Source organism: Exiguobacterium sp. s57, from assembly GCF_018617685.1.
Classification (GTDB): domain Bacteria; phylum Bacillota; class Bacilli; order Exiguobacteriales; family Exiguobacteriaceae; genus Exiguobacterium; species Exiguobacterium marinum.
Map to the genome: position 1 here is coordinate 1 of NZ_JACSKR010000005.1, position 57,671 is coordinate 57,671.

At 49.2% G+C, this 57,671-nt stretch carries 53 protein-coding genes, 1 rRNA gene and 3 riboswitches (1 of these 57 running past the window's edge); of the genes, 46 read left to right on the forward strand and 8 right to left on the reverse strand.

Annotated elements, in window-relative coordinates:
• Together rrf and KNO98_RS11740 are read left to right on the forward strand one after the other, a co-directional pair.
• Window positions 1-86, forward strand: a 5S ribosomal RNA gene (gene rrf, locus KNO98_RS11735); the annotation flags it as partial.
• 85 nt (window positions 87-171) lie between these two features.
• Window positions 172-363 (forward strand): NETI motif-containing protein, encoded by a 192-nt coding sequence (locus KNO98_RS11740; RefSeq protein ID WP_026826893.1) that lies wholly within the window; start codon window positions 172-174, stop codon window positions 361-363.
• A gap of 41 nt (window positions 364-404) precedes the next feature.
• Here KNO98_RS11740 and KNO98_RS11745 read toward each other — a convergent pair whose 3' ends face one another.
• Entirely contained in the window at window positions 405-875 is a 471-nt protein-coding gene (locus KNO98_RS11745) for an NUDIX hydrolase (RefSeq protein ID WP_034771255.1), read from the reverse strand.
• Window positions 876-1,021: 146 nt separating this feature from the next.
• Window positions 1,022-1,123: riboswitch (purine riboswitch) on the forward strand.
• Window positions 1,124-1,193: 70 nt separating this feature from the next.
• Here KNO98_RS11745 and purE point away from each other — a divergent pair.
• The 24 genes from purE (at window position 1,194) to clpB (ending at window position 31,739) form a co-directional block, all read left to right on the forward strand.
• Window positions 1,194-1,682: a 5-(carboxyamino)imidazole ribonucleotide mutase gene (gene purE / locus KNO98_RS11750; RefSeq protein WP_214701001.1), complete on the forward strand. Its 489-nt coding sequence runs from the start codon at window positions 1,194-1,196 to the stop codon at window positions 1,680-1,682.
• Window positions 1,682-2,776: a 5-(carboxyamino)imidazole ribonucleotide synthase gene (purK, locus tag KNO98_RS11755; protein WP_214701003.1), complete on the forward strand. Its 1,095-nt coding sequence runs from the start codon at window positions 1,682-1,684 to the stop codon at window positions 2,774-2,776. The genes purE and purK overlap by 1 nt, the downstream gene beginning before the upstream one ends.
• Window positions 2,773-4,065 (forward strand): adenylosuccinate lyase, encoded by a 1,293-nt coding sequence (gene purB / locus KNO98_RS11760; RefSeq protein WP_026826890.1) that lies wholly within the window; start codon window positions 2,773-2,775, stop codon window positions 4,063-4,065. The genes purK and purB overlap by 4 nt, the downstream gene beginning before the upstream one ends.
• Window positions 4,066-4,114: 49 nt before the next feature.
• On the forward strand, window positions 4,115-4,819 hold the full coding sequence (purC, locus tag KNO98_RS11765; protein WP_214701004.1) for a phosphoribosylaminoimidazolesuccinocarboxamide synthase: 705 nt from the start codon (window positions 4,115-4,117) through the stop codon (window positions 4,817-4,819).
• Window positions 4,816-5,058 (forward strand): phosphoribosylformylglycinamidine synthase subunit PurS, encoded by a 243-nt coding sequence (gene purS, locus KNO98_RS11770; protein WP_026826888.1) that lies wholly within the window; start codon window positions 4,816-4,818, stop codon window positions 5,056-5,058. Before purC ends, purS begins: the two co-directional genes overlap by 4 nt.
• Entirely contained in the window at window positions 5,055-5,735 is a 681-nt protein-coding gene (gene purQ / locus KNO98_RS11775; protein WP_026826887.1) for a phosphoribosylformylglycinamidine synthase subunit PurQ, read from the forward strand. The genes purS and purQ overlap by 4 nt, the downstream gene beginning before the upstream one ends.
• Window positions 5,719-7,938, forward strand: a complete 2,220-nt coding sequence (purL, locus tag KNO98_RS11780; RefSeq protein WP_214701005.1) for a phosphoribosylformylglycinamidine synthase subunit PurL — start codon at window positions 5,719-5,721, stop codon at window positions 7,936-7,938. The genes purQ and purL overlap by 17 nt, the downstream gene beginning before the upstream one ends.
• The gene (gene purF, locus KNO98_RS11785; RefSeq protein ID WP_214701006.1) at window positions 7,914-9,323 is read left to right on the forward strand and encodes an amidophosphoribosyltransferase; all 1,410 of its coding nucleotides are present in this window, start codon (window positions 7,914-7,916) and stop codon (window positions 9,321-9,323) included. Before purL ends, purF begins: the two co-directional genes overlap by 25 nt.
• Before the next feature lie 12 nt (window positions 9,324-9,335).
• Complete coding sequence (purM, locus tag KNO98_RS11790; protein ID WP_214701007.1) at window positions 9,336-10,370, forward strand: phosphoribosylformylglycinamidine cyclo-ligase; 1,035 nt, start codon at window positions 9,336-9,338, stop codon at window positions 10,368-10,370.
• On the forward strand, window positions 10,367-10,945 hold the full coding sequence (purN, locus tag KNO98_RS11795) for a phosphoribosylglycinamide formyltransferase (RefSeq protein ID WP_214701008.1): 579 nt from the start codon (window positions 10,367-10,369) through the stop codon (window positions 10,943-10,945). Before purM ends, purN begins: the two co-directional genes overlap by 4 nt.
• Window positions 10,942-12,462 carry a bifunctional phosphoribosylaminoimidazolecarboxamide formyltransferase/IMP cyclohydrolase gene (gene purH / locus KNO98_RS11800; RefSeq protein WP_214701009.1) on the forward strand — a complete coding sequence of 507 codons (1,521 nt, stop codon included), beginning with the start codon at window positions 10,942-10,944 and terminating at the stop codon, window positions 12,460-12,462. The genes purN and purH overlap by 4 nt, the downstream gene beginning before the upstream one ends.
• 14 nt (window positions 12,463-12,476) lie before the next feature.
• Complete coding sequence (gene purD, locus KNO98_RS11805) at window positions 12,477-13,730, forward strand: phosphoribosylamine--glycine ligase (RefSeq protein ID WP_214701010.1); 1,254 nt, start codon at window positions 12,477-12,479, stop codon at window positions 13,728-13,730.
• A gap of 91 nt (window positions 13,731-13,821) precedes the next feature.
• A complete protein-coding gene (locus tag KNO98_RS11810) occupies window positions 13,822-16,110 on the forward strand; it encodes a bifunctional diguanylate cyclase/phosphodiesterase (protein WP_214701012.1) in 2,289 nt (762 codons plus the stop codon).
• A 180-nt stretch (window positions 16,111-16,290) separates the two neighbouring features.
• Window positions 16,291-18,033, forward strand: coding sequence for an adenine deaminase C-terminal domain-containing protein (locus tag KNO98_RS11815; protein WP_214701013.1), 1,743 nt, complete (start codon window positions 16,291-16,293; stop codon window positions 18,031-18,033).
• A 67-nt stretch (window positions 18,034-18,100) separates the two neighbouring features.
• Window positions 18,101-18,406 carry a YerC/YecD family TrpR-related protein gene (locus tag KNO98_RS11820; protein ID WP_214701015.1) on the forward strand — a complete coding sequence of 102 codons (306 nt, stop codon included), beginning with the start codon at window positions 18,101-18,103 and terminating at the stop codon, window positions 18,404-18,406.
• 35 nt (window positions 18,407-18,441) lie between these two features.
• A complete protein-coding gene (locus KNO98_RS11825; protein WP_026826877.1) occupies window positions 18,442-19,824 on the forward strand; it encodes a TrkH family potassium uptake protein in 1,383 nt (460 codons plus the stop codon).
• A 12-nt stretch (window positions 19,825-19,836) separates the two neighbouring features.
• Window positions 19,837-20,070 carry a hypothetical protein gene (locus KNO98_RS11830; RefSeq protein WP_026826876.1) on the forward strand — a complete coding sequence of 78 codons (234 nt, stop codon included), beginning with the start codon at window positions 19,837-19,839 and terminating at the stop codon, window positions 20,068-20,070.
• Between the two features lie 90 nt (window positions 20,071-20,160).
• Window positions 20,161-20,841 (forward strand): heptaprenylglyceryl phosphate synthase, encoded by a 681-nt coding sequence (pcrB, locus tag KNO98_RS11835; protein WP_214701016.1) that lies wholly within the window; start codon window positions 20,161-20,163, stop codon window positions 20,839-20,841.
• Window positions 20,842-20,879: 38 nt separating this feature from the next.
• Window positions 20,880-23,096, forward strand: coding sequence for a DNA helicase PcrA (gene pcrA, locus KNO98_RS11840; protein ID WP_026826874.1), 2,217 nt, complete (start codon window positions 20,880-20,882; stop codon window positions 23,094-23,096).
• Window positions 23,097-23,105: 9 nt separating this feature from the next.
• Window positions 23,106-25,100, forward strand: coding sequence for an NAD-dependent DNA ligase LigA (gene ligA / locus KNO98_RS11845; RefSeq protein WP_214701018.1), 1,995 nt, complete (start codon window positions 23,106-23,108; stop codon window positions 25,098-25,100).
• Window positions 25,101-25,343: 243 nt separating this feature from the next.
• Complete coding sequence (locus tag KNO98_RS11850) at window positions 25,344-26,816, forward strand: LPXTG cell wall anchor domain-containing protein (RefSeq protein WP_214701020.1); 1,473 nt, start codon at window positions 25,344-25,346, stop codon at window positions 26,814-26,816.
• A gap of 130 nt (window positions 26,817-26,946) precedes the next feature.
• Window positions 26,947-28,119, forward strand: coding sequence for a CamS family sex pheromone protein (locus tag KNO98_RS11855; protein WP_214701022.1), 1,173 nt, complete (start codon window positions 26,947-26,949; stop codon window positions 28,117-28,119).
• Window positions 28,120-28,258: 139 nt separating this feature from the next.
• A complete protein-coding gene (locus tag KNO98_RS11860; RefSeq protein ID WP_026826871.1) occupies window positions 28,259-29,128 on the forward strand; it encodes a DnaJ C-terminal domain-containing protein in 870 nt (289 codons plus the stop codon).
• Window positions 29,129-29,147: 19 nt separating this feature from the next.
• On the forward strand, window positions 29,148-31,739 hold the full coding sequence (gene clpB, locus KNO98_RS11865; protein WP_214701023.1) for an ATP-dependent chaperone ClpB: 2,592 nt from the start codon (window positions 29,148-29,150) through the stop codon (window positions 31,737-31,739).
• A gap of 32 nt (window positions 31,740-31,771) precedes the next feature.
• Here clpB and KNO98_RS11870 read toward each other — a convergent pair whose 3' ends face one another.
• From KNO98_RS11870 to hemG, 3 genes are all read right to left on the reverse strand, one after another.
• Window positions 31,772-32,074 carry a hypothetical protein gene (locus KNO98_RS11870; protein WP_214701024.1) on the reverse strand — a complete coding sequence of 101 codons (303 nt, stop codon included), beginning with the start codon at window positions 32,072-32,074 and terminating at the stop codon, window positions 31,772-31,774.
• 72 nt (window positions 32,075-32,146) lie between these two features.
• A complete protein-coding gene (locus KNO98_RS11875; RefSeq protein ID WP_026826868.1) occupies window positions 32,147-33,229 on the reverse strand; it encodes a TIGR04053 family radical SAM/SPASM domain-containing protein in 1,083 nt (360 codons plus the stop codon).
• On the reverse strand, window positions 33,226-34,590 hold the full coding sequence (gene hemG / locus KNO98_RS11880) for a protoporphyrinogen oxidase (protein WP_214701025.1): 1,365 nt from the start codon (window positions 34,588-34,590) through the stop codon (window positions 33,226-33,228). The genes KNO98_RS11875 and hemG overlap by 4 nt, the downstream gene beginning before the upstream one ends.
• Window positions 34,591-34,747: 157 nt before the next feature.
• Here hemG and KNO98_RS14785 point away from each other — a divergent pair, with 157 nt between their 5' ends.
• Both KNO98_RS14785 and glsA read left to right on the forward strand, forming a co-directional pair.
• Entirely contained in the window at window positions 34,748-34,870 is a 123-nt protein-coding gene (locus tag KNO98_RS14785) for a hypothetical protein (protein ID WP_256442723.1), read from the forward strand.
• A gap of 48 nt (window positions 34,871-34,918) precedes the next feature.
• Window positions 34,919-35,860 carry a glutaminase A gene (glsA, locus tag KNO98_RS11885; RefSeq protein ID WP_026826866.1) on the forward strand — a complete coding sequence of 314 codons (942 nt, stop codon included), beginning with the start codon at window positions 34,919-34,921 and terminating at the stop codon, window positions 35,858-35,860.
• Here the strand turns inward: glsA and KNO98_RS11890 are convergent.
• A complete protein-coding gene (locus tag KNO98_RS11890) occupies window positions 35,857-36,630 on the reverse strand; it encodes a CHAD domain-containing protein (RefSeq protein ID WP_214701026.1) in 774 nt (257 codons plus the stop codon). The genes glsA and KNO98_RS11890 overlap by 4 nt on opposite strands.
• Window positions 36,631-36,668: 38 nt before the next feature.
• Between KNO98_RS11890 and KNO98_RS11895 the strand changes: the two genes are divergently transcribed.
• The 4 genes from KNO98_RS11895 (at window position 36,669) to KNO98_RS11910 (ending at window position 41,308) form a co-directional block, all read left to right on the forward strand.
• Window positions 36,669-38,027 carry an MATE family efflux transporter gene (locus tag KNO98_RS11895; RefSeq protein WP_026826864.1) on the forward strand — a complete coding sequence of 453 codons (1,359 nt, stop codon included), beginning with the start codon at window positions 36,669-36,671 and terminating at the stop codon, window positions 38,025-38,027.
• A gap of 117 nt (window positions 38,028-38,144) precedes the next feature.
• Entirely contained in the window at window positions 38,145-39,293 is a 1,149-nt protein-coding gene (gene nagA / locus KNO98_RS11900) for an N-acetylglucosamine-6-phosphate deacetylase (protein ID WP_026826863.1), read from the forward strand.
• Window positions 39,290-40,054 (forward strand): glucosamine-6-phosphate deaminase, encoded by a 765-nt coding sequence (nagB, locus tag KNO98_RS11905; protein ID WP_026826862.1) that lies wholly within the window; start codon window positions 39,290-39,292, stop codon window positions 40,052-40,054. The genes nagA and nagB overlap by 4 nt, the downstream gene beginning before the upstream one ends.
• A 150-nt stretch (window positions 40,055-40,204) precedes the next feature.
• Entirely contained in the window at window positions 40,205-41,308 is a 1,104-nt protein-coding gene (locus KNO98_RS11910; protein WP_026826861.1) for an LCP family protein, read from the forward strand.
• 28 nt (window positions 41,309-41,336) lie between these two features.
• Here KNO98_RS11910 and KNO98_RS11915 read toward each other — a convergent pair whose 3' ends face one another.
• On the reverse strand, window positions 41,337-42,065 hold the full coding sequence (locus KNO98_RS11915; RefSeq protein ID WP_026826860.1) for a GntR family transcriptional regulator: 729 nt from the start codon (window positions 42,063-42,065) through the stop codon (window positions 41,337-41,339).
• Window positions 42,066-42,164: 99 nt separating this feature from the next.
• Between KNO98_RS11915 and KNO98_RS11920 the strand changes: the two genes are divergently transcribed.
• The 11 genes from KNO98_RS11920 to KNO98_RS11975 all read left to right on the forward strand — a co-directional run bounded on the left by KNO98_RS11920 (window position 42,165) and on the right by KNO98_RS11975 (window position 52,641).
• A complete protein-coding gene (locus KNO98_RS11920) occupies window positions 42,165-43,325 on the forward strand; it encodes an alanyl-tRNA editing protein (RefSeq protein ID WP_214701027.1) in 1,161 nt (386 codons plus the stop codon).
• A complete protein-coding gene (locus tag KNO98_RS11925; RefSeq protein WP_214701028.1) occupies window positions 43,319-43,747 on the forward strand; it encodes a GNAT family N-acetyltransferase in 429 nt (142 codons plus the stop codon). The genes KNO98_RS11920 and KNO98_RS11925 overlap by 7 nt, the downstream gene beginning before the upstream one ends.
• A gap of 78 nt (window positions 43,748-43,825) precedes the next feature.
• Window positions 43,826-44,005: riboswitch (Lysine riboswitch) on the forward strand.
• Between the two features lie 114 nt (window positions 44,006-44,119).
• Window positions 44,120-45,319: an aspartate kinase gene (locus KNO98_RS11935; RefSeq protein WP_034771246.1), complete on the forward strand. Its 1,200-nt coding sequence runs from the start codon at window positions 44,120-44,122 to the stop codon at window positions 45,317-45,319.
• Window positions 45,320-45,331: 12 nt separating this feature from the next.
• On the forward strand, window positions 45,332-46,327 hold the full coding sequence (locus KNO98_RS11940) for an aspartate-semialdehyde dehydrogenase (protein ID WP_214701030.1): 996 nt from the start codon (window positions 45,332-45,334) through the stop codon (window positions 46,325-46,327).
• Window positions 46,328-46,339: 12 nt separating this feature from the next.
• Window positions 46,340-47,221 carry a 4-hydroxy-tetrahydrodipicolinate synthase gene (gene dapA, locus KNO98_RS11945; protein WP_214701031.1) on the forward strand — a complete coding sequence of 294 codons (882 nt, stop codon included), beginning with the start codon at window positions 46,340-46,342 and terminating at the stop codon, window positions 47,219-47,221.
• Window positions 47,218-47,967 carry a 4-hydroxy-tetrahydrodipicolinate reductase gene (gene dapB, locus KNO98_RS11950; RefSeq protein ID WP_214701032.1) on the forward strand — a complete coding sequence of 250 codons (750 nt, stop codon included), beginning with the start codon at window positions 47,218-47,220 and terminating at the stop codon, window positions 47,965-47,967. The genes dapA and dapB overlap by 4 nt, the downstream gene beginning before the upstream one ends.
• Entirely contained in the window at window positions 47,945-48,652 is a 708-nt protein-coding gene (dapD, locus tag KNO98_RS11955) for a 2,3,4,5-tetrahydropyridine-2,6-dicarboxylate N-acetyltransferase (protein WP_214701033.1), read from the forward strand. Before dapB ends, dapD begins: the two co-directional genes overlap by 23 nt.
• Window positions 48,653-48,701: 49 nt before the next feature.
• The gene (locus tag KNO98_RS11960; RefSeq protein ID WP_026826852.1) at window positions 48,702-49,628 is read left to right on the forward strand and encodes a branched-chain amino acid transaminase; all 927 of its coding nucleotides are present in this window, start codon (window positions 48,702-48,704) and stop codon (window positions 49,626-49,628) included.
• A 14-nt stretch (window positions 49,629-49,642) separates the two neighbouring features.
• Complete coding sequence (alr, locus tag KNO98_RS11965) at window positions 49,643-50,731, forward strand: alanine racemase (RefSeq protein ID WP_214701035.1); 1,089 nt, start codon at window positions 49,643-49,645, stop codon at window positions 50,729-50,731.
• Window positions 50,701-51,993: a diaminopimelate decarboxylase gene (gene lysA / locus KNO98_RS11970; RefSeq protein WP_214701036.1), complete on the forward strand. Its 1,293-nt coding sequence runs from the start codon at window positions 50,701-50,703 to the stop codon at window positions 51,991-51,993. Before alr ends, lysA begins: the two co-directional genes overlap by 31 nt.
• Window positions 51,994-52,086: 93 nt before the next feature.
• Window positions 52,087-52,641 carry a nitroreductase family protein gene (locus KNO98_RS11975; protein ID WP_214701037.1) on the forward strand — a complete coding sequence of 185 codons (555 nt, stop codon included), beginning with the start codon at window positions 52,087-52,089 and terminating at the stop codon, window positions 52,639-52,641.
• Window positions 52,642-52,743: 102 nt separating this feature from the next.
• On the opposite strand, the gene KNO98_RS11980 is transcribed toward KNO98_RS11975, so the two are convergent.
• Together KNO98_RS11980 and KNO98_RS11985 are read right to left on the reverse strand one after the other, a co-directional pair.
• Window positions 52,744-52,929 (reverse strand): hypothetical protein, encoded by a 186-nt coding sequence (locus tag KNO98_RS11980; RefSeq protein ID WP_214701038.1) that lies wholly within the window; start codon window positions 52,927-52,929, stop codon window positions 52,744-52,746.
• A gap of 109 nt (window positions 52,930-53,038) precedes the next feature.
• Window positions 53,039-53,575: a gamma carbonic anhydrase family protein gene (locus KNO98_RS11985; protein ID WP_214701039.1), complete on the reverse strand. Its 537-nt coding sequence runs from the start codon at window positions 53,573-53,575 to the stop codon at window positions 53,039-53,041.
• 119 nt (window positions 53,576-53,694) lie between these two features.
• Between KNO98_RS11985 and ade the strand changes: the two genes are divergently transcribed.
• The 3 genes from ade to KNO98_RS12000 form a co-directional block, all read left to right on the forward strand.
• Window positions 53,695-55,404: an adenine deaminase gene (gene ade, locus KNO98_RS11990; RefSeq protein ID WP_214701040.1), complete on the forward strand. Its 1,710-nt coding sequence runs from the start codon at window positions 53,695-53,697 to the stop codon at window positions 55,402-55,404.
• A gap of 118 nt (window positions 55,405-55,522) precedes the next feature.
• A complete protein-coding gene (locus tag KNO98_RS11995; protein WP_026826845.1) occupies window positions 55,523-55,807 on the forward strand; it encodes a hypothetical protein in 285 nt (94 codons plus the stop codon).
• A 57-nt stretch (window positions 55,808-55,864) separates the two neighbouring features.
• Window positions 55,865-56,040: riboswitch (Lysine riboswitch) on the forward strand.
• A gap of 112 nt (window positions 56,041-56,152) precedes the next feature.
• Window positions 56,153-57,671, forward strand: the 5' portion of a protein-coding gene (locus tag KNO98_RS12000; protein ID WP_026826844.1) for a Na+/H+ antiporter NhaC family protein. It continues 74 nt past the right edge of the window; 1,519 of the gene's 1,593 nt are visible here — the first part of the coding sequence; it begins with the start codon at window positions 56,153-56,155; its stop codon lies beyond the right edge, outside the window.

The window sequence follows — 57,671 nt, forward strand, 5'->3', positions numbered from 1 at the left end:
TTCCCATGCCGAACACGGAAGTTAAGCGTCTCAGCGCCGAAAGTAGTTGGGGGATCTCCCCCTGTGAGGATAGGACGTTGCCAGGCAAACGGTGGTTCTGGAGCATTCGCTCAAGGGCCGCCGTTTTTTCGTATCATCGATTCAGCTTAGTGGAAGAGAGGACGTTAAGAAATGGCTAAGAAGATCAAAGTATATGTCGAACCAAATGAAACGGTCAGTGAATGTTTAGATCGAATCAACGAAATGGGTTATCGTCCTATACGCCGCATTGAAAAGCCCGTCTTTGAGCAAACGGGAGCCAAAGATGTACCTGTCCACTCCCATCAATCGATTTTATTTGAATGCGTCTCTAAAGAATCCTAATGCCAAGCCGTCACACAGATTGTGTGACGGCTTTTTACATATCAAAACGAATGCTCGCGTTCAAAGCATCGATCTCCAAGCACATCCAATAAAGTTTGAGCCCGTTTTTCTATCTTTATAGGAAGATTCTCTTTACTAAAGTATTTAAGAGCCAAGCTTTCCCCATCTTCCATGACGAGCTCTCCATGTACTCCTTTTGCCTGATATAAATGAATGACACCGTATGTCTCGTCTCCATTCGGATATTTAAAGTAACCATCTTGACCGGAAAAAACCTGAATTAATTCGAAATGCTCAGCGAGAAGCCCGGTTTCTTCTTTCAATTCTCGTGCAGCGACCTCTTCCAGCGTTTCCCCGAGTTCCATCGATCCTCCCGGTAAACCCCAATCGAGTGTATCCGATCTATGCTGCATCAGTACTTCTTGTTTTTGATTGATGACCAAAATGGTCGCTCCGACACTGATGATTGGACGGTTCCCAATCACTTCTCGTAAACTCGCTATGTAACTCATCTAACTCCCCCTTTTCAATAGCATACATTAGCGGAGAAGATTATACTGATAACATCCAAAAGGCGAACGATAAATATTCAGACAATTAAAATGTTCGCAGTTTATTGACATGTTTTCAAAGAACAAGGTACGATAGGCGTGTGAGTTAAGAAAAATGAATAGTGCTCCATATAATCGCAAGGAAATGGCTTGCAAGTTTCTACCTGATCACCGACTCTGGTCAGACTATGGGGTGTAGCGGACGTGTATTTGTCATGCCTATACCCTAAACTGATTGCTCGGTTTAGGGATTTCTTTTTTGTAAGGGGGACATGTGGAATGAACGAAGTGGTAGGCGTCATCATGGGTAGTTCATCTGATTGGGAGACGATGAAACATACTTGTGACATGTTGGATGAGTTACAGATTCCATACGAGAAGCAAGTCGTATCGGCCCATCGAACACCAGACTTGATGTTCGAATATGCGGAAGAGGCACGAGGCAGAGGTATTCAAGTCATCATTGCGGGTGCTGGTGGGGCAGCTCACCTTCCAGGGATGGTCGCCGCAAAAACGACTCTTCCTGTCATCGGTGTCCCAGTTCAGTCGAAAGCACTCAATGGAATGGATTCGCTACTGTCGATTGTACAGATGCCTGCAGGCGTCCCAGTAGCGACTGTCGCCATCGGTAAAGCAGGTGCGACGAACGCCGGTTTACTCGCTGCTCAGATCCTCAGTATCCAATCAGCAGAAATCACGAAGCGACTTGAAATGTTTCGAGAGCAAAAACAAGAGATGGCCATGCGTGGAACGGAGGAACTGGTCTAATGAGAATCGGCATTTTAGGTGGAGGACAGCTTGGACGGATGATGTCACTCAGCGCGAGTGCAATGGGATACACGACGCTTTGTCTAGACCCGAACCCGAATGCACCGACCGCACAAGTAGCGGATTCGATTATCGCTTCATTTGATGATGTGAATGCCGCGAAAGAACTCGCTGACCGTTCAGACATTGTGACGTATGAATTTGAAAACATCGACACGGAAATGATTGCAGCCATCGAAGAGAAATGTCCACAAGGTATGGACGTGTTGAAGGCAACGCAACATCGCATCTTAGAAAAACAGATGATTGAATCAGCAGGACTACGTGTGGCGCCATATGTTTCGGTTCGTACGGTTCGAGAGGTACGGCAGGCACACGAAAAGCTCGGCTACCCATTTGTCATCAAAACGTGTCGCTTCGGCTATGACGGGAAAGGCCAGACGGTCATTCGATCGGAACAAGACCTTCAGGCGTTCATTGAACACTTTGTCGAACAAGAATATGTCGCTGAGGCCTGGTTGCCGTTTGAAAAAGAGATCTCGGTCATCGTGACACGAGGAGAAGAAGAAACGTCGACGTTCCCGATCAGTGAAAATATTCATCACAACAGCATTCTACATCTATCCATCGTACCGGCTCGTGTGACTGATGAGATTCAAGAGGATGCGAGACACCTCGCACTCCAACTCGCCGATCATATCGGTTTAACGGGAACGCTCGCCGTCGAGCTGTTCGTCATGGCGGATGGACGTCTATATGTGAATGAGCTCGCACCGCGTCCCCACAACTCCGGGCATTACACGATTGACGCTTGTGAGACCTCACAATTTGAACAACACATTCGAGCCGTGACCGGAATGCGCCTCGGACGAACGACATTGACTACGCCTGTCGTCATGGTCAATCTTCTCGGCGAACATATGCAACGACTCAATGTCAAAGCATTGCCATCGAATGTTAAACTACATCTGTATGGAAAAGATGAGGCGAAGATAGGCCGTAAAATGGGACATTTGAACGTCCTTAGTGAAACGGTCGAAGATGCGCTTCATACCATCGAACAACTGGCAATTTGGAAGGAGACCGTTTTATGATTTCACGCTACACCCGCCCAGAGATGGCAAACATTTGGACTGATCAAAACAAATTCGAGGCCTGGTTAAAAGTTGAGCTTTATGCCTGCGAGGCTTGGAGTGAACTCGGCATCATCCCGAAAGAAGATGTACAAGTCCTTTGGAACAAGGCATCGTTTGATGTTGATCGCATTCTAGAGATTGAACAAGAGACACGTCATGATGTGATCGCGTTCACTCGTGCCGTTTCCGAGACGCTCGGAGAAGAGAAGAAGTGGGTGCATTACGGCTTGACATCGACGGATGTCGTCGACACGGCACTCTCGTACTTAATCAAACAGGCGAATGATCTTTTAGAGGCCGATTTAGATCGCTTCATCGGTATTCTCGCAGAAAAGGCGAAAGCACATAAGTACGACATCATGATGGGACGTACCCACGGCGTGCATGCAGAACCAACCACGTTCGGTTTGAAGCTCGCCCTCTGGTATGAAGAGATGAAACGGAACAAAAAACGCTTCATGGCAGCTCGCGAAACGATTGAATTCGGGAAGATGAGCGGAGCGGTCGGAACGTTCGCAAATATTGACCCATTCATCGAATCATACGTCTGTGACAAGCTAGGCATCCAAGCTGCGCCAATCTCGACACAGACACTCCAACGTGACCGTCATGCCGAGTACATGTCGACGCTCGCATTGATCGCGACATCGATTGAAAAGATGGCGACCGAGATTCGTGGACTTCAAAAGACCGAGACGCGCGAAGTGGAAGAGTTCTTTGCTAAAGGACAAAAAGGGTCGTCGGCGATGCCGCATAAACGGAATCCGATCGGTTCTGAGAATATGACAGGACTTGCGCGTGTCATTCGCGGTCATATGATGACAGCATACGAGAATGTTCCACTCTGGCATGAGCGTGACATCTCGCACTCATCAGCAGAACGAATCATCATCCCGGATGCGACGATTCTTCTCAACTACATGTTGAATCGCTTTGGTAACATCGTGAAGAACTTGACGGTCTTCCCGGACAACATGCGTCGCAACATGGACCGTACGTTCGGAATCATCTTCTCGCAACGTATTCTACTCGGTCTCATCGAGAAGGGCTGGAGTCGTGAAGCTGCATACGATGCGGTTCAACCGAAGGCGATGCAGGCGTGGGAAGAAGAAACGATGTTCCGGACATTGATTGAAGAGGACAAAGAAATGGGCGCACTCTTTACGAGTGAAGAGCTCGATGAGTTGTTCGACCCGCGTTATCACGTACGTCGTGTCGATACAATTTTTGAACGCTGTGGTTTGTAATCGTTGAGGGGCGACATGCCCCTCTCACTTTTAAGGGGGAACGGTTCAGATGAAAGCAATTTATGAAGGCAAGGCGAAAGCGTTATTTGAGACAGAAGAAGCGGGTGTGCTTCGTGTGTACTACAAAGATGATGCGACAGCATTCAATGGAGAGAAGAAGGAGTCGATTGATGGGAAGGGGATTTTAAACAACGCCATCACGACGCAGTTGTTCGAATTAATGCATGACAATAAGATTCCGACGCACTTCATTAAACGAATCTCAGAACGAGAACAGTTAGTCCGCCGTGTCGACATCATTCCGTTAGAAGTGGTCGTCCGCAACGTCGCGGCAGGTAGTCTGGCGAAACGTCTCGGTTGGGAAGAAGGGGCGCCGCTCCTCGCACCGATTGTCGAGTTCTATTATAAGGACGATGCTCTTGGGGACCCGCTCCTCACAGAGGATCATATCCGATTGTTGCAAGTCGCTACACATAAAGAAGTCGAAACATTGCGACAACTCGGACTTTGGGTAAACGAAGTATTACTCGATTTCTTCGGTCAACACGGCATCGACGTGATCGATTTCAAACTAGAGTTCGGAAAAGTGGATGGGACGATTATCTTAGCGGATGAGATTTCACCCGATACGTGCCGCCTCTGGGATCAAGAAACGAAACAAAAACTCGATAAAGACGTATTTCGTCGCGATTTAGGTTCTTTGACTGAAACGTATGGACAATTGTTAACACGCATAGGGGGAAACGGACAATGAAAAAAGTAAACGTGTATGTGACATTACGTGAAAGTGTACTCGACCCACAAGGAGTTGCCGTGAAAGGTGGACTCGAACATCTCGGATTCGCTGGCGTTGAATCGGTGCGCATCGGGAAAATCATCGAGCTTCAAGTAGCGGACGACACGACAGAAGACATGGTCAAAGAAATGTGTGAGAAGTTACTCGTCAATACGGTCATTGAGAATTATGAAATTGAGATGGGGGTACTCGCATGAAGTTCGCGGTCATCGTCTTTCCAGGATCAAACTGTGACCTCGACATGTACCACGCGGTAAAAGACGTGCTCGGGGAAGAAGCAGAATACGTATTCCATACAGAAACGTCACTTGAAGGGTTCGATGGGGTCCTGCTACCAGGTGGATTCTCATATGGAGATTACTTGCGTTGCGGGTCAATCGCCCAATTTTCACCGATTATGGCTGAAGTAAAGCGTTTCGCTGAAGAAGGACGTCCGGTGCTTGGAGTATGTAACGGATTCCAAGTACTCGTCGAAGCAGGGTTACTTCCAGGTGTATTGATGCGAAACCGTGATTTGAAATTCATGTGTAAGACGGTCGACCTCGTCGTCGAAAACAACGAGACGATGTTCACAAGTGAGTATGCGGCACAGGAAACGATTCGTGTCCCGATTGCACACGGGGAAGGGAACTACTACTGTGACGACGCGACACTTGAGACATTAAAGGCAAATGGGCAGATCGCGTTCACGTACAAAGAGAACCCGAACGGATCGGTCGAAAATATCGCCGGCATCACGAATGAGGCAGGAAATGTACTCGGCATGATGCCACACCCGGAGCGTGCGGTCGAAGCGTTGCTCGGTGTAGAAGACGGTAAACGGTTATTCACGTCAATCGTAAAATGGGGGGCACGACATGTTACTTACAACTGAACCGACAGCTACACAAATCCGTGATGAAAAGATCTATGCCACGATGGGATTATCGGACGACGAATACGCGCTCGTCGTCTCACTGCTTGGCCGGGAACCGAATTATACAGAAATCGGCCTCTTCTCGGTCATGTGGTCTGAACACTGTTCGTACAAAAACTCGAAACCGGTGCTCCGGAAGTTTCCGACAACCGGCGAGCACGTTTTACAAGGACCGGGAGAAGGAGCAGGAATCGTCGATATCGGAGACGGTCAAGCTGTCGCCTTCAAAATCGAGAGTCATAATCACCCGTCAGCAATTGAACCTTATCAAGGTGCTGCGACTGGGGTGGGTGGAATCATCCGTGACATCTTTTCGATGGGCGCCCGTCCGATTGCATTATTGAACTCACTCCGTTTCGGAGATTTGAACGAATCACGTGTGAAACATTTATTCGGTCATGTCGTGTCAGGCATTGCCGGATACGGGAACTGTGTCGGCATCCCGACGGTCGGTGGAGAAGTCGCCTTTGACCCGGCCTACTCCGGAAACCCGCTCGTCAACGCGATGTGTGTCGGCTTCATCCGTCATGAAGACATTCAAAAAGGAATCGCGGAAGGTGTCGGAAACTCGGTCATGTACGTCGGAGCGACGACAGGACGTGACGGAATCCACGGTGCCACGTTCGCTTCTGAAGAACTCGGAGAAGACGCAGACGAGAAACGTCCAGCCGTACAAGTCGGAGACCCGTTCATGGAGAAGCTCTTGATCGAAGCGTGTCTCGAAGTCATCAAGCACCCGGCGCTCGTCGGGATTCAAGACATGGGGGCAGCCGGATTGACCTCTTCGTCAGCGGAGATGGCCTCAAAAGCAGGTATGGGGATTGAGATGAACTTAGACCTCGTCCCCCAACGTGAGACAGGTATGACGCCTTACGAGATGATGCTATCCGAATCACAAGAGCGGATGCTTCTCGTCGTCAAAGCAGGTCACGAAGACGAGATTGAAGCGATCGTCACGAAGTGGGGACTTCACGCGATCAAAGTCGGCGAGGTCATCGAAGAGAAAGTACTTCGTCTCGTTCATCAAGGAGAAGTCGCAGCAGAGGTACCAGTCGACGCGCTCGCAGAAGACGCTCCTGTCTATCATAAACCTTCTAAAGTCCCGGCATACTATGAAGCCTTCCAAGCGATGGAGCCCGTCAAGCCGATCGTCGAGGATGTGATGGCGACATGGAAAGACGTCCTTGCGATGCCGAGCATTGCCTCGAAACGTTGGGTGTATGAGCAATACGACCACATGGTGCAAACGTCGACAGTTGTCGCACCAGGCAGTGATGCCGCGGTCATTCGCATTCGTGAGACGGAGAAGTCGCTCGCGATGACGACAGACTGCAACGCGAAATATGTATATCTCGACCCGCGTGTCGGTGGGGCCATCGCTGTCGCTGAGGCGGCACGTAATATCGTCGCGAGTGGTGCGGAACCACTTGCCTTGACGGACTGCCTTAACTTCGGAAGCCCAGATAAACCGGAAGGGTTCTGGCAGCTCGACCAAGCCGTTGAAGGGATGGCGGAAGCTTGCCGTACGCTCGATACGCCTGTCATCGGTGGAAACGTATCGCTATATAACGAATCGAACGGGCAAGCCATCTACCCGACACCGGTCGTCGGAATGGTCGGGCTCATCGAGAAGCCGGAACACATCACGACTTCGTTTGCGAAACAAGCAGGAGACGTCGTCTTCTTACTCGGTGAGACGAAAGCGGAATTTGGCGGAAGTGCCCTTCAAATGCTCCAAGACGGTAAAGTGAGCGGCCACGCGCCGACACTCGATCTTGAGGAAGAACGTCACACACAGAAAGCATTACTTCAAGCCATCCGTGGTGGTCTTGTCACGGCGGCACACGATGTGTCAGAAGGTGGTCTTGCGGCAGCGTTACCAGAACTGGTCTTTGGAACAGGTCTCGGCATGGACGTGACGATCGACACAGTTCTTGTGACGGCATTATTCAGTGAATCCCAGTCACGCTTCCTCGTAACCGTCGACAAGGCACAAGCTGAGGCATTTGCGAGCATGACAAACGGGACGGAAATCGGAACGGTCACAGAGACAGCAACGCTTGTCCTTCGTACAAGCGACCGCTTGATTGAAATGGACGTGCAAGAGTTGGAGCGTGTATGGGAAGGAGCTATTCCATGTTATATGACATCCGAGGCATGAATGAGGAGTGCGGCGTCTTCGGTGTGTTCGGTCACATCGAAGCGTCACACCTTGCCTATTACGGACTTCACAGTTTGCAGCATCGTGGTCAAGAAGGGACGGGGATCGTCACGGCAGACGGCGAGCGTCTCCATGCGAAACGAGGCCTTGGTCTCGTCACCGAGGTATTTGATGAGACGTCGCTCGATGCCCTCACCGGAAATCATGCGATTGGTCACGTCCGCTACTCGACGGCGGGCGGCAATACGCTAGAGAACGTTCAACCGCTTCATTTCAAGTCGTTGACAGGAGATTTGGCGATGGCGCATAACGGAAATCTCGTGAACGCGAACGAGTTGAAACATATGCTCGAAGCGGAAGGGGCAATCTTCCAAACGACGTCTGACACAGAAGTCGTAGCCCATCTCATCAAACGGAGTCGCGGCAACTCGGTAAAAGAAAGAATCGCCGACAGTTTGGCCCGTCTCGTTGGAGCGTTCGCTTTTCTATTCTTGACGGAAGACGCGCTATACGTCGGAGTTGACGTACATGGGTTACGTCCATTATCACTCGGACAAACCGAAGACGGGGCGTACGTTTTCGCATCAGAGACATGTGCGTTTGACGTCGTGGGAGCGACGTACGTACGGGATGTTGAGCCAGGAGAATTGCTCATGATTACGAATGATGGCATCACGTCTGAACGCTTCAGTGAAGCGGCGGTCCGTGCCATGTGTTCGATGGAATACATCTACTTCTCACGACCGGACTCAATCATCGATGGCATCAATGTGCATACGGCACGTAAGGCCATGGGGAAAAAGATGTTTGAAGAAGCACCGGTCGAAGCGGATGTCGTGACGGGGGTGCCGGACTCGAGTATTTCCGCGGCAATCGGTTACGCTGAGGCGAGCGGAATTCCGTACGAAATGGGACTCATTAAAAACCGTTACGTCGGACGGACGTTCATTCAACCGTCCCAGGAATTACGGGAGCGCGGCGTGAAGATGAAGTTATCGGCGTTACGCGGTGTCGTGAACGGGAAACGCGTCATCATGGTCGATGATTCCATCGTCCGTGGAACGACGAGTCGCCGAATCGTCACTTTGCTCCGAGAGGCAGGCGCAACGGAAGTGCATGTGCGCATCACGTCACCACCGATCAAACATCCGTGTTACTACGGAATCGATACTTCCACTAAGGAAGAGTTAATTGCGGCAACCAAATCCATTGAAGAAATCAGAGAAGAGATTGGTGCCGATTCACTAGCGTTCCTCACATTGGATGGAACGGTCGAAGCCATCGATCGTCCATTCGAAGGAGCACTACGCGGGCAGTGTGCTGCATGTTTCACGGGGCTTTATCCGACTGAACTTGCAGAACTCGTAACAGAGACAAAGGCTTAAGGGGGAAAAGCGATGAGCGTTCGATATGAACGAGCGGGTGTGAATTTAGAAGCAGGGTACGAGGCCGTATCCCGTATGAAACGTCATGTCGCCCGGACGATGCGTCCGGAAGTGATGACCGGTCTCGGTAGTTTCGGAGCGATGATTGACCTCGGTTCGATGAACATGAAACATCCGATTCTCGTGAGCGGGACCGACGGGGTCGGGACGAAACTGAAATTGGCGTTCGCACTCGACCAGCATGATACGATTGGAATCGATTGTGTCGCCATGTGCGTCAACGATTGTCTCGTGCATGGAGCAGAACCGCTCTATTTCCTCGACTATATTGCGACAGGAAAAGCAGAACCGGCCAAGCTTGAGCGCATCGTCGCCGGTGTCGCTGAAGGATGTGTCCAAGCGGGATGCGCCCTCGTCGGTGGTGAAACGGCTGAGATGCCAGGGATGTACACGGATGGCGAATACGATATCGCCGGATTTGCGGTCGGTGTCGTTGAGAAAGAAGACTTGCTCGACGGTTCGACGATTCAAGCGGGAGACATTGTCCTTGGACTCGCTTCTTCCGGTGTCCATTCGAACGGTTTCTCCCTCGTTCGTCATATTGTCGAAGCGCAAGGCCTCCACTATACGGATGAGATTGCGATGCTCGATACGACACTTGGGAACGCTTTGCTTCTCCCGACACGGATTTACGCCGAAGCGGCGAAGGCGGCGATTTCGACAGGTAAAGTTCAAGGAATGGCACACATCACAGGCGGCGGCTTTTATGAGAATGTCCCTCGTATGTTACCGGAAGGTCTTGGGATCACGTTTGATGCGTCGAGTTGGCCAAGCCTTCCTGTATTCGACTGGCTCGAACAAGTCGGAAACATCTCGAAACAGGAAATGTTCAACGTCTTCAATATGGGAATCGGTTACATGATTACGGTACGTGCCGAAGATGTGGAATTGATCGAAGCGGCGCTCGAACGTGTCGGGGAGACAGCGCACCGAATCGGGAAAGTCGAAAGTCGTCTAGGAATCCGAATCTCAGGAGTGGACCAATGAAACGATTTGCCATCTTTGCGTCAGGATCGGGGAGTAACGCCGAAGCGATTTGGCAGGCAATCGTCGATGGACAATTGTCAGCCGAATGTGTGTTGCTCGTGACGGACAAACCAGCAGCGACGGTTCTCGAACGTGCGGAACGTTACAACATCCCGAGCTTTTCCTTTACACCGAAGTCGTATGCGTCCAAAGAGGAGTTCGAGGAAGAAATCCTCGTCCTTCTCAATTCGCTTCAAGTGGACTATATCGTGTTGGCGGGGTATATGCGCTTGATTGGAAATGTGTTACTATCCGCATATCCGAACAACATTTTAAATATTCATCCTTCACTCTTACCTGCGTTTCCGGGGAAAGATGCAATCGGTCAGGCGCTTGACGCAAACGTACCGAAAAGTGGTGCGACCGTTCATTATGTGGATTCGGGGATGGACACGGGTCCAATCATCGCACAAGCATCCGTCGATATTGAAGGGTGCGACCGCACCGAAGCGACACGACGTATTCAAGCGATTGAACATCAATTGTATCCGCGCGTATTACAACAAGTGTTGAATCAACAGGAGGTTTTCAAGTGAGAGCATTATTAAGTGTTTCTGATAAAACAGGCATTGTTGAACTAGCGACCGTCTTACATGAGGCGGGCATCGAACTCATCTCGACAGGTGGGACCGAGGCAGCCCTCCAACAGGCGGGATTACCGGTCAAAAACATCTCGGAAGTGACATCGTTCCCGGAGATGTTAGACGGTCGTGTCAAGACGTTGCACCCACTCGTTCACGGTGGACTTCTCGGACGTCGCGACCTTGATACGCATGTCTCCCAAATGAAAGATCATCACATCGAACCGATTGACTATGTCGTCGTCAATCTGTATCCGTTCAAAGAGACGATTGCGAAAGAGAACACGACCTATGAAGAAGCGATTGAAAATATCGATATCGGTGGACCGAGCATGTTGCGTTCGGCTGCGAAAAACCATGCAAGCGTCACGGTCGTCGTTGACCCAAGTGATTACACACTTGTCGCCGATGAAGTGCGTGGAGGCGGTACATCGTTTGAGATGCGTCAACGTCTCGCAACGAAAGCGTTCCGTCATACGGCTGCCTATGATGCGTTGATTGCCGACTACTTAGGTCGTCAAATCGAGGAGACGTTCCCAGAGCAATTGACGGTTACGTATGAGAAAGTACAAGACCTTCGTTACGGTGAGAATCCGCACCAACAAGCTGCATTTTATAAGACACCATTATACGACGGCATGACACTTGCGAATGCGACACAGCTTCACGGGAAAGAACTCTCGTATAACAACATTCAGGATACGAACGCAGCACTTGAAGCACTCAGTGAGTTGAATGAACCGGCTGCGGTCGTCGTGAAACATATGAATCCATGTGGTGTGGCGGTCGGACAGACGATTTCTCAAGCGTTCGAACGCGCCCATGCCGCTGATCCGGTCTCTATCTTTGGCGGAATCGTCGCTTTGAACCGTGAAGTCGATCTTGAGACGGCTGATGCCCTTCGCAACATCTTTTTAGAGATCATCATCGCTCCTTCCTTTAGTGAGGCAGCACTTGACCGATTGAAAGAGAAGAAGAATCTTCGTTTGTTGACGCTCGATATGGGACACATGACAGGCATGCGCTTAACGGCTGTCGCCGGAGGATTGCTCGTACAAGACGGGGATGACATGACACTCGATGATGCCTCATGCCAAATCGTGACGGATCGTCGTCCGACCGCAGCGGAATGGGAAGACTTGAAACTTGCATGGCGTGTCGTCAAGCACGTCAAGTCGAATGCCATTGTCGTCGCCAAAGATGAAACGACGATTGGAATCGGTGCCGGACAGATGAACCGCGTCGGCGCAGCAAAAATTGCCTTCGAACAAGCCGGGGAACGCGCGACTGGCGCAGCTCTCGGGAGCGATGCCTTCTTCCCGATGGCCGATACGGTCGAAGCGGCAGCTGCTGCAGGAATCACGGCCATCATCCAACCAGGCGGGTCGATTCGTGACGAAGAGTCAATCGAAGCGGCGAACCGACACGGAATCACGATGGTATTCACGTCAGTTCGACACTTTAAACACTGAGAGGGGTGCGCGTCATGAACGTATTGGTCATCGGTCGAGGAGGACGCGAGCATGCGCTCGCGTGGAAGTTGAAACAAGACGGGCACAACGTCTTCGTTGCACCGGGCAACGATTTCATGGAAGGTATGACGTGTGTGTCAATCAATGAAACGGACGTTGAGGCGCTTGTTCATTTTGCAGAAGAGAAAGAGATGGAATGGACGATTGTCGGACCTGAGTCATCGCTCATGGCAGGAGTCGTCGACACGTTCCGCAACAAAGGGTTGAACATCTTTGGACCAACGAAAGCCGCTGCCTTATTAGAGGGAAGCAAGGCTTTCGCAAAAGAAATCATGATGGAAGCCGGGATCCCGACAGCAGCGTACCAGGCGTTCACGGACGCGACATCCGCGCTTGCCTATATCGAGAAGCTTGGGGCACCCCTCGTCGTCAAGGCGGATGGACTGGCAGCCGGTAAAGGAGTCACGGTTGCGTTCACTGTGGAAGAAGCTGAAGCTGCGGTTCGCGATATCTTCACGACGGATAAATTTGGGCAACAATCACAAGTCGTCATTGAAGAGTTTCTCGAGGGGGAAGAATTTTCACTCATGGCGTTCGTCTCGGGAGAGCACGTCATTCCGATGGTTACCTCTCAAGATCATAAACGCGCCTATGACGGCGACGCGGGACCGAATACGGGTGGGATGGGTGCTTATAGCCCAATGCCTCATTTGGTAGAGAATGTGTATCAAGAAGCGGTGAAGACGGTGTTAGAGCCGCTCGCACAAACGATGTTCAAGCGTGGTACCCCGTTTGAGGGATTCTTGTATGCCGGGCTTATCTTGACATCTGACGGACCGAAAGTCATCGAATTCAATGCGCGCTTCGGTGACCCGGAAACAGAGGCCATCGTGCCGAACTTGAAATCGCCGCTCCTTGACGTGATTGAAGCGGTCGTTCGTCAAGAGGCGTATCCGATCGAGTGGAGCGACGGATATACGATGGGTGTCGTCATTGCGGCGAAGGGATACCCGGAACGCCCTATCACGGGTCAAGTGCTATCGGGATTTGAATCACTCCCACAGGACGTCTTCGTTTTCCACGCCGGTACGGTGAGGCAGGACGATCAAGTCATTGGAAACGGCGGTCGCTTACTCATCGTGACTGCGACGAGACCGACGCTACTTGAAGCGAAGACAGTGGTATATGAAGCAATCTCACTACTCGATTTACCGGAAACGTTCCACCGAACCGATATCGGATCACGAGCGTTCACACAGATTATTTGAAGGATGGGGTCAACCCATCCTTTTTTTCATGCGAAAAAAAGGGAATGCCGATATCCTGTTCTACAATAGTAAAGTAGCTCGGAGAAAGAAGGTGGTCGGCCTGCGTGTTCAATCAAAACTATTTATTGCAATTGCCGTGAACATCGTACTCTTCATCGGTGTCATTTTATTTGTCATCAAACCGTATTTTGTAGAGAAAAGTATTGAACAGGACAAGGCGATGACCCGCGATCAAATCGAGAGTGTTTCGGAAGTGTTCGCCAATCACCGTCTCATGCTCGAACGGATTCTTGTCGACTGGTCAGTCTGGACGAACGCCTATGATTTCGTGCAGAACGAGAATGATACTTTTGTCGAAAATAATATGGGGAAAGAAACCTTAGAAAATTTAGGGATCGGGGCGATGATTTTCCTCGACAAAAATCGAGAGGTAGTCTACTCCGAATTTAATCAGATTTATGAGTTAGAAAAGGCAGAAGAGAAGAGCGCCTTCACAAATGATTTGTTACGCTACGTCAACTCGTCTAGTATGACACAAAGTGCAGTATACGGTACTGACTTCGGCCCTGTGGTCTTCATGAGCCATCCGATTGTAAAAAGTGATGGAACGGGTGAACCTAGTGGTACGCTTGTAATCATTCAAAAAATCGGTCCGGACTTCATGGCGGCGATGAGTGCACAAGCAAAAACGAAACTGTCCATTAGCCCGCTCGCTCATCAACGGCTGACGATTGAACAAGACAGTCGGTTTGCCCGCGTCTCTTTACCACTGCAATCGATTTATCAAGATGCGAACTGGGAAGTCAATTTCTCGGTGAAGCGCACGTACTATACAAACACTCAGACGATGTTAGAAACCGGCATGTTCGGACTCCTCGTTCTCGGTCTTGGTTTATTGTTGACTCTGTTTTGGACGGTGAATCAAATCATTACAAAACGTCTAATGGGTATCGTCAAAGAACTGAAGTGGATCACGAAGGAACGAAATAGTCGTTTACGGATCCATCTACATCCCCATAAACAAGACGAGATTGAAGAAATGGCAATCAGTATGAATGAGGTACTCGATGCATTAGAGCAGACACAAAAAGAGTCGTTGACACGTGCCTTTCGAGATTCCTTAACACGTCTCCCGAACCGCTTGGCGGTCGAGGAAATGTTCATGAATTTACCGGATACGACCCGCTCGATTGGTGTGATGGGAATCGATCTCGACAACTTCCGGCGGATCAACGACCAATTTGGTCAGCGTACGGGGGATGCGATGCTTACGTTCTTTGCCTCTCGTTTAATGTTTTATAAAGAGGATGGCTTCGTGGCAAGAATCGGAGCGGATGAGTTCATCTTGATTCATTTGGAATGGACGACTGAAGAACTCATGATTATCGCCAATCAGTTAGTGAAAGATTTACGCGAATGGGGTCTGAAGCAAGGAATGAACCATCTGACCTTAAGTATTGGAATTGATGAATTGAGGGAACCGTCACATCACTCCTATGAGGTGATGATGGCACGTCTTGACGTCGTCTTACATGAGGTCAAAGCGTCAGGGAAAGATAACATTATCTCCTATCAAGACATTGAAGATGGGAGTCATTACTTGCAGACACTCGAGATGGAGCGGGATTTACGTCATGCGTTACACCATGATGAATTTGAACTGTACTATCAACCAATCGTATCTCCCCAACCATTTCAGGTGATGGGCGTAGAAGCATTGATTCGCTGGCATCATCCGCAGAAAGGGTTCGTCTCCCCGGGCGTTTTTATTCCGGTAGCAGAACAACTTGGACTCATCTCGGATGTGGGACGGTGGGTGCTTGTCCAGGCTATTACCGAGATTCAGGAGTATGCAGAGCGTTTTGATTTATTTTTATCAATCAACGTATCAAAACGTCAAATTTTAGATGGTTCCTTTTTAGAGACATTGGAAGAAACGCTTACCGATACGGGATTCCATCCACACCGACTGCATGTAGAAATCACAGAAAGTGAAGTCGGTGGGAACGTGTATGAACTTCAACAGTTTATCCAAGCGTTAAAAGTGATCGGGGTAAAAATATCACTCGATGATTTCGGGGTCGGAACGTCTTCTTTGTCATACTTGCAATCGCTACGTCTTGATATTATTAAAATTGATCAAAACTTCGTCAAAGGGATTCCGGAGAATAAGTTTGACCGCGCCTTGTTAGAAGGGCTTTATCAAACCTTCCAAACGCTAGGACTCGATATCGTCACAGAAGGAGTCGAACGACCGGAACAACTTGCATTCGTATTAGAATATAGTAGTTCGCTCATTCAGGGATATCATTACAGTAAACCAATTCCAATTGACCAATTGCATCACTACTTGCAAAAAACTGTCATGACACAAATTTGATCTAGGCGATTCTTCAGAAGAAGAGTCGCTTTTTTGTGAAAAATATATGTGGATTTTGTTACAATAGTGAACATAACTTGCGACCCTTTCAGAGAAAAGGTAAACTTGAAACAGATGAAGAAAACGCTTTCAAAACTATTTTTTAATAGCATTGAAAGAGAAAAGGGAGGATTGGGTTCGATGCCAATAAAAAGAACGGCGCGGGCACCGTGGTCTAAAGTGATGATTCGTTCACAAATCGAAGTCGTTGATCGAGTACGGCCACCTTCGCTCGTCTTAAAAAATGCGACGTATTTGAACGTATACGTGAAACAATGGAAAACTGCGAACATCTGGATTGAAGGAGATCGTATCGTTTATGTCGGTCCAGACTTACCGGAATCAGCAGTCGAGACGGTCGATGTGTCAGGGAAATATATTGTGCCTGGTTATATCGAGCCACACGCTCATCCATTCCAATTATACAATCCGGCGACGTTGTCAAAATATGCTGGGGAACGCGGAACGACGACTCTCGTTAATGACAACATGCTGCTTTTTTTACAAGAAAAAGAGCAAGCGTTTGCGCAGTTGGAAGCGATTCAGCAGCTGCCGACGAGTACGTATTGGTGGGCAAGACTTGACACACAAACCGAACTTGATCGGGAGAGTGTCGCTGTCGACTCAGAACGTATCCATGAGTGGTTTAATCATCCGGATGTCGTGATGGCAGGTGAACTGACGGCATGGCCACGCGCAATGAAGGGCGATGATGAGATGCTCCAATGGATGCTCGATGCCGAAACGTGCGGACTGCCGGTCGAAGGCCACTTCCCGGGAGCGTCGCCCAAGACATTGACTAAAATGGCGTTGATGGGAGTGCACAGCGACCATGAGGCAATGACGGCAGAAGAGGCGCTCAATCGACTTGAATTAGGTTATACAACAACGCTTCGCCATTCTTCCATCCGCCCGGACTTGCCGGGGATGATTCGTGACCTATTGGCGAACGGATTGACGGCGTTCGATCACCTCATGGTGACGACGGACGGTTCGACACCAGGCTTTTATGTAGACGGCATGCAAGACGCCCTCGTCCAAATTTTGATAGAAGAAGGACTACCGGCCATTGAGGCGTACCGGATCGTCTCTCACAACGTAGCGCGTCATTTTGACCTCGATCACATTCTAGGCTCTATTGCCCCGGGACGCATCGCCCACTTGAATATCCTCGATGCAATCGAGGAGCCCCGACCGACAGCGGTCATCGCGAAAGGTCAGTGGATTTACCGTGATGGCGTATCGTTATTCCCGAACGAATTAGTGGAAGCGGTTCTTGACAAGATGCCATCGACAGACGTTTCTATCGAGCTGACGCCACAAGATTTGTCATTCAGCATGCCAGTCGGACTCGACATGGTCAACTCGGTCATCATGAAACTGTTTAAAATTACGCATGACACGGGTCAAGACGAATTACCGCGTGATGGAGACGAATCGTTCCTCATGTTGCTTGATAAAGAAGGGAAATGGCGATTGAACACGGTGCTGAAAGGATTTGCCCGAGATTTCGGGGGACTTGTCAGTTCGTATTCAATCAGCGGGGATTATTTGATTTTAGGTAAATGTAAACAAGACATGTTGCAGGCGTTCGAACGGATGAAAGAACTCGGAGGAGGTATCGTGCTTGTCAATAAAGGGAAAATCGTTGCCGAGATTCCATTACCGCTCTGTGGAATGACCTCGACGGAACCACTCGACACTCTCATCGGTCAAGAGAAACAGCTACGCGAGGAGCTCGTGGCAAGGGGTTATCAGTTTGAGGATCCGATTTATACATTACTGTTTTTAGCATCCACACACTTGCCGTATGTTCGCGCAACACCGCTCGGCATTTACGAAGTCATGAAAAAACAAGTACTATTTCCTGCGATTTTGCGATGAATAGTTGAGTCCAAGGCGCCCCTGCTTTAGAATAGTAAAGAAGTATGAGTAGAGAGGATGCTTGCGGATGCAACTCGATAAATTAAGAGGTCTAGAGCTTGATCAATTGTTTGAGGCAATTTTGAAGCTCGATACGCTCGAAGACTGTTATCAATTATTCGAAGATTTAGCGACTGTCAATGAAATTCAAGCACTTGCGCAACGACTGGAAGTGGCGCGGCAAATACGTGAAGGAAACACGTATCATAAAATTGAGGACGCGACAGGCGCCTCGACGGCCACGATTTCACGTGTGAAGCGATGCTTGAACTATGGGACAGGCGGATACGACCTCGCTCTTGAACGTCTACAACAAACAAAAGGTGACTCTTAAGAGTCATCTTGTTTTTGATGGAGGGGAGGGGCGAGATGCAACAGAAATTCATGAAACGGAACTTACAATTGTTCTTTCGAAATTTAACACCGGTTCAAACACTCGTGTTAATTTATAGTGCGGCAGCGATTTTATCAGTTTTGCTCCTCGCCTTACCGATTGCCCATAAACCCGGTGTGACGATTACGTTTACTGACCTTGTCTTCTTTGCGGTGAGTTGTGTCAGTGTCACTGGGCTAACGCCAATCGTGGTCACCGACACGTTTTCCACGTTCGGCTTATTTATCATTTTGTTCATCGTCCAGGTGAGTGGTGTCGGGTTGATCAGTCTGCACGTCATTATGTGGATTTTGCTTGGGAAGCGGATCGGGTTCCGGGAGCGACAACTGATTTTACGTGATCAAAACCAGACATCGATGTCTGGTATTGTCAAATACATCACAGAAATCGTCATCACCGTTATTGCCATTGAGGCGGTCGGTGCCGTCTTACTCGGGGTCCATTACTTAAATTATTTTGATACCGCCGGAGAAGCCTTCTTACAAGGCTTATTCGGATCCGTCAGTGCGACGACGAACGCCGGATTTGATATTACCGGGAGTTCGCTCGCGCCGTTCCGTGAAGACCCGTTTGTCATCTTCACGCAAATTGCGCTTATGACAGGTGGTGCCATCGGATTCCCGGTACTCGTTGAGATTCGGACATACTTGGTGAGCCGAATCACACGGAAGCGTCATACGTTCCCGAGTCGGTTCTCATTGTTCACCAAATTGACGGTCACGACATTCTTTATCTTGATTGCCGTCGGGACGGTCGGATTGTTCTTCTTCGAGTACAACAATGCCTTCAAAGATTTGCCGTTATGGCTTGCGTTCTCAGATTCGTTGTTCCAGTCCGTGACGACACGTAACGGTGGATTATCGACAGTCGACGTCAACTTGTTCTCGGAAGCGAGCATGCTGTTATTGTCGATTCTTATGTTCATCGGAGCCTCACCATCGTCTGTCGGTGGCGGGATTCGAACAACAACGTTTGCCGTGGCTGTTCTCGGGGTCGTCGCGTTTATTCGTGGAGACTCGTCAATTAAAATTTTCGGTCGTGAGATCGTTCTTGAAGACATTTGGAAAGCGTTCGTCATCATTACCGTTTCGCTCGCCGTCCTATTGTCCGGGGTCATGGTCATGGCTTACTTTGAAGATGCCTCATTGACACGAATCTTATTCGAAGCATGTTCAGCGTTCGGAACGACAGGACTGTCTGTCGGTTTATCTTCTGAATTTAGTAACGTTGGAAAATGGGTGCTGACGGTTCTCATGTTCATCGGTCGAATCGGTGTCATCGCCTTCATTCTCATCTTGCAACGGAGACAGCCGAAGCGGATGTATAACTATCCGAAAGAATCGATTATCTTAGGATAAGGAGATTGTCATATGAAAGCTTTTTGGATTAACTTTGGATATGTCTTTATCGTTCCAGTACTGCCGTTCATCGCGGTCGTTAATGGAACGGCACTCTGTTCGCCGGACTCCCCGTTACTCGACATCCCAGTGCTCGGATTCTTTTTAGCGAATCCGCTCTGGTTTGTCCCGGTATATGGTTTATTTGCACTGCTTATTGCAAAATGGCTGACGGATCGGGAACAGAATCGTACGGCACGTTCGTGACTTGCTTCGGCAAGTCTTTTTTATATTGAGGAGATGCAAGTGATAAGAAAAATCGATACACTAGAGAAGGATTCGTTGGGAGGGAACAAGTTGAAATTTCTGTCATGGCGCCATGTGTTTAAATTAGATCCGAACAAACCCCTCACGGATGAAGCGCTCCGTGCGCTCATTCATTCGGGAACCGACGCCTTTTTGATTGGCGGGACGGACGGGGTCGATGCAGAGAATACATTTGCGCTCTATGCGAGAGTCCGAGATGCCGGAATACCTGTCGCGCTCGAAATCAGTCATCCGAGTCAAGTCATCCACGGATTTGATCATTACTTCGTACCGACCGTGCTCAATGCAGGAACTCCGGAATGGATCATCGGACACCAGGCTCGGGCGTTTGAACGATATGGTCATTTTTTTGATCCACGTCATGTCACGGCCCAAGGCTATCTCGTCTTAAACGCGGACGCAAAAGTCGCTGAAGTGACAGAGTCGAAGTGTGACTTGTCGCTAGAAGAGGCCGTGGCGTATGCTGAAACAGGTCATCACTTATTCCACCTCCCCTCACTCTATATCGAATATAGCGGACGGCTCGGAGACCTCGATGTCGTAAAAGAAATTCGATTGGCGCTCCCGAAAGCGCACCTTTTCTACGGAGGTGGCATCGACGGGGAAGACTCGGCCCGTTTGATGGGTGCACATGCCGACACGATCGTCGTCGGAAATATCATTTACGAAGACTTAGCAGGAGCACTTGCGACTGTGCGAGCACTCCGATAAAATAAGAACAAATGTTTGGAACAAGGAAGGAAACGATTATGTATAACCTTAGCGAAGAATTAGTCAAAGGTATGAACCCGGAACAGGCAGAAGCCGTCAAACATACCGATGGTCCACTTTTGATCATGGCGGGTGCCGGATCGGGAAAAACTCGTGTCTTAACACATCGTGTCGCTTATTTGATGGCGGCCAAGCAAGTGGCGCCTTGGAACATTTTGGCCATCACGTTCACGAACAAGGCTGCACGAGAAATGAAAGACCGGATTGCGCGTCTTGTCGGTGGAGTCGCGGAAGACATTTGGATTTCCACATTCCACTCCATGTGTGTCCGTATTTTACGACGGGATATCGACCGTATCCGCTATGAGCGGAGCTTTTCCATTCTAGATGCCTCAGACCAGTTGACGGCGATCAAACAAGTACTCAAAGAATTGAACCTCGATCCGAAGAAGTATGAGCCACGTACATTACTCGGGATGATTTCGAACCATAAAAACGAATTGCGTACGGCGAAAGATGCAGCCGCCCTTGTCGGAAATAATCCGTATGAGCGCATCATCTCAGATGTCTATACGGCTTATGAGAAAAAGTTGAAACAAAATAACGTGCTCGACTTCGATGACTTGATTATGAAGACGATTCACTTATTCCAAGAAGCGCCAGACGTGTTGGCGTTCTATCAAAAGAAGTTCAAATACATCCATGTCGACGAGTATCAGGATACGAACCGTGCCCAATATACGCTCGTCAAACTCCTTGCGCAGGCACATGAGAACTTGTGTGTCGTCGGGGACTCGGATCAGTCCATCTATCGTTGGCGCGGTGCCGATATCGCCAACATCTTGACGTTTGAAAAAGACTACCCGAGTGCCCGTGTCATCTTACTCGAACAAAACTATCGTTCGACGAAACGAATTTTGGAAGCAGCGAATGGCGTCATCAAGAACAACGCTTCGCGTAAAGACAAGAATTTGTGGACGGAAAACGACGAAGGGGAGAAGCTCTTGCTGCACGTCGCTTCAGATGATCGCGACGAAGCGTTCTTCATCATGAATCAGATGAAAGAGCTGAAGATGGAAGGGATGGACTACGGCCAGATGGCAGTCCTTTACCGGACGAACGCCCAGTCTCGTGGTCTCGAGGAGATGCTCCTCAAGTCCAATATCCCGTACAAAATGGTCGGCGGAACAAAATTCTATGAACGTAAAGAAATTAAGGATGTTTTGGCCTATTTGCGTTTGATTGCCAACCCGGACGAAGATATCTCATTCGTTCGTGTCGTCAACGAACCAAAACGAGGTATTGGGGCCGCCACAGTCGATAAGTTAGGTGACTTTGCAGATATGCAGGGTGTTTCGCTTATGGATGCGATTCGTGACATCGAATTATCAGGGATTGCGCCACGCACGGCGACGAAACTTGCGGACTTCCGTCAAATGATGATGGACTTACGGCAAATGGCTGACTATCTTTCGATTTCAGAACTCGTCGAAGAAATATTGAAGAAGACCGGCTATGAAGACATGCTCAAAATTGAGAAAACACTCGAAGCGGAAAGCCGACTTGAGAACTTACAAGAATTCCTGTCAGTGGCTCAAAATTTCGAGAAAGAAAGTGATGAACAGACAGTGGTCGCCTTCCTCACCGATTTGACGCTCGTGTCCGATTTGGATTCACTTGATGAAGTCGATGAATCGCATCAAGTCACGTTGATGACGCTGCATTCGGCGAAGGGACTCGAGTTCCCGGTCGTCTTCCTGATTGGAATGGAAGAGGGGCTGTTCCCGCATAGTCGGGCATTGAACGACGAAGAGGAAATGGAAGAAGAGCGGCGTCTTGCATATGTCGGCATAACGCGTGCCGAGAAGCGTCTCTATTTGACACGTGCACAGTCTAGGATGCTGTACGGCCGATTCCAAAACAACCCGGAATCAAGGTTCCTGCATGAATTACCGGAAACGTTGTTAGAACGGTCCGGAAAGGCAAGAAAACCAATGCCATGGAACCCTGTCGAATCACCTGGGAAGTTGCCAGTGAACGGTTTTAGTTCGAAACCGAAGCCAAAGCTCGCCCAATCGTCTGGCGCCGAAACGCTCGGATGGCAAGTTGGTGACAAAGCGAATCATAAAAAATGGGGGCAAGGGACGGTCGTCCAGACGCGTGGTGAAGGCGATCAAGTCGAAGTCGACATCGCGTTCCCTGAAGTCGGGATTAAGCGTTTGTTGGCCAAATTTGCCCCGATTGAAAAAGCGTGAGGTGAGAATATGGAGATGGCAGAACGCGTAGAAGAATTGCGTAAAACGTTAAATCAATATGGATACGAGTATTACGTGCTCGACCGTCCGAGCGTCCCAGACTCGGAGTATGATCGTCTGATGAACGAATTGATTCAAATCGAGACAGACTACCCTGAACTACGGACACCGGATTCTCCGACACAACGCGTCGGAGGGGCGCCTCTTGATGCCTTCGTCAAAGTGACTCACGATACACCGATGCTCTCACTCGGCAATGTATTCTCAAAAGAGGAACTCGTGGAATGGGTGGAACGAATCGAGAAGGACCTCGGTTATACACCGACCTTCGTGGCTGAACTTAAATTTGATGGACTCGCCGTCTCTTTAAAATATGAGAATGGTCGTCTCGTGCGAGGCGCGACGCGAGGGGACGGAACGACAGGTGAAGATATCACCCAAAACTTGAAGACGATTCGTTCGATCCCACTTCGCTTGAAAGAGGATGCAACGTTTGAGGTCCGAGGTGAGGCGTATATGCCGAAGCGTTCGTTCGAACAGTTGAATGATGAACGGGAACGGGTCGGTGAGCCATTGTTCGCAAACCCGAGAAACGCAGCGGCCGGTTCACTCCGGCAACTCGATTCGAAAATAGCAGCATCTCGAAACTTGGCATTTTTTGCATACGGTTTGGTGTCGCAAGACGATCTCGTCGCGTCGCATGACGAGTCGCTCGATTATTTGAAACGACTCGGAGTCGCTGTGAGCGGAGACTACACGACGTGCAAAACGGCCGATGAACTATGGGATTATATTGAGACGTACGTGACGAAACGTGGCGAACTCCCGTATGAAATCGATGGGATTGTCATTAAAGTCGCAGGGTACGAAGAACAGGAACAACTCGGCTTCACAGCGAAAAGTCCACGTTGGGCCGTCGCCTATAAGTTCCCGGCAGAAGAAGTCGTGACGACAATCGAAGACGTCGATTTCAGTGTCGGTCGTACGGGGAAAGTCACACCGCGGGCACGTTTTTCTCCAGTATCTGTAGCAGGGTCGACGGTGACGTATGCGACACTTCACAATGAAGATTTTATAAAGGAAAAAGATCTTCATATCGGTGATCGGGTCGTCATTAAAAAAGCGGGAGACGTCATTCCGGCAGTTGTCTCAGCAATTGCGAGTGAACGGAGCGGAGATGAACGAGTGATTGAATTTCCGACCCATTGTCCAGCATGTGAATCCGAACTGATTCGCCTTGAAGGTGAGGCCGATCATCGCTGCGTCAACCCAGAGTGTCCGGCCCAATTGCTCGAAGGACTCATTCATTTCGTCTCTCGGCAGGCGATGAATATCGACGGACTCGGTGAGAAAGTGATCACGCAACTCCATGAAGCGGACCTCGTCCATAACGTGGACGACTTGTATCGCCTGAACCGAGACGATTTACTTGCGCTCGAGCGCATGGGGGAGACGTCGGTGACGAACCTACTCTCGGCGATTGAACAGTCGAAACAAAATTCGCTCGAACGGGTGCTCTTCGCCCTCGGCATTCGTCTCGTCGGTCAAAAGGCAGCCTCTTTGATTGCAGAACGATTTGAGACGATGGAGGCGATCATCAAGGCGACGGTCGAAGAACTGACGTCGATTGATGGCATCGGGACGAAGATGGCCGAGTCGATTGTGCTCTATTTCGAAAAACCAGAAGCGCGTGAACTCGTCAAAGAATTGGCGGAATCGGATGTGAACCTGTCGTTCAAAGGGACGAAACGTCCGACGACCGAAGGTGCTCCTTTATCTGGTAAGACGGTCGTATTGACGGGGAAATTACATGAGATGACACGTGGCGAAGCTGGGAAGCAGCTTGAACTTTTCGGTGCGAGTGTGACAGGAAGTGTGAGCAAAAACACAGATTTACTCGTTGCCGGTGAAAAGGCAGGTTCGAAACTGGCGAAAGCCGAATCCCTCGGAATCGAAGTATGGGATGAGGCTAAGCTGCTCGACTTTATAAACGAACAGGCGTAAGACGTTCGCTTCGGCGAACGTTTTTTGTTTTTTCGGAAATAAATGGGATTGAGCAGGTTCGCACAAGCGTTCGAGGGGTATAGATTAACTAAATCAAAATGTTAATATATTTTTGCGAGAGAACCCTTAGACATCAGGACTTTCACACACATATCCCTCTCATTCCTCTACGTGATGAAAGTCTCCATTCAGGACGAAGTCGATTCGTGCGCCTGCTTTCACCTTAGAGGAGGGACCAACATCATGACACACAACATCCAGCGCTTCGTTGCCGTATTTACTATTCTCATGTTCCTTTCAACATTGATTACCGTCCATGTCGTACATGCTGATACAACAACGTTTCGTTATATTCAAGTGGATTTGACGGACGAGGAAATGGAAACATTATACGAATCAAGTTTAGTTTATGAAGGCATCACGTTTTATGGGGTACGTGAATCAGCTGACATTTGGCGATTCGTGATTGATGCGGAGTCGGTCGATGATTCGTTGATTGACGTCATCACGCTCTATGATGCGGAAGGTGTCCCTTATACGTTTTCTCCGAATATCATTTCGGACTTGTATCCTGTTGAAGTAGAAGAGCCATCTGTAGTCGAAGAACCGGAAGTGACCTCGACCATTGAACCGGAACCGGTAGCAGAAGAACCGGAGCCTGAACCGATGCTCCCGGTGCTTTCAATCGAGGCGGTGAACATTGCTGGGGTCGACCAAGCTGTTGTCGGGGGTGAACTTTCCTATACGTTTGTCGTTGAAAATACAGGAGACACACCGTTGACGGTGACAAATATGTCCCATGAGTATTTCAGTGGGAATCTAGAACAATTATCAGTCGAATCGTTCAATCAACGTGTTTTTGACCGTTTGAATGAATTGATGGGGGATGACGGACTCCTTCCTGGTGAACAGATGGAAGTGACAGAGCTCTTATCGATTCCCGCTGACTATTCGCTCAGTACCGGTCCTGAGATTGGTAGTCTATTTCGCGTGACAGGAGTGGATGAATTCGATCGAATCGTCACATCAGAAAGTCAGCAAATTATCCTCTTGCAACAACCTGATTTTACAGTGAGTGCTACGAGTGAGAAGGCGACCGTACAACCGGGAGAACCCGTTCGATACACGTATACGATCACCAACACCTCGAAAATCACTTTGTTCTTATCTGACGCTATGCTTACATGGCCGAACGGTGCTTTGACAGAAGAAGAACGAAACATGGCAAATAGACGGTTCAGGGAGCAAGTCGAAGCGATTCCTACCTTCATAGACGGGTTCGGTCCGGAAGAAGAAGTGACGTTCTCTTTTGAACTCCCGCTCTTCCCATCCTATGATGTGAGAGCCGGGGCTGAGTTGATTCAACGTGCGACGTTCACCTTTCAAGTAAATGAAGATGTAGGAGTCACACGATCCGTCGACGTACCGGTGGGAGTGAAGCAAGCCGTCCCGTCAAAAGAAGAAGAACCGAAACAAGAGTCTAAGAAACAGCAGCAAGAAGTGAAGACAGAGGATGTATCCGTCGTGAAAATCATCGTTCAGGAGAACGGCGCGCCACCAGTCGAACACGTTGATGAGTCTGACACGTACGCGCAAGATTTACTACCGATGACAGGCGAAGCGGATGACGCGTGGCATGCCATGATCGGTACACTACTTTTTGCCTCCGGACTTCTCTTGTTGATTCGTCGCAAACATCCGTCAACCAAACCATAAATCGAAATCCCTTCTTGTATATGCGAGAAGGGATTTGTTCTGATTCCGCTTCGATACTTTTTTCATGGAACGATTTTGTTATAATGGACAAAGTGAAATAGGAAACGATGTTCAAAGGAGCTACACATAGATGAAATGGAAACAACTCGTCGTCCCGACAATCGCCTCTGCGCTGTTGTTAAGTGGATGTTCAATGAAAATACCGATGGGTGAGGAAGAGGCGACACCGACCGGGGAAGAAACGGCAGCTGAAGGTGTTACGCAAGCGATTGAAGCGCGTGATTCATACTATCAGATGGTGATTCCATTCAAGGCGGCAGCAGCGAGAGGACTTGCCCAGCGTCAAGTCAGTTCGTCATTAGAGCTTGAAGAAGTCGAACTTGGCCTCATGCGCCATTCGACGGATGCGTTCGCCCCAGACAAATTCGCCTATCAAGAAGGCCAACTTCTGAACGCAGAGGACGTTTCGCGTTTGCTTGGACGAAAAGGTGGTAGTAAAGACGGACTAACGCCTTTAAACCCGGCGTATGCAGATGGGAAGGCTGAAGTCGAGGATGACAAATTTGTCGAGGCAAATAAAAAATCACCACTTTATCTGGCTTCAATCGTGGAACAGAATTACATGACGAAAAAGGACAGCGGTTATCAATTAGGCGGTGTGTCGTTCGCACTCATTTTAAATCGTGAGTACGTCTTCCAGGCACCGAACTATGGACCGACATATACGGTCAAGCTCGATCAGAAGAAAGTGGTCACAGAAGGCGAACGGATGGCGAACGAACTCGTCAACCAGTTACGAAAACGGGAAGACTTTAAAGAAATAGACATCAACATTGCACTTTACATGAAGTCGACACAAGGCTCACCGACTCCGGGAAACTACATCAAATCCGCATACATCGGAACGAAAGATGAAGTCACATCAAGTGATTGGAAAGCCATCGATGAGAAATATTACTACTTCCCATCGGCTACAGCGACAAATGAGGTGCGTGAGGATGCCCAAAAGTTTACGCTCTTCAGTGACCGGATCGCCGATCTCTTCCCAGACTACAGTGGGATGATTGGGAAGGGTTTCTATCAGAATGGAGATTTATCACGACTTGAGGTCGATATCCCAATCCAGTTCTATAGCCGTGCCGAACTCGTCGGATTCACGCAACACGTTGTCGGCTTACTTGAGAATCGATGGGAATACAGCCGAAACGTACCGGTCCGAATCAACGTGACCTCACTCGGTGGAGCCCCTGAAGTAACGATTGTGTTTGAGGACGGTATGGATAGTCCTAAAGTATACTTCTGAGTGAGAGAGGTTCGTTTTTTGAAACGAATCTCTCTTTTTTTTCGTATGAAAAGTGAAAGGATAATCTTTGACCTTATTTGACCAATTGAGTAGAATAGAGTTAACAGAAACGGGAAAGGGATAGGTGAGGTGAATCCATATGGCTAAAAACTATTATGATGAGCTCGGTGTCTCAAAAGGAGCGTCGGAGCAAGAGATTAAGCGTGCATATCGGAAGTTGGCGAAACAATACCATCCGGACGTCAATAAAGATTCTGGCGCACAAGATCGGTTCAAGTCGATTCAAGAAGCGTTTGACGTGTTGAGCGACCCGGAGAAAAAGGCAAATTATGATCGATATGGGAGTCCGGATGGGCCTTCGTTTGGACAAGGATTCGGCGGTGGCGGAGAAACTTACGGGGAAGGATCGGCCCAGTTCGAAGATTTATTCCGACAATTTGGCGGTGGGTCTCGAACGACTTCCCGCACATTCGGGTTTGAAGATATGTTCGGCAGTTTCTTTGACCAAGCAGTCGAGGAGGATCTAGATGAATCCGTTCGGATCAATATCCCGCTCAGCCAGCTTACAAAAGACTCGAAAATGAGTCTTCGTCTTCAGACAGGTACTGTGAACGTCAAGATTCCACAAGGTGCCTATGAAGGGCAGAAGTTACGGTTGAAAGGAAAAGGAAGTCGGGTAGGACAATCCGGTAACCGAGGAGACGTGTATGTCGAACTACATTTCACAGATGATGATACGTATCGTCGTGAAGGGGAGCATATCGTGACCGTGAAGCGGTTGCGGCCGCTCGAATTTTTAGACGGAGCGAGCGTCATTATTGCGACGCTCGACGGAGGGCGAGTGAAGCTGAAAGTGAAGCCGGGAAGTCGTCCGGGGCAACGGATGAGGATTCCGGGTCGCGGTGTTATGACCGGTTCGAAGGTACGGTCAGATTTGTACGTGCAACTCGAGGTCGATCTGCCGCTTGATGATGCTTACCGTTCTGTTTATGAACAAATTGAACGTTGATGGATAAGGAGGAGTCGTGATGGACTTTAATCGATTTACAGACAAAGCACATGAATGTATAGTCAGTTCACAAGCGTTGGCGAAACAATATCATCATAGTGAAATCAATGAATGGCACGTGTTGGCGTCCATGATTTCACAGACGGATGGGATTGCGCCATTATTGTTTCAAAAAATGGAAATCAATGTGTCTGAGATTGAAGGAGAAGTCGCGCTATCTTTGAAAAATGCGCCAAAACTTCAAAATCCAACGACACCGATGATTTCGGCTTCCTTATTAAATGTCTTGACGACGGCCGAACGGGAAGCGACCGGAATGAATGATGAGTACGTATCGGTCGAACATATTCTTCTTGGTATTTTATTGAACAACAGTCAAGCGCAGGCGATGCTCGAGCGACAAGGCATCACGGAAGAACATCTTCGTGAGGCGCTCGTCGCCGTGCGTGGGAACCGTCGTATCACATCGAAGTCGCCCGAAGCGACGTACGATGTGTTGACGAAATATGGACGCGACCTCATTCAGGAAGTGAAGACAGGAAAAATTGACCCGGTCATCGGACGTGATAGCGAGATTCGTCGTGTCATCCGGATTTTGAGTCGGAAGACGAAAAACAATCCAGTTCTCATCGGGGAACCGGGTGTCGGGAAGACGGCAATCGTCGAAGGACTCGCCCAACGAATCGTTCGAGGCGACGTACCGGAAAGTTTGAAAGATAAGACGATTTTCAGTCTCGATATGAGTTCACTTGTCGCCGGTGCGAAATACCGTGGCGAGTTTGAGGAACGTCTTCAGGCTGTCTTATCCGAAGTGAAGGAAGCAGAAGGTACGATTATTCTCTTCATTGATGAACTGCATACGATTGTCGGTGCAGGAAAGTCGGAAGGTTCGATGGATGCCGGTAACATGTTAAAACCGATGCTCGCTCGAGGTGAACTTCATTGTATCGGTGCGACGACACTAGACGAGTATCGCCAATATATCGAAAAGGACCCGGCGCTCGAGCGTCGCTTCCAACAAGTACTTGTTGCTGAACCGGACGTCGAGGATACGGTCTCCATCTTGCGCGGATTAAAAGAACGCTTTGAGATTCACCACGGTGTACGCATCCACGACAACGCGCTCGTCGCGGCAGCGGTTCTGTCAAACCGTTATATCACCGACCGCTTCATGCCGGACAAGGCCATCGATCTCGTCGACGAGTCATGTGCGATGATTCGGACAGAAATGGAATCGATGCCGGCGGAGCTTGACGAGTTGGTTCGTCGTGTCATGCAACTTGAAATTGAAGAGGCTGCGCTCAAAAAAGAGAGCGACGCAGCTTCGATGAAACGACTCGAAGCACTCCAACAAGAGTTAGCTTCGCTCCGGGAACAATCAGATTCGCTACGTCTCCGTTGGGAAAATGAGAAAGAATCGACACACCGCGTGCAACAAATCCGTGGAGACCTTGAGAAGGTACGTCTCGAGTTACAGGAAGCAGAGAGTCGCTATGACTTAAACCGTGCCTCCGAGTTGAAGTATGGACGCATCCCAGAACTCGAGCGAGAACTTGAGGAAGCGGAACAGTTGGCGGGATCCGTGACGCGCGAACTCGTGCGAGAAGAAGTGACGGAAGAAGAAATCGCCGAAGTCGTCTCGAAATGGACCGGTATTCCGGTGACGAAACTAACAGAAGGAGAGCGGGATAAGCTTCTCAACTTAGAAACGGTCTTGCACAAACGTGTCTTCGGTCAAGACGATGCGATTCGACTAGTCAGTGATGCAGTCATTCGTGCCCGTGCAGGAATCAAAGATCCAAACCGTCCAATCGGTTCATTTCTCTTCCTCGGACCGACGGGCGTCGGGAAGACCGAGCTCGGGAAGGCGCTCGCGGAAGCGATGTTTGATTCAGAAGACCATATCGTTCGACTCGACATGAGTGAATATATGGAAAAACACGCCGTGTCTCGTCTTGTCGGTGCCCCTCCTGGATACGTCGGCTATGAGGAAGGCGGTCAGTTGACAGAAGCGGTTCGTCGTAACCCTTACTCGGTGCTCTTACTCGATGAGGTTGAGAAGGCACATCCAGATGTCTTTAACATCTTGCTACAACTGCTCGATGACGGGCGATTGACCGATTCGCACGGTCGAATCGTTGACTTCAAAAACACGATTGTCATCATGACGTCAAATATCGGGGCAGATATTTTGCTCGAGGCAGCGAAAGATGGGGTCATTGACGAGGACGAGGAGCGTCAAGTGATCGAGAAGCTCCGCCGTCACTTCCGTCCAGAGTTCTTAAATCGGGTGGATGAAACGATTCTGTTCCATCCACTCACGAAAGATCAAATCGGTCAAATTGTCGAGAAGGCGGTCGGACGGATGAGTGAACGGCTTACAACACGCTCGATTCATATCGAGATCACAGATGCGGCGAAAACGTTTGTCGCTGACGAGGCGTATGAGCCTCAATTCGGTGCCCGTCCAATCAACCGTTATGTACAACGGACCATTGAAACGAAACTTGCCCGCAGCATCCTAGCAGGAGATGTCGAAGACGGTCAGACGGTCGTCATCGATGTCGAAAACGGAATGTTGACGTTACGTCCCTCGACGGTGAAGGCATAAGGAAAAGAGGAGTCCAATTTGGATTCCTCTTTTTATGTGTGTCGGCGTTGTCGTTTCAAAATGAGATAGCTGGTGCCTAAAAAGATAAGATAGAGCACAGTCCCGAAGAATAAGCTGAAGACCCACGGCATCGTTCCCATAAAGATGGAGCGTGTCGCTTCCTGGAACCAGAGCAATAACCAAAAAAATAGTCCGAGACTTGAAACGAGTAGAACCATAAACCCTATGAATCCATCTTTCGTCCACTGTTTCACCAAAAATCCAAGAAGAAACGTCGTACCAAAAATCGCTACTAACCCGATATAGAACAATCCGTCAATCGGTAAAGACTGCACGTACACATTCTCCTTCTCGTCGTCAGATTTGTATAATCCAACCTTACACAAAGAGGGAATAAATGGAAATCATTATTGTGACACGAGCGGACGCTCTGGTTGATAGATGCAATATGGTTCTGCTTCTTTATAGTCGCCTGTGACCGCGTATGCTCGGGCCCGTGATCCCCCGCAAAGATAGCGATATTCACAATACCCACATTTCCCATGATGGGTATCCGGGTCGCGTAACGCCTTGAACGTCGGATGGTGACGATAAATGTCCGCAAGAGGTGTCGTTCGGACGTTCCCGCAGGGGATTGGTAAAAATCCAGACGGCTGAACGTCTCCTGTGTGCGAGATGAAGACAAACCCGTTCCCGTCATTCGTTCCTTTAGGTGCTTTCGCTAAATCATCATGAGGATGTCCGATTGGAGGAAGTCCTTTTCTTTTTCGCCGCTGATTTTCTTGACGCGCCACCCGGCGATAGAACTGGGCTTCCGTCGTTGAGATGATAAACGGTGCCGTTTCTTGAAGTGAGAACGCCCACTTCAATACTTCCTCATGCCGTTCGGGTGAAATGGGTTGTAGCAACGAACCTCGTCCTGTCGGTACGAGGAAGAAAAGTGTCCAAACCGACACACCGAGTGACTCTACGAGTTTCGCCATTTCCGGTAATCGATCGACGTTGTATTCGGTCACCGTTGTGTTGATTTGAAAGGACATCCCTTCTTCCCGAAAATAGGAAATCCCACGAATGGTACGGTCAAAACTGCCTCTCGTTCCTCTAAAATAGTCGTGAGTCTCTGCATCCGGTCCGTCGAGGGAGAACGCCCAACGAGACAGACCAGCTGCTTTTGCCCGTTTCACGGCATCATGAGTGACGCGAGGTGTGGCAGAAGGCGTCATCGAGACACGCATTCCGAGAGAAGAGGCATACTCGGTCAACTCGAACAAGTCTTCACGCATGAGCGGATCCCCTCCTGTGAAGACGAGAATCGGGTTGTTCATCGCCTGAATCTCTCGAATGAGCGCTTTGCCTTCTTCTGTGTCGAGCTCATTTTCATATCGGTGAAACTGTGCCTCGGCTCGGCAATGAACACAGGAGAGCGCACAGGCACGTGTCACTTCCCAAATCACGATGAATGGGTTTTCGTCATAGTCGGTGTGCTTCATACCATCACCGCCTGCTTGAGATGTAGTTTTTCGACCGCCCGTTTGGCGGAATCAACGCAGTCCGGTAATCCGACGCCGTGGAGGATGGCGCCGCAAGTTTCGACACCGTCCCACTTCGCTAGCGCTTCTTCGAACGCACGGACGTCCTGTTTATGTCCGACCTCATATTGCGGCATCGTTTGAATATGCCGTTCAACTTTCGTGAAGAGAGGTGTCCCGACTTTTTGAATACGGCGAAGTTCGTTCAAAGCGAATGATGCAATGGTGTCATCGTCTTCATGTAATAAAGAAGGTACATGTTCAGAACCGATATACATGCGGAGCAACGCTTTATTCTTAGGTGCCAAGTGCGGCCACTTTTTATGCATCCAGCTGCATGCGGTCAAAGCGCTCCCTTCTGACTTAGCGATGACATAGCCAGTTCCGTCTAAAGCATCAACCTCTGACTCGTCGAAGGCGGCGAGTATGGTCATCGAGGATGTCCGTTTTAATTCAGATAACCGTTCGGCTTCAGGAAAACCGAGCAGCGGACCGAGTGCGTGAGGAGATGTAGCGATGATGATGCCGTCAAATTGTTCGACCGTACCGTTAGACAATGTGACTTCATGGGGGCGGACGGACTGAACGACGGTATTCAATATGAGACGGTCAATCGAAGGGCGTAGTGCCTCGACGAGCGCACCAAGTCCTTGATCAATCGACAAAAATTTTCCGGTCTCGGCCGGTTTCACGCCAGCCTGGACAGGAGGTGTGAGAGCTTTCATCCCGAGAATCAGACTGCGAGTTTTTTGTTCAATCGTGATAAACTGAGGGAAAGTAGACTCGATGCTCATATCTTCGAGTGTCCCGTTATAAATCCCGGACAGAAGCGGCTCGATCATCGTATCAACGACTTCTGAACCGAGTCTTGTTCGAAAGAAACGGTCGAGCGAGATATCCTCTTCTTTATATACACGTGGAATCACGAGATCGAATCCTGCGCGAAGCTTTCCTCTCCATGTAAAGAGATCTGTTTTGACCATTGGCCAAAATTTAGTTGGGATACCCATGACCGATCCGGTTGGCATCTGTCTCAGCTTTCCGCGCACATAAATATAGGAAGTACCGGTTTTGGAACGGACGATCTGGTCCTCGAGACCAAGATCGGTGATGAGCGAAGTCAAGGTCGGTTTTCGTGCCATATAGCCATCCGGTCCGGTCTCTAATGTGAAGTCATCTTGATAAATGGTTTTAATTTTTCCACCGAGACGATCTTGCGCCTCGAACATTGTGACGTGGGCACCAGTTTCTTTGGCGTAATATGCCGCGGCGAGTCCGGTGATGCCGCCTCCGATAATTGCGATGTGATTCAATCGATTCACCCATTTCTGTAAAGTTGTTGTCGTATTAACGGTACCGAGAATGTTGACGGAGACATAGGATAAGTGTCACGGAGTTCTAGACAAATTTGTCACGAGTTCGAAAGGGGACGATGAAATGGTTTCCTTTATAGTCATTTCGGCTTTTGTGGTGATAAGTGTGGCTGGCTTTATTGTGATGATGAATCGACATGGTGAAAAGCTGACGGGCGACGAGGAAGACCCACCGATGATTTGGGCGGACGAAGACTGGTATAAAGAAGATGGACCGCCTGATGGGTAATGTGATAAGATGACCCGGTTGAAATTTGATGGAACATGAGGTGATTGAATGAATGTACTCGAACAACAGTTGAACCACTTGATCGATGAATGTCGTCCGTACACGGCTCAAGGGAAAGTAGCTGACTACATCCCTGAACTGGCGCATGTGAAAAACGATTTACTAGGGGTGGCGATTTGTTTGCCGGACGGGACGTATATTCATGCGGGGGACGTTCATCACAAGTTTACGATTCAAAGTGTCTCGAAAGCATTGACACTCTGTTATGTTTTAATGGAATTTGGAGAAGACTATGTGTTTTCGAAAGTCGGGATGGAGCCGACGGGAGATGCATTTAATTCGATTGCCAAGCTCGAGGAGACAGTTCCGTCTAAACCGTTGAACCCAATGATTAATGCAGGGGCGCTAGCGGTGACGAGTATGATTTTAGGGGAAACGGCTGACCTGAAAATTTATCAGTTCCGTCAATTTTTAGGGAGGCTGTTAAATCGACCGGTAGAGGATATTACGTACGATGAAAAAGTCGCCCGCTCTGAATACGAGACGACCGATTTGAATCGTGCACTCCTTTATTTCATGCGCCACCATGGAATTGTAGATGGTGAGGTAGATGAGATTATTGATGTCTATACGAAACAATGTGCCATCGAGATTGACTGCTTTGACTTGGCACGAATCGGACGTGTCTTTGCGGGGAACGGAGAAGACCCGAATACGGGCGAAGAATTAATTCCACGTCGGGTCGTTCGAATTGTCAAAGCGATTATGACAACATGTGGCATGTATGATGCATCGGGCGAGTTCGCTGTTCGAGTCGGTCTTCCCGGTAAGAGCGGAGTCTCGGGTGCGATTTTAGCAGTCGGTAACCATGAACTGGATTTGAGTAATGTCGGGTTTGGAATCTTTGGTCCGGCGCTTGATTCGAAAGGGAATTCAATCGCAGGTATGAAACTGTTAGAACTATTGATTGAACGGTATACCTCGCGCTAAATCGATAAATGTTCCACTGACGTGTCTAACTCTTCTTGTAACGTTTCGATTTTTGCATCATACACAGACTGCAAATCTTCAGGTGGCTTGAAAGTCCGCCAACGCTTTAACAGTTGGTCATGGTCGTTCATCTCACCGAGCTCAGTTTGCATCCTCTTTAACGTGCGGACGGTATCCATGGAGGCATCTGTTTCATAGTTCAACAAATACTCATGTAAATAACGTTCACGCTTGACGGCTAAACGAACTTTATGGAGTGCTTCAACTTGTTCATTTCTGTCCGGTTGCTCATGATAAATATGGATTCGTTGGTTACGTTCTTCTTTCGCCTTTTCTAACATTGGAGAGGCGTTCATTTTTTTAAACGCACGAAATAACAGCCCACCGATGAAACGGCGAATTTGTTGATCGAGCGAAGGCGTCATTTTTTCACTGACGCGTGTCGAGAGAATGGTTCGTTCGATGGCGCGTTGCTTCTCGACCACTTGAAGAAACAATGCATCGAGTTCATTCTGTGACTCAAAGTTTTCAATCAGTACATCGAGGTCTCGTACATGTCCGAGTACTTCCATCAACTGTTTGAGTTGCCGGAACGTCGCAGGTTTTGTCTCATAGATTTGCATGAACGTGATCAGCTTTCGTAAATGAACGCGGGCGCGATGAATGTCCTCCGAATTGGTGAAAGTGAGGGCCTCGGTCACGTAATGATTAAACGTATTCCACGTTTCTAACAGCTCAAATTTTAATTTTTCTGCATGCCGTTGATTCATGATATTATTTCCTTTCTGAAAAGAGATGAGGGTTGTCCATGTACCAAACACATTCATTAAACGAAAAAACAAAACTGTTCTTTACGATTTTCTTTCCAATCTTAGTCACGCAAGTGTCTTTTTATTTGATTAGCTTTTTTGATACCGTCATGTCTGGACGTGCCGGAGCGGTCGACTTGGCAGGTGTCGGTGTTGGTTCAAGTCTTTGGATGCCGGTCTACACCGGACTCAGTGGCATCCTATTGGCCGTGGCGCCAATCGTATCGCAAGCACTTGGTGCACGGGACCGACAACAGATTCAACGGACGCTGTTCCAAGGCATCTATCTAGCCGTCATACTAAGTGTCATCACGTTGACATTAGGCTCGTTCCTCGTGCCAATTGCAATCGAGGGAATGGGGCTCAGTACGGAAGGGAAGCGGATTGCAACCCAATACTTACTTGCTCTTGGTTTCGGTGTCTTGCCGATGTTTCTGTTCAACGTGCTTCGCACGCTCATGGATGCGCTCGGCAAGACGAGAGTTTCAATGATCCTCATACTATTAGGGTTACCCATTAATGTCGGATTAAATTACATCTTCATTTTCGGGAAACTTGGTGTTCCGGCATATGGCGGCGTCGGAGCGGGAATTGCCTCGAGCATCACCTACTGGTTGCTCTTTTTCATGGCCTTGTTCTTCGTGAGAAACGGGAAGCCGTTCCGAGAATACAAGTTTTTACGGACGACTGAGCGTATCGTCTGGCTCAGACAAAAAGAGTTATTGCAACTCGGGACACCAATCGGGCTAGCAATCTTCGCCGAGGTCAGCATCTTTGCAGCAGTCACGCTATTGCTCAGCTCATACGGTGACCAAATCGTCGCGGCACACCAAGCCGCCATTAACTTCGCTTCGTTCGTGTACATGCTCCCGTTGTCGGCATCGAGCGCGTTGACGATTGTCGTCGGATACGAACTCGGTGCGAAACGATTACAGGACGCCGTTCGATATGCGAAAATCGGAATTTCGCTTTGTCTAGGTGTCTCCATCTTCTCTGGTGCCTTGTTGTTTTGGCAAAACGAGCGGGTCGCAGCCATTTATACGAATGATCCGACGGTCGTGGACCTCGCTGCCCACTTCATGATTTTCGCCGTGTTCTTCCAGTTATCAGATGCAGTCGCGGCACCGATTCAAGGGATTTTACGAGGATTCAAGGACGTCAATATCACGTTGCTTCTCTCGCTCGTTGCCTATTGGGTCATCGGCTTACCTCTTGGTTATGTCTTGACGGAACATGCTGGGTTTGGTCCGGATGGGTATTGGATTGGCTTGATTGCCGGGCTCGCAGCCGGAGCGGTCTTATTATTTCTCCGACTCGTATGGATTGTTCGACGCTACGGGACGCTCGAATCGACGTAATGATGCAAAGGTTGTTCGCAATTGTGAACAATCTTTTTTTATTATAAATTGGTCTATACAACTATACTTTTATTAGTTATGATAACATGGAGGAAAACAAAAAGGAGTGGTGAACCGATGGCGACATTGATCAATGCTCGTATCGTGTCAGCGGAGCAAACATGGGAACGTGGATATATCAGATGGAATGGTCAAACGATTGATGAGGTTGGATCGATGGAACAGTTCGAACAACAGGATGAGCACGTGATTGATGTCGCGGGGGCGCTCGTGACACCAGGTTTGATCGATGTTCATATCCACGGGGGGTATGAAGTCGATACGATGGACGCGGATGAATCACGACTTCGTCGATTGAGTGAACACATGCTACAAGAAGGTGTCACTTCTTTTTTCGCGACGACAATCACACAATCAAAAGAGGCGATTGAGCATGCATTGACGGCAGTCCGAAACGTAATTGAAGCGCAGGATACGACACTCATCGGGATTCACTTGGAAGGTCCTTTCGTCAATGTGGAAATGGCTGGGGCACAACCGGCGGAATATATTATCGATCCGGATGCCGAGCAGTTTCGGAAGTGGCAAGAGCTTGCGGGTGGGCATATTCGCCTTGTCACGTATGCACCGGAACGGCCGGGTGCCCGTGCATTTGAAGCGGCACTTCGCGAATCAAGTACAATCGGTTCAGCCGGTCATACGAGCGCGACATTTGAAGAGAACAAACAGGCGGGCATCAAACACGGCACACACCTGTATAACCAAATGCGTGGATTGCATCACCGCGAACCAGGTACGGTCGGATATTGTCTATTAGAGAAAGGTGTCATCGCGGAAATTATTCCGGACGGCATTCACAGCCGTCCAGAGATGGTTGACTTTGCGTTCCGTTTAAAAGGACCAGATGAACTCGTCGTCATCACGGATGCGATGCGAGCGAAGGGACTTCCGGACGGACAGTATGAACTCGGCGGTCAACCGGTCAAAGTCGAGGATGGGGCTGCGCGACTTCAAGCCGGGAATCTTGCGGGCAGTGTGTTGACGATGGATGCTGCATTCCGAAACATTCAGGCATATACGGGATGTACAGTGGAAGAGGCGGTCAAAATGACCGCGACGAATGCAGCTAAGGAATTTGGATTGACGACAAAAGGGGACATCAAATCGGGGTTTGATGCAGACCTAGTCGTATGGAATCGCGCGACACATGTTCAGATGACTTTTGTCAAAGGTAAGATCGTATATGAACGGGAGGAACAAGGATGAACGTACTAGTCGCAAAGACGGCGAACGATGCGGAAAGAATCGCCTACACGCTAATTAAAGAACGGATTTCAGGGAAACATGACTTCGTACTCGGTCTCGCAACGGGTAGCACACCAGTCGGGATGTATCAGATGTTTAAGCAGGACGCGCTCGATTGTAGCCACGTGACGAGCGTCAATTTGGATGAATATATCGGACTATCACCCGAACATCCTCAAAGCTACAATCGCTTTATGAAAGATCGCCTCTTTGATGAAGTGCCATTCAAACAAAGTCATCTTCCAAAAGGTGATGCGTCGGACCCAGAAGCGGAGGCGGCGCGCTATGAAGGGCTCGTCCGAACGCTCGGTGTCGACTTACAACTTCTCGGGATTGGCGAGAATGGACACATCGCATTCAATGAACCGGGGACGGCACTCGATGCCAAGACACACGTGACCGAGCTCACGGAATCGACCCGTGAAGCCAATCGTCGCTTTTTTGACCGCCTTGAAGACGTACCGACTCATGCGATCACGATGGGACTCGACACGATTATGAATGCCCGTGAAATCGTCCTTGTGGCTATAGGTGAGCGGAAGGCGGAAGCGGTACAGCACATGATTGAAAGTGTTCCGACAGTCGACTGGCCGGCCACAATCCTTCAAGCGCATCCAGGTGTGACAGTCGTACTCGACGAAGCGGCGGCATCGCGCTGCGCAGATGCTCTTCAAGCCCGTGGACGAGAAGCAGCAACACGATTTTTCACCATTCGGGATTAACGAACCTGCGGAATCATCTCCGCGGGTTTTTCTGTGTTCAACTGTGGGAAAGTGTAAAGAAATGAATTTGTCATCAAAACGTTTTCGACAAATTTGACACTTTCCTCTATAATGAGTGAAGCTCATTATTTTGACTCGAAGGAGACCGCGATGAATTCTAGAACACATACTCGTAGACAGCGAAAAGGTCCGTCTGCGTTTTATAAGATATTTAGTGCCCTTGTGCTGATTGCGATTATTGCTGGATCTAGCATTTACGGTACAGCGTTTTATAAAGCTCACAATATGTTGTCCGGCACCCAAGTCACGCTAGAGGACGACCCGACAGTCGAACCGACTCGTTTTGACAAAGAAGATACGGAGTCGTTCTTGATTTTAGGGACAGACCTTTCGCCACAAAAGAAAGCACGTGGAGAATTCGGACGCTCGGACGTTATGATTGTTGTTATCTTGAACAAGAAAGAAAAACAGACGACGATGCTCAGCGTTCCGCGCGATTCGTATGTCAATATCGACTACACGGGCTACAACATCCCTTATGGAAAGACGGGACTTGACCAAGATAAGATTACACACGCCTATTACTTTGGTTCGATGGATGAAACGAATCCAAATAATGGGATGCGGATGGCGACGAATACGATTGAAGATTTGGTCGGCGTAGAAATCGATCATGTCGTTTCGTTAAACTTCCAAGGGTTTGTCGATTTCATTGATGCCGTAGGTGGCGTTGAAATTGATGTCCCGTTCTCTTCACAACAAAACAGCTATGATGCATCACGTGAAACGGTCCAAATCGAACAGGGACTTCAACAGCTTTCTGGCGAAGAGGCACTTGCCTATGTCCGAAACCGATATGACGATCCCCGTGGAGACATTGGGCGTGGACAACGTCAAATGGAAGTAATCAATGCCGTGCTCGAACAATCACTCGGCACTTCACTCCTTAACAACTATGATAAGGTCCTGAAAGCCGTTGGGGACAATATGCAGACAACGCTTGGACCAAATGACTATATGCGTTTGATTGAAGATGTCGGGGCACTGCACGATACGGTACAATATCAACTGACAGGTGAAGGTGCCCGAGCAGATGACGGTCACTTCTACTATTTCTTGAATGAGCCGCTTCTTGAAGAAGTGCGTTATCGCGTGCAACAAGCGGATGCGGGTAACCGTGTCGAGCCGATGTCAGATACAGAACTTGAGTCTTACACGTTAGACCCGAACGGGGTAACGTACGAAGCTCAATGAAAAAAGTTTGCCTTCGGGCAAACTTTTTTTATATGCGATCCATGGCGACGGTCAAAGAGTACGAGTCTCCACGGAAAAGGGAACGACTATATTCAAACATGCCGCCATCATCGAGATACGTTCGCTGGTCAATCAACAGTACCGGAGCGTTCGGAGAGATAGTGAGGAGCTTGGCTTCTTCAGGACCGGCGCTTCGAGCTTCGAGTGTCTGCGTGGCATTCTTCAGACGTAGTCCACGTTGTTCGGCGTACGCATAAATAGAGCCCGTGGCGTCATCTTGCGTCAGATCCGGCAATAAATGGACTGGGATATAGGCTGTTTCGAGCGCAAGCGGATTGTCATCTGCGAGTCGTAGCCGCTTCATTTCATAAACAGGTGTCTGATTTGGGATGCTCAGTTGCTGGGCGATGAGATCCGTTGCCGGAATGACCTCGTACGATAAGAGACGACTGAGCGGGCGCATGCCTCGATGTTTGATTTCTTCAGAAAAACTCGTCAGTCCGGATAATGTCATCGCAATCTTTTGACTCGCGACAAAGGTGCCCCGTCCTTTTTGACGGCTCAAATAACCGGCGTTGACGAGATTCATAATCGCTTGACGAATTGTCATTCGACTGACATGAAATTGCTCGGAAAATTCACGCTCTGAAGGCAGGGTGTCTCCTGGTTTTAACAATCCGTCATCAATTTGTTGCTTTAAGTACGCTTCAATTTGATAATAAATAGGTAACGGAGATTGTTTATCAATTTCTAACATATCATTTCGCTCCTGACTGAGAAGGTGTATGTTTCATTATAGACGAAATTAAACTAGTTGTCTGAACAGATTTTTTAAAGAGAAAAGGTGGAGGGGAAGATGAATCAACACACATTGGAAACAGTCGTAACTGCGGTCAAAATGGATCAATCAGGTTATTGGCATACACTTGAGAACAGTCCGTTTTATGCAGAAGGCGGTGGACAGCCAGCCGATCGGGGATGGATTGGATCACATGAAGTATTAGATATACAACTCATTGAAGGCGAGGTTCGGCACCTCTTGCACGAGTCCTTACCGATTGGTACAACGGTAGAGGCTCGAATCGATGAAGATGTGAGACGTGATCATTCGATTCAACATACTGCTCAACATCTTTTAACGGCAATCTTAGAGGACCGTCACGGCATTCGCACGCTCAGCTTTGGAATCGGGTCAGCCGACTCGTCCATTGAGATTGAAACGACAACGATGGACTGGTCACAAATTAACGCACTTGAGCATGAGTTGCAACAACTGGTCTACGAGAACCGTCCGATTCATGTGTATGAGATACCGGAGGAAGAAGTGGATCGAACGCGTTTACGGAAGGCGACCGATCGCATGGGGATGATTCGCATCGTAGAAATCGAAGGGATTGACTACAATGCATGCGGCGGCACCCACGTGGGGACAACCGGACAACTCGGTACGATTCACGTGACGGCAATGAAGAAAGTCAGAGGGAATATTCGCTTGACGTATGTGGCCGGAAATCGGGCGATCGAGGCAATCCAACAAGCGCGAGAAGCGTTACGTTCGATTCACCATACATTCTCGACAACGAATGAATCCGTGGCAGAGCGTGTGATTGAAGAACATACGATTCGTCTAGAACGTGAAAAAGAGATTAAGACGCTAGAAGAACGGATTGCGAAAGCGAAAGTAGAGGCAGTGTTGAAAGAAGATAACTATGTAGCGTTACATGTGGGGCGGACCGAAGCTGAAACGTTGACGACCGCCATCATCGAACGGATTGCCGCGACGGGACGAATTGCGGTTGGAGCCAACTATGGCACGCAGAAATTGTTTGTCATGCATGATGGGACGCATGATATCGCCGTCGGTAAATTCTTGAAAACCGCCCTTCAAGAGATGCAGATTGGTCGTGGCGGCGGAAACCATAAGCAGGCACAAGCACGATTCACATCCGTGTCTGAGCTGGAGCGAGGGATGGAAGAAATCGTGAAACGATTGCAGGAAGGGGTGCTTTCATGTTGACGATTCAAAGTGGGCAAGAAGCTCATTTGATTCAACAGGCGAGACAAGTGAGAGAAGTTGTATTCATTCAGGAACAAGGAATTGATGCGAGTTTAGAATATGACGACTTAGACGATGTGTGTACACATGTGGTCGGTCTCCTTGACTCGGAGCCTGTGACGACGGCACGCCTTCGTCCCATCGATTCGAACATCGGAAAAGTAGAACGGGTGGCGACAATCCAGTCGGCACGGGGACATGGATATGGGAAAGATGTCATGAACGAAGTCGAACGTGTGGCAAAACATCGAGGGTTGGGTGAATTACGATTAGGCGCACAACTGACGGCGCTTCCGTTTTATGAAAAACTCGGGTACGAGGCATTCGGAGACGAGTTTTTGGATGCGGATATTCCGCATCGTATGATGAAGAAAACGTGGTAACTCTTTTTTTGAAATATCCCATTTTTCTAAAAAAAGGTTGGCAAGAAGATTTCGTTTTGTTATAACTAATACTAACAACTGACAGATAGAGGTTGCGAATGACATGAGTAAGCTTGGTTGAAACGGACGCATTCCGGACCGGGCCGAAAGGGGAAATTCGCCGAAGTCGACGTTCACGTGCGTGTGAACGAAGGCTGGGGTAGTCGTGAACAACGCCTACACTGCCATGGTCAACTACCATGGAGCGCTATCTACGGAACGATTCTTTAATCGTTTTTCAACTGCGCGTACAAGCGGCAGACCGTAGGGAGAGTGCTTCCTACCGGTCTGCCGCTTTTTCTGTTGGTGCACATCTTGAAAGTGGGGAACTTGATGACAACCGTACTGAAATTTGGTGGCAGCTCTGTTGCCACAATCGAACAAATACAAGCCATTTCAGATTATTTACAGACACGTGTGGCGACCGGAGAGAAGTTGGTCGTCGTCGTGTCGGCGATGGGCAAGACGACGGACTCACTCCTGTCACTCGCCAAACAAATCACCGACCGTCCGATGATTCGAGAACTCGACCGTCTACTCGCCGTCGGTGAAGAACAGACAATCAGTTTACTCAGTATCGCCTTGAACTCGAGGGGCGTGCCGGCCATCTCTCTCACCGGGCAACAAGCCGGGATCGATACGATGGGTATTCATACGAAGAGCAAAATCAAAGCGATTCGAAAAGAAGTGTTGCACGAGAAGTTGCGTCAATACGATGTCTTGATCGTCGCTGGATTCCAAGGCGTGAATGAAGCGGGTGACGTCACGACGCTCGGACGCGGCGGTTCGGACACGACGGCAGTCGCACTCGCAGCCGTACTCAGTCAACGCTGTGAAATATATACGGACGTGGCTGGTGTATATACGACAGACCCACGGATTCACCCGGCGGCGAAACGTCTAGACACCGTTTCATACGACGAGATGATGGAGATGAGTGCACTCGGCTCCAAAGTGATGGAAATGCGAAGCGTCGAGCTCGCAAAAAAATATGATGTCAATATTTTTGTCGGAAAGACGCTGTCGAGCGAAGGAGGAACATGGATCATGGATACGACGCAAGCAATGGAACAGAAAGCGGTCACGAGTGTGAGTGTCGTTAAGAACGTACTCAGTGTCTCAATCAAACATATCCCCCATACAGCAGCCGGGGTCGCGGACATCTTTGAACGATTGTCAGAACGTCATGTCAATATCGATATGATTTCGCAGACAGCGTTTGACGGGGAAGTGTTCCTATCATTCACATGTCCGCTAGATGAGGAAGCGTTTTTAGAAGAGGCACTCGCAGAGTTGACGGCGACCTTGTCGCAAATCAAAATCGATCGTCACACGGAACATGCAAAAATTTCTGTCGTCGGAATCGGTATGCGAGACGCGACAGGCGTCGCATCAGAGCTCTTTGCGACATTCCGCGAGATGGGGATTCCATTCTATCAAGTCACGACATCTGAAATCAGTATTTCCTATACGATTCAAGATCAAGACGTTGAAGCGGCAGTCGCAGCCATTGCGGCCCGATTCAACTTATAAGGGGGTAGCACGATGTATAATGTAGCGGTCGTCGGTGCAACAGGTGCCGTCGGACAAAAAATGATTGACGTCTTAACAGAATATGAATTTCCAATCAGCGAACTGAGACTCTATGCTTCAGCCCGTTCAGCAGGGAAAACGGTCGAAGTGAACGGGCAACCGGTCGTGATTCGCGAATTGACCGATGCGATTTATGCAGATCCGATCGATATCGCACTCTTCTCTGCTGGTGGGAGCATCAGTGAGCAATATGCCCCGCGATTGAGTGAGCAAGGGGTCATCGTCATCGACAACTCAAGCGCATTTCGAATGCAAGAAGGAATTCCACTCATCGTACCGGAAGTGAATCGGGTCGAACTCAGTCCGGAGAAGACGCTCATTGCAAATCCGAATTGTTCAACGATTCAATCGGTCGTCGCGCTCGCGCCTCTATCGGAAGTATACGGACTGACACGGGTTGCGTACACATCCTATCAAGCGGTATCGGGATCGGGTCAAAAAGGAATCGATGACCTCGAACACGGTGCGCGTGGAGAGGCGCCGACGAATTATCCGTATCCGATTTATGATAACGTCTTGCCGCACATCGATGTGTTCTTAGAGAATGGTTACACGAAAGAAGAACAAAAAATGATTGAGGAGACGCGCAAAATTTTGAACGCGCCGAACCTCGGTGTGACGGCCACTTGTGTCCGGGTGCCGGTACGAAATAGTCACGCGGTCTCGATCACGGTGTCGCTCGAGCGGGATGCGACAGTCGCAGAAGTAAAAGCCGTCCTCGCCGATGCGCCTGGTGTCGTGTTAATGGACAATCCATCCGAACTGGCCTATCCGACACCACTTGATGCGAATGGGACGGATGAGGTGTATGTCGGACGAATTCGCCGAGACGACTCGCAGTCGAATACCTTCCATCTGTGGTGCGTCGCGGATAACGTTCGAAAAGGGGCGGCGGCGAATGCCGTTCAAATCGCACAATGTATGATTGGTCAAACAGCGACGAAATAAGGAGGAGATGACATGTTCACAGGAGTGGCAACAGCGCTCGCGACCCCATTTCAAGAAAATGGGCAGTTGAATCTAGAGGCATGGGTAGCATTGATTGAAGAGCAAATTCAGGAAGGTGTGAGTGGTCTTGTCATCGGCGGGACGACCGGCGAAGGGATGACGCTCACAGACGCAGAGTTTGAGACGTTGCTCGTTCGAGCGGTCGAGGTCGCGAACGGTCGAGCGTTGATTATCGCAGGAACCGGGTCAAACAATACAGCTGTCAGTATCGAAAAAACAAAACGGGCAGCAGAACTTGGAGCGGAGATGGCGATGGTCGTCACACCGTACTACAACAAGTCGACACAGGCTGGGCTGATTGCACATTTCACCGCGATCGCGGATGCGTCACCCATTCCGCTCATGCTCTATAACGTTCCGTCACGGACTGGCGTCGCGTTGGCGCCTGAAACGGTCGGAGAACTCGCAGAACATCCACGCATCACGGCCTTAAAAGAAGCGAGCGGGGATATCTCGGTCATGGCGCAGATGATGGCTCACATTCCAGAAGGATTCACCGTTTACTGTGGAAATGACGATCAAATTTTGCCATATATGGCTTGGGGAGCACAAGGGGTCGTTTCGGTTTTATCAAACGTTTACCCAGGTGCGACGGTCGCACTAGCTGAAACTCTCTTGGCAGGTGATCTAGAGACGGCCCGCGCATGGCAACTTCGCTTGCTCCCTGTCATCGATGAGCTGTTCGCAGAAGTGAATCCGATTCCGGTGAAGGCGGCTCTTCAAGCGAGAGGGTTCGCATTTGGTGATCCACGCCTACCGCTCGTCCCGATGAGCGCGACGGCTGAAGCGAAGTTGCTGTCAGCAATGGAACAATTCAATGAGGTGAGACAATGAATGTTCTCATCCACGGATTTGGTGCGATGGGGCGGATTGTCGAAGAAGTCGCTCATGCGCAAGGTGTAAACGTCTCGGCAATCGTCTCACCGGGAAGTGGCGAACATGTTGCATCACTGAACGAGGTGGACGCCCCGGTCGATGTCGTGATCGATTTTTCGAATCCGGCACTTCTCCCTGACTTGCTCACGTTCGGGCGGGCACGCAATATTCCGCTCGTCATCGCGACGACCGGCTTCACACAGGAAGAATTGGCCGACATCGAGACGGCTTCACAAGACATCCCAATCTTTCAGTCGTATAACACGTCTTACGGGATTGCACTCTTGAAACAGTTACTCGACCAACTCGTCCCTCTTACGCTCGGTTATGACATCGAAGTGATCGAGGCACACCACCGGAAAAAAGTCGATGCCCCGAGCGGTACGGCAGAATTACTGGCCCGTGCCATCGAAGCGAAGCGTGAGGTGACACCGATTTACGAGCGAACGTCACGGCGTGAAGCGCGTGGAACTGAGGAGTTGGGCATGCATTCCATCCGTGGTGGCACGATTTTCGGTGAGCATGCTGTGCTCTTCGCCGGAGATGATGAAATGATTGAATTGAAACATACCGCGTTATCCAAACGCGTCTTTGCAAACGGAGCCCTTGCCGCTGCGGCAACGATCATCGATCGCCCGGCAGGACTATATAATCTATCGAACTTATACGAGGAGGCTACTCATGTTACTCACAAACGCTTATGAAATCGCACAATATATTAAAGATGCTAAAAAGGAAACACCAGTAAAGCTTTACGTCAACGGTCAATTGGCGGGGCTTGAAATCGAGGAAGCAAAAGCATTTGGAACAGATGAATCGAAACTGTTCTTGACGACGGCAGAACGCGCGGCCACGTTCTTAGAAGCCAATGCGTCGGTCATCACGGATTCACATCTTGAATACGACCGTCGCAACAGTGCCGTACCGATGCTCGATACGACACAGATCAATGCGCGAATCGAACCAGGTTCGTTCATCCGAGACCACGTCCAAATCGGGAACAACGCGGTCGTCATGATGGGAGCTGTCGTCAACATTGGAGCTGTCATTGGAGATGGTTCGATGGTCGACATGAATGCTGTCATCGGGGCACGCGGAACGCTCGGGAAAAACGTTCACCTTGGCGCGGGTGCCGTGGTCGCTGGTGTCCTTGAGCCACCTTCAAAAGATCCGGTCATCATCGAAGATGGCGTCATGGTCGGAGCGAACGCGGTCATCTTGGAAGGGGTTCGTGTTGGTGAAAATGCGGTTGTCGCGGCAGGCAGTGTCGTCACACAAGACGTCCCTCCAGGTGTCGTCGTTGCGGGAACACCAGCACGAATCATCAAACAGAAAGATGAAAAAACTTCTGAAAAAACGCAACTTGTTGATGACTTACGCTCTCTCTAACGTATAATAGACAGAAAATATAAACAACGAGGAATGGGAGAGTTTTATTATGGAACAGTATGGACAATGGATGTGGAAAGACGGGGCTTGGATTGAGCCGACTGACGCAAACACGAGTATCATGACACACGCGATTCACTACGGAAGTGGGTTCTTTGAAGGGATTCGTGCCTACCATACGGAGGAAGGCCCCGCCATCTTCCGATTGCGTGAGCACTTGGAGCGACTCGTTCGCTCGTGTGCATACTACCACGTCACACTACCGTATACGGTGGATGAGCTCGAACAAGCGACGATGGAATTGATTGAACGAAACGGATTTGAAGCATGTTACATCCGTCCGTTCGTCTTCCTTGGAACACCATGGCAAGCACTTATGCCGACGACGGAGACGAAGGTACATGTTGCCATCTCGTGTTGGCCGCTCGGCGAATATTTCAGCAAGACAGTCGGGATTCGGGCAAAAGTGGCCTCGTATCGCCGCGTGTCTTCTACAATGATGCCGATGCAAGCGAAGGCGGCATCAAACTATATGAACTCACAACTATTAAAAGGAGAGGCGCTTCGTGATGGATTTGATGAAGCGATCGCCCTCGATATGAATGGGAACGTCAGTGAGGCGAGTGTCGCGAACATCTTCCTCGTCAAAGGGAAGACGATCACGACACCATCACTCGACTGTTCTGTATTAGATGGCATCACACGCCAAACGGTCATGCAACTTGCGCGAGAAGCAGGTTATGAAGTCGTGGAGCGCCATATCGGACGCGACGAACTGTACGTGGTCGATGAGATTTTCTTGACAGGAACAGCGGCCGAGGTGACGAGCGTCATCGAAGTCGACCATATCTCGATCGGTAGCGGCGTCCAGACGGTCGCGACAGAAATGTTGTCACGCTATCGTGAGGCCGTGACAGGACAACTTCCAGAACACCGCGACTGGATCACGTTCGTTAAATCAGCAGTGAAAGAGTAAAGGGGTTTTACAGTATGGGAGTCACAATTGACTTGAGTGCCATTCGCAAAAACAAACGTCGGATTGAAACGCTAGGACGCCCTGTGTTTGCGGTCGTGAAAAACAATGCCTATAACCTAGGAATGGAGCCAGTTGTGACGACTTTGTACGATGAAGGGGTCCGTCATTTCATGGTGACCACGCTCGAAGAAGCGATTGAAGTACGAACGCATGCGGAAAAGGCTCGTGTCCTCGTCATGAACCCGGTATATACGTGGCAACACGTGCATGCCCATGACTTTGATGTTGCTATCGGGTCGTATGAATGGCTCGTCTCACAGCGGGAGCATCTCGATGGTGTTCGCCTACATCTAAAACTTGATGTCGGCATGAATCGATTCGGTGCCAAAACGTTTGAAGAAGCGCTACAAATCGTCGCCTTCTGTCAAAATGAAGGGCTGGACCTTGTCGGATTATGTACACATTTCCCGCTTGCGGATGCAGATAACGCGGAAGTCGAGCATAGTGTGCAAGTCGAACGTTTTGCCGACTGGTCGACGCGTTTGATGGAACGTCATACGTTTGAATTGATTCATGCGGCAAATAGTGCGGCCACGCTTCAAGATGATTCACGTCTGCATCATTGCACACATGTGCGTGTCGGGATCTTCTTATACGGCTATTCTTCGGTCGAGCCGGTCGAATGGTTAGTTCCTGCTTTTCACTGGGAGACGGAAGTGGTCGCGGTCCATGACATTGAAGCGGGGGCTCATGTCGGATATGGGACGGGATACACGGCCGAAACGAAGGAACGAATCGCCGTTCTTCCGGTCGGGTACGGGGATGGGTTGATGCGGGCGAGACGTCATTTACCCGTTCACATTGACGGGAAAGCTTATCCGTTCGTCAGTAACATTTTTATGAGCCATAGCTTCATCAAAGTCGGCGAGGATGTGCACATCGGCGACCAGGTCACGTTGTACGGTATAGAAACAAAAATCGATGATGTGACACGTATTGGCTACGCCAACAACTCAGAACAGCTCTGTGCCCGTTCGTGGCGCATTCCACATCGCTTTGAAGGAGGAATTGTATGTACACCACCAATCAATCAGAATGTTTGATCGAAGGTGTGTCCGTCCGTGAACTTCAAGCGACGTACGGGACACCTTTATACATCATGAGTGAAGGAGAACTAGAGCGTCGCCTCGGGATTGTTCAGGATACGTTTTTAGACAAGTATCCGAACACGTATGCGTTATACGCGTCAAAAGCGTTATCGATTGCGGCCGTTTATGAAAAAATAATGGCGGCAGGAATGAGCATCGACGTCGTCTCAAGGGGTGAGATGTACGTGGCACTGCATGCCGGTGTACCGGCGGAGCGCATTCACGTCCACGGGTCGAACAAGACGATTCTTGACATCACATACGCGCTCGAACAAGGGATTACACACTTTACCATCGACAATATGCGTGAAATTAGCCTCTTGTCAGGACTTGCGGCTGAATATAATCGTGAAGTCGATGTGCTTCTCCGCATCGTGCCTCAAGTCGTTGGAGGTGCCCATGCGGCGATTCAAACGGGGGGGGTTGATACAAAATTTGGTTTCCCGACGCATGACGACACGTATTTGGACGCTGTTCGTGCGACGTTAGAAGCCGAGCATTTACAGTTGAAGGGAATCCATTGTCACGTCGGCTCTCAAATTCAAGATCCGACTCTCTTTACCAACACGGTGAAGACGATGGTCCGGTTCATGGATAACATTCGTCAGGAAACCGGGTATACGACGGACGTCTTGAACATCGGTGGGGGATTCGGCGTCGCTTACTTGGATGAAGACGAATATCTCGATTTTGCCCGGACGATGGAGCAAGTCATGGAGACATTGGTTGAAGAAGTGAGCGCTCGCGAGCTCCCACTTCCGAAAGTCGGAATTGAGCCAGGGCGTTGGCTCGTCGCCAATGCAGGTGCCACGCTTTATGAAGTGGGGACCGTCAAAGAAGTGAGCGGTGTTCGTACATTTGTGTCCGTCGATGGCGGGATGACGGATAATATCCGTCCGGCATTGTATGACGCGGAGTACGAAGTCGTGGCAGCGACACGAATGAATGAAGAGAAGACGCTCGAGGCAAAAATTGTCGGAGCGTGCTGCGAATCGGGAGATATCATCTCGAACCGCTCGTTGATTCCTTCTGTCACGCCGGGTGATTTGCTACTCGTCAAGGCAACGGGGGCGTATAACTTCTCGATGGCGAGCAACTATAACCAGATGCTTCGTCCCGCTGTTGTCTTCGTGAAGGACGGGACACATCGCCTCGTCGTCCGTCGCCAAACGTTTGAAGACTTGGTGGCATGTGAAGTCATTGGACAATCGACGTAAGACTGCAGAGCAATCTGTAGTCTTTTTTGATTTTGAAACGAGAACGTTTTTCAATTATGATAGAGAAGAGAAAAAAAGGGGGAAGTGACGGTCATGACAAGGACAGTAGCACAAAAGTTAATTGAAGAAAGACGTACGGTCCGTATGTTCAGAGAAGAACCCATTGATACGAAAGTGCTCTATGAAGTGTTGCAATCGGCACATCATGCACCATTTCACAATAAAGTCGAACCATGGAACGTGTATGTGTTCAACGGGGACGGGAAACAGGTATTACTCGATGCGCTCGAACCAGCCTTCTCGGAGGCGTCAGAAGGGCAACGTGAAAAGGTGACCGGGCGTATTTTAAATGCGGCAACCTGTATGTATGTGACGGCAAAGCGATTTGAGACGGACAGAGGGAATCGTGATGCGTTGCTCGCGACGGCGACGTTTATTCAAAATATCCAACTCTTGTTTAGTGAACGTGAAATCGGGATGGTGTGGCGGACAGGTGGACTATTTGACGATGCACGGTTGAAAGAGATGATTGGAGCGGAAGGGGAAACCTTTATCGGTTTACTTCAAATCGGTAAATATGATGTCGAGGATATCCCTTCACCAAAAGCGCGACAACCGATTGACTCACATCTCATCATGTTCGAATAAAAAAGCGAGCGAGGGGATGGCCCTTCGCTCGCTTGATCTATATATTGGTCATTTATCGCTTCAATTTAGTTGCGAGCCAATCTTGAATCACAGGTGTTGGAATCATCCAGTCGTTCCTCCGTTTTTAGAATCTTCTTCTCTACTATTATCCAAATGCATACGTTCCCAAACCTCACGATGCGCACCGTGAAGAGTGTCATCGAAAGAATCATCGATATGAAGGCCATAACTCGGATCGATGGATGAGGCGTACAGGTCTAGCATGAGTTGATCATGGTTCGGATACATAGAGTGGGCTCCTTTCAATACGTCAGCTTGGCTACAACTTCAGTATACAAAGGAACTATGTAGAAAATTCGAGAGAAACGTTAACATTTTATGAATCTTGTAAACGCTTTCATGAATTAGGTGTCTCACATAGTGGGATACACGACAGTTTATATTGTTCAGCGCGTTTCGCATACTTCTTTACCGTTCTTTCCATAACAAAACGGTCTTCATCGTTCAACGGACGGACGACTTTTGCGGGAACACCCATCACCATCACCCCTTCAGGAATTTGCATGTTCGGCGTGACGAGCGCACCGGCTGCAACGAACGATCCTTTTCCGACCTTCGCTCCGTCGAGTACGGTGGCATGCATACCGATTAGGCAATTTTCTTCGATCTCACAACCGTGAATCATCGCCATATGACCGATTGAGACACGGTCATGGATGATAGTCGGTGAGCCTTCATATTGATGGATCATCGAACCATCCTGGATGTTGACGTAAGAACCAATTTGAATAGGCCCTTCGTCTCCTCGAATGACGGTATTGAACCAGACTCCCGAGTGAGCCCCAATCGTCACGTCACCAATCACATGTGCTCCCGGTGCAACATAAGCCGTCGGATCGACTTGAGGTATCAGTTTTTCTAATTTATATTGCATCTTTGTAACCCCTTTCAGATAAATATGTTATCATTGTCGCACAACTTGAAAAAGAAATTGCAACGAAAAGAATATTCTTGGTAAGATAGTTAAAATACGTGGAATAAGGAGAACGAGAGATGGAGAAACAACATTTGATTGACATCGCCGCAAAGAAAAAGAAAGCGGCCGTCGTCTTTAAAGACGTCGCTGTGATTGACGTGTACAGTCGTGAAACGATTCGTACAGACGTCGCCATCGATGCAGGGTATATCGTAGCAATTGGGGACGGATATGAGGGAGAAGTCGAATACCACGACCCGGCATGGACACTCGCACCATCCTTTATCGACTCACACGTCCATATCGAGTCATCGATGGTCCCGCCACATGAGTTTGCAAAAGCCGTCTTGCCACTAGGCGTCACGACAGTGATTGCCGACCCGCACGAAATTGCGAACGTGAACGGAGCGCTCGGAATTGAATATATGTTAGCAGATGCGAAAGGTCTTCCACTCGATGTCCGGATGATGCTACCGAGCTGTGTACCGGCGACACCGTTTGAACATGCGGGTGCAAAACTGTATGCTGAAGACTTGGCTCCATTTTTAGGGGACCCAGGGGTGCATGGCTTAGGTGAAGTCATGGACTATCCATCGGTTGAAGCGGGAAGTGAAGACATGCTTCAAAAGATTGCGCAGACGGAGCAAGCGGGTAAAGTGGTCGACGGACATGCTTCAGGTCTAAATCCTGACCAATTGAACGTCTATCGCTCTGCTGGAATCATGACAGACCATGAATGTACAACTGCTGAAGAGGCGACGGAACGGGTACGGCGCGGCTTTTACGTTCAGATTCGTGAGGGCTCAGTTGCTCGAAACGTGGAAAAGGTCAGTCTAGCCGTGACAGAAAGCAACGCCCATCGCTTCCTTTTCTGTACGGACGATAAGCACTTAGATGACTTGGTCGCGGAAGGTGGGATCGACTACAACATCCGTACCGCCATCAAGCAAGGCGTCAAGGCGGAAACGGCTTATGCGATCGCAAGTCTGCATGCTGCAGAGGCCTATGGATTGAAAGAGGTCGGGGCGATCGCACCTGGTAAGAAAGCAAACTTCGTTATCTTGTCAGACGTCGAATCGGTAAAAATTGAACAAGTCTATGTCAACGGTACGCTCGTCGCCGAACAAGGGAATGCAACATTTGATGCTGAAGGGATAGAAGTGCCGAAACCCATGAAAGGTGAACTTGCGTTACCTGAGCTGACAGTCGATTCATTCCGACTCGAGCCAAGTGAGGAAGCGGTCGATGTCATTCAAGTGCTGCCGAACAGCTTATTGACGAAACGACAGCGCCTTTCGTTCCAACCGGATTCTTCAGGAGCGGATTTATCACAAGATATCGCAACGCTCGCTGTGATTGAACGCCATCACGGAACAGGGCACATGGCGCTTGCCCCGGTCACGGGATTCGGGTTAAAACGAGGAGCGCTTGCGGCTACTGTAGCCCATGACAGCCATAACTTGGTCATTGCTGGAGTCAGCACGGAAGATATGTTGCTCGCAGCTCAAACGCTTGAAAAAGTAGGTGGTGGAGTCGTGGCTGTATCGGAAGGGAAAGTGCTCGCCGTGCTTCCACTTGAAATCGGAGGCCTCATGACGAAACGTCCATACCGAGAAGTGGCGGACATTTTGGAACAGTTGAATGATGCACTCGATATTGTTGGGGCACACCGCCATTTCAATCCGTATTTGACAATGTCATTCCTCGCTTTACCGGTCATACCTGATTTGAAATTGACCGATATGGGGTTGTTCGACGTGACCACTTTCTCATTTATCAAGTCTTGACTCGGTCTAACGTATGATTTTTGTTAAGAACGGTCGATAACGATTGAATGCCTGACAGGAAGTTGGTATAGTTACGTCAAGTTTCATCGGGTCAACATTGAAAGGGGGGATATTACAGATGGAACAAGTTGCCTATAATCGGTCGTATGATGAACATGAGGAATTGATCAATTCTGTATATCGTGCTTTCAAGGACCGATGTGAAGAATTACCGGAAGAAACGCAAACGAAACGTCGTTTGCGACGACTGATTTTTTCTACGATCAAGGAACAGACGAAGTCTCATCCTGACCGGTTCGTGTTGTATCACTTCTTCAACGACTTCTTTAAAGCAGTAGAGTCAAATGACCAAGAAGCGCTTGCGGTCTTGAAACGAATCATTCGTGATGAAAAAAACTATTGATATGTGACATCAACCTGTGATAATTTAGACGTAACTTTAAATGAATATTCGTGCTATCGATGAGGTAGAGGTGCGATGCTGATGAGTAAGTAGTCGGAGGATGACAACGATGAGGACTACAAAAAGGCAGGATCGCCGAAGTGCAACACCATGTCTGTGTGGTTGTGCTGGGCTGACGGGAAATACCCGTCGGACTGCCATACATATTATACGTATGGAGCGCTCCAAGTCGGCTAAGAAAGACGGAACATCCAGCGAGGGTGTCGGCTTTGTTGCCGATGCCCTCGCTTTGCGTTTTTTTAAGCATAGGGGGGCCTCATCCTAATCAAAAAGGAGGAATTTAGAATGGTAGATTATTCAACTTCGGTACTCTCGCTCGTACCGGCATTACTTGCAATTATTATGGCGATTACAACAAGAAAGGTCATCCCGTCGCTCGGTGCCGGGATTATCGCAGGGATATTACTACTGCACAATTTTAATCTGCTCGACTCGATTCAATACTTGTGGTCGAACATCATTGCTCTATTTTGGTCGGACGGAGCAATCAATGAATGGAACGTCTTGTTGATTGCGTTCTTGCTCCTTCTCGGTATTTTATCGTCGATTATTCAGACATCAGGTGGGGCACGTGCATTCGGTGAATGGGCTGCGGCGAACGTCAAGACAGCGCGCGGTGCACGTCTAGTGTCGTTCGGACTTGGTATTTTGATCTTTATCGATGACTACTTCAACAGCTTAGCGGTTGGTAACATCAGTCGTCCACTTACGGATCGAAAAAACATCTCACGTGCAAAACTGGCCTATACGATTGACTCAACGGCAGCACCTGTCTGTGTCATCAGTCCACTTTCGAGTTGGGGCGCATATATCATCGCCATCATCGCGGGGATTTTAACGAAATACTCGATTGACAGCTACTCATCTTTTTCAGCGTTCATTCAAATCATTCCAATGAACTTCTATGCAATCTTTGCACTTTTGTTGACAGCTTATGTAGCATTTACTGGACTTGCAATCGGACCGATGCGCACGCATGAACTTCGTGCCCTCCAAGGCGAATTGTACGATTCCGCAAAAGGGAAACCAATGGGAATGAGTGAAGACTTACATGAGCACGAAGGTGGAAAAGTACGTGATTTGATCGTTCCGATTATCACGCTCATCATTGCGACGGTATCAGCCATGCTGTACACAGGAGGCCAAGCACTCGCGGCAGACGGGCAAGACTTTTCGTTGATTGGCGCATTCGAATCGACAGACGTGACACGTTCGCTCGTAGCCGGTGTCGTCATTAGTTTAATTGTCGCACTTCTTCTTCTCGTCGGACGTAAAATTCCTGGACGTGACTATGGGAAGGCGGTACGAGAAGGTGTTCGCGCGATGTGGCCAGCTGTTCTTATTCTGTTATTCGCTTGGACAATCATTGCGGTCATCAGTGATATGCAGACAGGTGAATATTTGGCAAGTTTCGTGACGGATACGATTGCCGCTTCTTACTTGCCGCTCCTTCTCTTCTTGATTGCCGGTCTCATGGCGTTCTCGACAGGGACGAGCTGGGGAACGTTTGGTTTGATGCTTCCGATTGGAGCTGACTTGATCATGGCGGTTGAGCCAGAACTTCTCCTTGCGTCCCTTGCTGCTGTGTTGGCCGGTGCGGTGTTCGGCGACCACTGCTCACCAATCTCCGATACAACGATTCTCAGCTCAACAGGCGCTGGATCACACCATATTGATCACGTGTTGACGCAATTGCCATATGCAATTCTCGCAGCGACTGTGTCCGCAATCGGATACTTAGTGCTCGGGATTTCAGGGTCAATCTGGATTGGTTTCTTCGCTGCACTGATTTCGTTCATCGTAT

Bases quoted from the DNA above. Each gene is read 5' to 3' on its own strand.
- purE (WP_214701001.1), top strand. From the start codon at position 1,194: ATGAACGAAGTGGTAGGCGTCATCATGGGTAGTTCATCTGATTGGGAG.
- KNO98_RS11890 (WP_214701026.1), bottom strand. From the start codon at position 36,630: ATGAATCAACGGCATGCAGAAAAATTAAAATTTGAGCTGTTAGAAACG.
- dapA (WP_214701031.1), top strand. From the start codon at position 46,340: ATGTTCACAGGAGTGGCAACAGCGCTCGCGACCCCATTTCAAGAAAAT.
- KNO98_RS11740 (WP_026826893.1), top strand. From the start codon at position 172: ATGGCTAAGAAGATCAAAGTATATGTCGAACCAAATGAAACGGTCAGT.
- KNO98_RS11915 (WP_026826860.1), bottom strand. From the start codon at position 42,065: ATGTTAGAAATTGATAAACAATCTCCGTTACCTATTTATTATCAAATT.
- lysA (WP_214701036.1), top strand. From the start codon at position 50,701: ATGTACACCACCAATCAATCAGAATGTTTGATCGAAGGTGTGTCCGTC.
- purQ (WP_026826887.1), top strand. From the start codon at position 5,055: ATGAAGTTCGCGGTCATCGTCTTTCCAGGATCAAACTGTGACCTCGAC.
- KNO98_RS11995 (WP_026826845.1), top strand. From the start codon at position 55,523: ATGGAACAAGTTGCCTATAATCGGTCGTATGATGAACATGAGGAATTG.
- nagB (WP_026826862.1), top strand. From the start codon at position 39,290: ATGAACGTACTAGTCGCAAAGACGGCGAACGATGCGGAAAGAATCGCC.
- KNO98_RS11815 (WP_214701013.1), top strand. From the start codon at position 16,291: ATGCCAATAAAAAGAACGGCGCGGGCACCGTGGTCTAAAGTGATGATT.
- KNO98_RS11925 (WP_214701028.1), top strand. From the start codon at position 43,319: ATGTTGACGATTCAAAGTGGGCAAGAAGCTCATTTGATTCAACAGGCG.
- KNO98_RS11850 (WP_214701020.1), top strand. From the start codon at position 25,344: ATGACACACAACATCCAGCGCTTCGTTGCCGTATTTACTATTCTCATG.
- KNO98_RS11820 (WP_214701015.1), top strand. From the start codon at position 18,101: ATGCAACTCGATAAATTAAGAGGTCTAGAGCTTGATCAATTGTTTGAG.
- purD (WP_214701010.1), top strand. From the start codon at position 12,477: ATGAACGTATTGGTCATCGGTCGAGGAGGACGCGAGCATGCGCTCGCG.
- KNO98_RS11910 (WP_026826861.1), top strand. From the start codon at position 40,205: ATGAATTCTAGAACACATACTCGTAGACAGCGAAAAGGTCCGTCTGCG.
- KNO98_RS11745 (WP_034771255.1), bottom strand. From the start codon at position 875: ATGAGTTACATAGCGAGTTTACGAGAAGTGATTGGGAACCGTCCAATC.
- purN (WP_214701008.1), top strand. From the start codon at position 10,367: ATGAAACGATTTGCCATCTTTGCGTCAGGATCGGGGAGTAACGCCGAA.
- dapD (WP_214701033.1), top strand. From the start codon at position 47,945: ATGTTACTCACAAACGCTTATGAAATCGCACAATATATTAAAGATGCT.
- ligA (WP_214701018.1), top strand. From the start codon at position 23,106: ATGGAGATGGCAGAACGCGTAGAAGAATTGCGTAAAACGTTAAATCAA.
- purC (WP_214701004.1), top strand. From the start codon at position 4,115: ATGAAAGCAATTTATGAAGGCAAGGCGAAAGCGTTATTTGAGACAGAA.
- KNO98_RS11895 (WP_026826864.1), top strand. From the start codon at position 36,669: ATGTACCAAACACATTCATTAAACGAAAAAACAAAACTGTTCTTTACG.
- purL (WP_214701005.1), top strand. From the start codon at position 5,719: ATGTTACTTACAACTGAACCGACAGCTACACAAATCCGTGATGAAAAG.
- purF (WP_214701006.1), top strand. From the start codon at position 7,914: ATGTTATATGACATCCGAGGCATGAATGAGGAGTGCGGCGTCTTCGGT.
- KNO98_RS11860 (WP_026826871.1), top strand. From the start codon at position 28,259: ATGGCTAAAAACTATTATGATGAGCTCGGTGTCTCAAAAGGAGCGTCG.
- KNO98_RS11920 (WP_214701027.1), top strand. From the start codon at position 42,165: ATGAATCAACACACATTGGAAACAGTCGTAACTGCGGTCAAAATGGAT.
- alr (WP_214701035.1), top strand. From the start codon at position 49,643: ATGGGAGTCACAATTGACTTGAGTGCCATTCGCAAAAACAAACGTCGG.
- ade (WP_214701040.1), top strand. From the start codon at position 53,695: ATGGAGAAACAACATTTGATTGACATCGCCGCAAAGAAAAAGAAAGCG.
- purK (WP_214701003.1), top strand. From the start codon at position 1,682: ATGAGAATCGGCATTTTAGGTGGAGGACAGCTTGGACGGATGATGTCA.
- purB (WP_026826890.1), top strand. From the start codon at position 2,773: ATGATTTCACGCTACACCCGCCCAGAGATGGCAAACATTTGGACTGAT.
- KNO98_RS11940 (WP_214701030.1), top strand. From the start codon at position 45,332: ATGTATAATGTAGCGGTCGTCGGTGCAACAGGTGCCGTCGGACAAAAA.
- KNO98_RS11825 (WP_026826877.1), top strand. From the start codon at position 18,442: ATGCAACAGAAATTCATGAAACGGAACTTACAATTGTTCTTTCGAAAT.
- glsA (WP_026826866.1), top strand. From the start codon at position 34,919: ATGAATGTACTCGAACAACAGTTGAACCACTTGATCGATGAATGTCGT.
- KNO98_RS11985 (WP_214701039.1), bottom strand. From the start codon at position 53,575: ATGCAATATAAATTAGAAAAACTGATACCTCAAGTCGATCCGACGGCT.
- KNO98_RS11935 (WP_034771246.1), top strand. From the start codon at position 44,120: ATGACAACCGTACTGAAATTTGGTGGCAGCTCTGTTGCCACAATCGAA.
- KNO98_RS11830 (WP_026826876.1), top strand. From the start codon at position 19,837: ATGAAAGCTTTTTGGATTAACTTTGGATATGTCTTTATCGTTCCAGTA.
- purM (WP_214701007.1), top strand. From the start codon at position 9,336: ATGAGCGTTCGATATGAACGAGCGGGTGTGAATTTAGAAGCAGGGTAC.
- clpB (WP_214701023.1), top strand. From the start codon at position 29,148: ATGGACTTTAATCGATTTACAGACAAAGCACATGAATGTATAGTCAGT.
- KNO98_RS11960 (WP_026826852.1), top strand. From the start codon at position 48,702: ATGGAACAGTATGGACAATGGATGTGGAAAGACGGGGCTTGGATTGAG.
- KNO98_RS11975 (WP_214701037.1), top strand. From the start codon at position 52,087: ATGACAAGGACAGTAGCACAAAAGTTAATTGAAGAAAGACGTACGGTC.
- nagA (WP_026826863.1), top strand. From the start codon at position 38,145: ATGGCGACATTGATCAATGCTCGTATCGTGTCAGCGGAGCAAACATGG.
- purS (WP_026826888.1), top strand. From the start codon at position 4,816: ATGAAAAAAGTAAACGTGTATGTGACATTACGTGAAAGTGTACTCGAC.
- pcrA (WP_026826874.1), top strand. From the start codon at position 20,880: ATGTATAACCTTAGCGAAGAATTAGTCAAAGGTATGAACCCGGAACAG.
- KNO98_RS11980 (WP_214701038.1), bottom strand. From the start codon at position 52,929: ATGTATCCGAACCATGATCAACTCATGCTAGACCTGTACGCCTCATCC.
- KNO98_RS11875 (WP_026826868.1), bottom strand. From the start codon at position 33,229: ATGAAGCACACCGACTATGACGAAAACCCATTCATCGTGATTTGGGAA.
- KNO98_RS11855 (WP_214701022.1), top strand. From the start codon at position 26,947: ATGAAATGGAAACAACTCGTCGTCCCGACAATCGCCTCTGCGCTGTTG.
- dapB (WP_214701032.1), top strand. From the start codon at position 47,218: ATGAATGTTCTCATCCACGGATTTGGTGCGATGGGGCGGATTGTCGAA.